The sequence below is a fragment of the Planomonospora alba genome, from assembly GCF_039534085.1.
Classification (GTDB): domain Bacteria; phylum Actinomycetota; class Actinomycetes; order Streptosporangiales; family Streptosporangiaceae; genus Planomonospora_B; species Planomonospora_B alba.
On the sequence record NZ_BAAAUT010000015.1, the window covers coordinates 1 to 57,671 of the forward strand.

Consider the following 57,671-nt stretch of genomic DNA (forward strand, 5'->3'; position numbering starts at 1 on the left):
CGGCAACTCGCTGGAGTGGGCCACGTCCTGCCCGCCGCCGCGGCACAACTTCACCGCGATCCCCGCCATCCGCTCCGAGCGGCCCGCCTTCGACCTGCACCACCCGAAGATCGCCGCCCAGGCGCAGCCGCGCCAGCTGGACCCCACCAACCCCTCCGAGGAGATCTGACCCCGTCCGGCTGTTACCACCACAGCCCGCTGGGCAGCGGGAGACCGTAGGGGGAAACAGCAGGAAGGAGTCGCTGTGAGCGAGCGCATACCGGAGCAGGATCCGCACTCGCGGTTCGAGGACGAGGGCATCCCGGACCTCCAGGACGGCACGCCGCAGCAGCAGTGGGCGGTGGACCCGCAGGAGGCCCCGCTGCCCGGCGACCATCCGGTCGCGGTCGAGGAGTTCGGGACCACGGTCGACGAGCAGATCCAGGGCGAGTCCCTGGACGGCCGCCTGGACCGGGAGGTCCCCGAGGAGCAGCCCGTGTTCGGAGCCGACGAGCGGGCCGGGACGACGGCCGGCGCGGCCGGCTCCGGCGCCGGGACCGGGGGCGGGCTGGACCCGGAGGTCCCGGACGACCTCGACGGCGGGGTGAGCCAGACGAGCGGGCTCGGCGTGGGGTCCGACCTCGACACCGGATACGAGCGGGACGACGAGGCCGGCCCGGGCTGGTCGGCGCAGCCGGAGGAGCCGTCCGGCACCGTGTGGGACGAGCCGCGCCCGGCGGGCCGCCTGGTCGACACGGACGAGGGCCTGCGCTCCGACGCCGAGAAGGACATGGTCGCCGACGAGGTGGGACCGGACCGCGGCGGATACACGGCCGAGGAGGCCGCCATGCGGGTGGAGCCCGAATGAGCCCTGGACGGGAGCGGAAGGAGGCAGGAGCACGATGAGCGAGCAAGAGGACCGCAAGGCGGCCGAACGGGAGCAGTACAAGGGCACGACCTTCGACCCGGAGCTGCACGACATGGGGGGTGACATCGGCCCGGGGTCGATCCGCGGCTCCAACGCCAAGCCGGGCGGGAACCCCCGCGACGAGGCCGCGCCCAAGAGCGGTTGGTCCCGGCCGATGGGCTTCATGGCCGGGCGCGACGACGAGCAGCCGGCCGCGGCCGGCTCCGACGCCAAGTCGGTGGCGGCGCGGGCCGACGAGCGCGACCACATCGAGACGGTCGCCGGGCCCAGCCCCTCCCCCATGCCGGAGGGGTTCGAGGGGCCGTTCGACGATCCGGCGGACGCCTCCCGGCGGGCGAGGGGCCCGGTGGAGACGGGACCGGAGGACGACGCGCCCCGTGACACCCGGCCGCAGGCGCCCTCGGGCGGGCACGTGGGGGCCGACCTGGACTGGGTGGCCGGGGACACCGACGACCCCGACGGCGGGTCCGGCCGGACCGCGGAGGGCGACGGGGGCTACCTGCCCGGCGAGGGGACGGGGCGCCCGCTCCCCTGATCCCCCGCGCCGCCCGCGGGTCGGCGGCGGGCGGCGCGGCCGGCGGCGCCTCGCGGGGCGCGCCCCCGGAGCGGCGGAACCGGGCGGCCCGCCGCACGGCCGTACGGCACGACTCAAGACGAACACCATGAAAAGGTGAGATTCAACTCCATCATCTGATTCGGGTGCCAAAGTTTGTCGATCCGCCCACGGATCGGGCGTGATCACGACATGGCAGGGAATTCGTCCTACTGGCTGGAGAACAGCCGATAGGTGCTCCCCCTCCTTTCTTGGACGGCCATGTCACCTCTGAGCAGCGTCAAGCCGACCGCCCAGGCACCCCGCCGCGCGGGCCTTCCGCCGGGCGGTGACCCGTCATGAGCCTGTCGCGGCGGGAGAACCAGATCCTCGCGGAGATCGAGCAGGCGCTGCGCCGGCAGGACCGCGCCTTCGCCTCCCGCATGGACGCGCTGAACGCGGCACGGCCGGAGGGGCGGATCACGTGGGACCGCTTCGGCCACACCGCCAGCCGCCGCGAGTTCGTCTGCGTCGTCGCGGCCACGTTCATCCTGACCGCCGTGCTGGTGGTCCTGACCCTCGCGCTGCCGGACCGCTCGTGCACGCTGCGGACCTCCGCCTCCGCCGGGCCGTCGGCCTCCTCGGCCGTCCCGGCGATGACGGAGGTCCGTGAGCCCGCCTGCCGTCCCTGAGGATCCCGGACGATCCCGGACGAGGCGCCGACCCGCGCTCTCGGAGAGGTCCCGCCCCGGGAGGACGCCGGAAGCGCCGTCCGCCGCAGCCGGGACGGCGGCCCCTTCGGTAGCCCCGTCAGCGGCCCCCGTCAGCCGGGGAGGAGCCGGCGCACCACGCCCCGGACCACCTCGCCGGGCCGCTGCTGCTCACCGTGGAGCGAGGTCAGCACGACCAGCGCGCCGGTGAGGCCCGGCACCACCCACTGCATGGCGCGCAGCCGCCGCTGCACCCGCGCGATCTCCTCCGGGGTGTCCTCGTCGGGCTTGACCGCGCCCTCCGCGGGCACGTCGCCCGCCCGGTCGAGCGCGGCGCCGAGCCTCCTGCTGTAGACGGTCGCGGCCAGCGCCGCGCCGGTCACCGCCGCCTTCACCAGCGAGCTGGCGACCACTCCCTGCTGGGCGGCCACCCGCCCCTTGTTGGCCAGGAGCAGTCCCGCCGAGCCGGCGAGGTTCATGGCGATCCCCGCGGCGTTGACCGGCGCCCACCGGTTCCATCCGGCGTTCGCCACCCGCGCGCGCTCGCGCCGGTCGCTCACCTCGGAGGCGGCGCCGTTCAGCCCGACGGCGCCCATCAGCGCGCCGCCGAACCAGACGGCCGTCCCGATGTCGTGCACGGCGCGCACGACCGTGTTGCGTTGCATGCGTTCCCCCTGCGTCACCGGTGCGGGCGCGCTCTCCCCTGCGGAGACCGCCGTGTCACCGCCGCGACGCAGGTTGACTACCCGCATCCGGGGCGCGCCCCGCATCCCTGCCGGTTCCTGGGACGATTCCTGGAGCGCGGTTGGCGCGGGCCCGCCCCGGGGCGGGCCGGCGGCCCCGGCGAAACCGCCGGTCCCGGGCCGGACGGACCCGGCCGGGCCGGGCCGGAGCGGGCCGGCGTCCGGGTCAGGCGACGCGCACCCGGACCTCCGCGCCGCCCAGCAGCGCCTTGGAGTACGGGCAGTGCCGGTGCGCCTGCTCGGCGAGGTGCTCGGCGGTGCTCCGGTCGACTCCGGGGAGGCGGACCGTCACCTCGACGCCGATCGCGTAGTCGTCGCTCTTGCCGCGCTTGCGCAGCTCCACGGCCGTCTCGACGCAGGCGTCCGCGGTGTCCGCCCCGCTCCGCCCGGCGACCAGCGCGAGGGAGCTGTGGAAGCAGGCCGCGTACGCCGCGGCCAGGAGCTGCTCCGGGTTGGGCGCGCCTCCGGGTCCGCCGAGCTGCCGCGGCGCCCTCATCTCCAGGTCGAGCAGCCCGTCGTCCGACGCCACCCGCCCGGCCCTGCCGCCTCCCGAGGAGGCCCGGGCAGTGTAGAGGGTGACGTAGCCGTCACGGCCGCCGGGACCGGTCGCGGGTCCCCGCCGGTCCGGGGCGGTCTCGGCCTCCACCCCCGGTCCCGAGTAGTCCGGGCCCACGGCCCGCAGCGGCATGTCCACCACCGTGCCCCCCGGCCGCTCCCGGCCGGATCTCACGTCCTCGCCCATGCGTTCGTCCCCCGATCTTCCCCGCCCGGGACGGGCCTGGCTCCGGCCGTGTCCTGCCGTCCCGGGCTCGGACCTGCGCGACACGGCCGGAACCCCGGTTACCTACCCGAGGGGGGACAGACGACACGGCTCCGTGATCACGGCGCCGCCGATCCGGGACAGGTCGGCGGGGGCCTCGGCCGTGTGCCGCACGCCTCCGGCCCGCGCCCCGGCCGCGACCGCGGAGCCGAGGTGGCCGTTGACGCCCTTGACGAGGAAGTCGTCCAGGGCGCCCGCGACGAGGCGGAGCACGGCCGCCCCGCCGCGGGCGGTGACGACCTCCACCTCCCGCCCGTCCAGGTCGATCCGGACCGGCCCCTCGTGGCCGCTCATGGCCAGCACCGTCAGGTAGGCGACGTCGCGCTCCGGGTGCACCCGGAGGAACACGTCGGCGTCGCCCTCGACCACCCGCGCCCCGCGCGGAGCCGGTCCGTCCGCCGCCGGGGAGGGGGCCGCGCCGAGGGCGTCGGCGAGGATCCGGCAGGGCCGCAGCTCCTCGTCCAGCCCGGGCAGGGCGCCGTCGACGCGGAGCCGGCCGCCGCTGCCGGCGTATCCGGCCAGCAGCCGCTGGACGCGGCGGTGCATGAAGGGGCCGCCGGGCACGGTGAGCTCCGGGAAGGAGACCGGGTCCAGCGCGTGCGCGCTCTCCAGGTCGAGGACGCGGTAGTCGAGCCCCGCGGCGCGCATGCGGTCGTGGAAGTCCCGCAGCGCGCGGCCGCACTCGGGGCCGCCGGAGCCGGGCGGGGCCCAGGCGGCGATGCCCGCGTAGGGGAGGTAGAGCCCGAACGCCCCGCCCCGCACCGGGACGCACTCCAGGAACTCGGCGCCGTGCAGGGCGAGGAAGTCCGCCAGGGCGCGCACCGCCGGTGCCTTCTCGCCGGCGGTGCCGTCGGCGCCGATGGGCGCGCAGTCCGGGTACGGCTCGGCGTGCACCGAGTCCAGCTCCCGCGGCCAGCCGGAAGTGCCCGCGGCGGTGTAGACGTTGAAGCCGGTCGCGCCGGCGGCGAGGGCCAGCAGGCTCTGGTGGAAGCTCGTGGCGGCGTCGGCGTAGGCGCGGTCGTACAGCTCGGAGAAGCCCCAGTTCTCCTCCAGATTGGGGCCGGGGGCGCGCTTGGCGGCCAGCACGTAGCGGGCCTGGGCGTCCGGGTCGGCCGAGACCACGCCCATCCAGTTGGTGAAGCCGTAGGCGATGCCGTCCCACATCTCGGGGCGGACCCGGGCCAGCCAGTCGTCGAAGGAGTGGTGGTCCCCGGCGGGCGGGTTGAGGTTCACCACGACCGGTACCGGGCAGTCGACCGCCGCCGCCCAGCGGTGGTAGACCTCGGTGAGGTACTCGGCGTGGAAGCGGCCCCAGTCGGCGTAGGCCAGCTGGTCCTGCGGCCGCGCGGGCGCCGTCCACTCCCGGGGCGGCTCGATCTCGTCCCAGCTCCGTACGGCCGTGCCGTGCAGGCGGTTGTACTCCGCCGTCGTGCCGTACCGCCGTGCCAGGCCGTCCCGGAAGAAGGCCAGGCCGGAGGCGCTGTAGTCGTAGGCCGACAGGGGCAGTGCCCCGTTGGTGAAGACGCCCTCGTTGGCGATCTGCATCATGACGACGGGGCCGTCCGGGTCCCGGGCGCCCGCGAGCACCTGGGTGCCGACGGCCCGCAGCCACCGGTTCACGTGGGCGTCGAAGGCCGCGCCGAGCGGGGCGGGCAGCTGCCGCCCGGCCCACAGGCAGGGGGCGCCGGCCGCGTCCAGCAGGGGCTCGATGAGGGCGTTGGCCTGCGGGTCCACCCAGTCGGGCAGGCCGCCGAAGTCGGTCTCGGCGTGGATGAACGGCCCCGGCTTGGCGATGACGCGCACCCCGAGGGAGCGGCAGAGCGAGAGGAAGCCGACGACGTCGCGGCTCGGGTGGGTGGCGCCGGTGAAGTCCGGCGCCGCTTCTGCCGCGGGCTGGTGGTGGCGCCAGGGGATGTAGCAGGTGATGACGGTGATGCCCAGCTCGTCGCGGATGGCCGTGACCCGGTCCGCCCAGACCGAGGGGTGGTCGCGGTAGTAGGGGTAGTCGGCGGTGACGAGCATCCGGGGCTCGCCGTCGAGGACGGTTGCTCCGTCGCGGACCTCGATGGGCACGCGGGACTCCTTTGACGGGTGGGACGGGGTGGCGGGTGCGCCGGGCCGGGTCCGGATCCGCGGCGGGCGGGGTCCGGCCCGGCGCGTACGGCGGCCGCGGGTGCGGCGCGCACGGCGGGCGGGCGCCCGGCGGCCTACGACTTGAGGCCGGTGAACGCGATGCCCTCCAGGATGCGCCGCTGGAAGACCAGCAGCACGATGATGACGGGGACGACCGCCAGCGCGGCGCCGGCCATGATGTAGTAGGCGCGGCCCGCCCACTGGCTGGTGAGCTGCTGCAGCGCGAGCGGCAGCGTGTAGAGCTCGGGGTCGTTGAGCACGACCAGCGGCCAGACCAGGTCGTTCCAGTGGAAGATGAAGCTGGTGATCGTGACGACCGCGAGCACCGGCTTGGAGAGCGGCAGGACGACCCGCCAGAAGATCTGCATCCGGCCGGCCCCGTCGATGAGCGCGGCCTCCTCCAGCTCGGCGGGCAGGGAGCGGAAGAACTGCCGGAGCAGGAAGATGTCCAGCACGGAGACGAGGTTGGGCACGATCAGCCCCCAGCCGGAGTCGAACATGCCGAGCTGCTGGGTGATGTGCACGCGGGGCACCAGCAGGGTGATGGTGGGCACCATCATGCCGGCGAGCAGGACGGCGAAGAGCTTGTCCCGTCCGGGGAAGGGGATGCGGGCGAAGGCGTAGGCGGCGAAGGCGTCGAGCAGCAGCTTGCCGGGCACCAGGACGAGGCAGACCCACAGGCTGTTGAGGAACGCCTGGCCGAGGCCGCTCAGCCCGAGGACGTAGTCGTAGTTCTCCAGGGTGGCCGACCACCCCCCCGTCCTGCGGTCCAGCGGGAGCAGGTTCGGCACCTTGGTGTAGATGTCGGGGCCGTGTTTGAAGGAGGTCGCCAGCATCCACAGGAACGGCACGACCGCCACGGCGGCGAGCAGGACGAGGGCGGCGTAGACGGGCGCGAGCCGGAACTTCGGCCTGACCGCACCGGTGCGCACGGTTTTCACGAGGCCTCCTGCTTGACGAACCTGAACTGCAGCACGGTGATGATCATGATGAAGACGAGCAGGATGAACGACATGGCGCAGGCCGCGCCCATCGCGTCGTAGCGGAAGGCGAACAGGTACAGGTGCAGGACGTAGGTCAGGCCCGACTGCTCGGGGCCGCCCGCGGCGCCCTTGCCGCCCCCTCCCGAGAAGATCACGTAGACCAGCCCGAAGACCTGGAGCGCCGCGATCACGCCGGTGACCATGAGATAGAAGGTGGTGGGCCGGAGCATCGGCAGCACGACCTTGCGGAACCGCTGGACCGGCCCGGCGCCGTCGATGGTCGCCGCCTCGATGATCGGCTTCGGCACGCCCTTCAGCCCCGCCAGGTAGATGATCATCGAGATGCCGCACTGCCAGGCGGCGATGAACGCCAGCGCCGGGATGACCAGCTCGGGGGTGTTGAGCCAGTTCTGCGGGGGCACGCCGAACAGCCCCAGGGCGGCGTTGATCAGCCCGTACTGCGGGTCGTAGAGCCAGCGCCAGATGGCGCCGACCGCCGCCTCGGCGGTGACCACGGGCAGGAACAGCAGCAGCCGGAAGACGTTGGAGCCCCTGCGCACGGCGTTGACGAGCAGCGCCTGGGCCAGGGCGGTGCCGAGCGTCAGCGGCACGGCGATCAGCGTGTACTGCAGGGTGACCCCGACGGACTTCCAGAAGTGCGGGTACTTGACGTCGTCGGTGAACAGCTCGGCGTAGTTGGCCAGGCCGACCCAGTTCGCCTCGGTGCGCAGATCCCAGTCGGTGAAGCTGTAGTACAGCGCCGACAGCGCGGGATGGAGCAGGAAGACGGCGAAGTAGGCCACGGCGGGGGCGACCAGGAGCCACCCGGCGAGGTGGTCGCGGCGCACGGTGCCCGGACGGCGGCGGCGCCGTCCGGGCGCGGGCGTCGCGGCGGGCCTTTCGGCCGGCACCGGAGATGCCACGGGATCTGCCTCTCTCGTGTCTCGCGGGGAGGGCTCAGCCGTCCCAGCCGAGCAGGGTGCGGGCCTTGGCCCCCGCGTCGCTCAGCGCCTGCTGGGGCGTGGCCTTGCCGGTGAGCGCCGCCTCCAGGGCCGGGGCGATGATCTCGTCGTTGATCTGGATCCACTCCGGCACGGCGGGCCGGGCGCGGGTGGACTCGAGCGCCTCGATGAAGACGGCGTGCTCGGGGCCCATCCTGCCCGCGGCGATCTCGGCGCCCTTGATGTTGGCCGGGTAGCCGCCGACCGCCTCGGCGAGCGCGACGCTGTTCTCGGCGGCGGTCAGGTGCTTGAGCCACTTCCAGGCCAGGTCGGCGTTCTTCGTCCCGGAGAAGACCACCGCGTTCTCGCCGCCGATGTTGCTGGCGGGCTCGTTCTTGTACGGCAGCGGCGCGACGCCGAAGTCGAGGTCGGGGAACTGGTCCTTGATCGTGGAGATGTCCCACGGGCCGCTGATCGTCATGGCGGCCAGGCCGTTCTCGAACGCCTTGTCGGCGTCGGTGATGCTCCGCGGCGAGGACTTCAGCAGGTCCACCCAGAGCTGCAGGGCCTCCACGGCGGGCGGGGCGTCGAAGGCGACCTTCTTCGCCTTCTCGTCGACGAGCGTGCCGCCCGCGCCCGCCACGAAACCGGGCCACATCCAGGCGCCGTAGCCGTCGCCCTTGGGCACCACGATGCCGGCGACCTTCGGGTCGGCCGCGTGCACGCGCTCGGCGGTCTGCTTCAGCTCGTCCCAGGTCTTGGGCGGGGCGGGCACGAGCTTCTTGTTGTAGTAGAGCCCGACCGTGGTGATGTCCAGGGGCAGGCCGTAGAGCTTGCCGTCGACCCGGTTGGTGTCGAGGCCGCCGGCGTAGAACTCCTTCTCGTCGATCGTCCCGGCGGGCACCTGGAGGATCGTGCCGTCCTGCGCGTAGCGGGAGACCAGCGGCTGGTCGAGGTAGCCCGCGTCGGGGGCGCTCTTGCCGGCGACGGCCGTGCCCAGCTTGGTGTTGTAGTCGTCCTTGGGGATCTGGACGAGCTTGACCGTGACGCCGTTCGCCTTCTCGAAGTCCGTGCGGAGCTTCTCCAGCAGCTGCCCGCCCTGCGGGGTGAGCGGCTGGTAGGACCAGAAGGTCAGCGTCCTCCCCTCTCCCCCGCCGTCTCCTCCCCCGCAGGCGGCGAGGCCGGCCGCCATCGCCGCGACCGCGAGGGCTCCGCACGCTTTCTTGATCATCGTGGCTCTCCTTCGGTGGGACAGGGGGTGCGCTGCGCGTCCGCGCCGCGGCGTACCACCACCTCAAGGCCTTCGGCCGAGGTGACCCACAACATAGTGCAAACCTTAAAAAAAGAGGAGAACTCTCCCGGGAACACTTCGGTAACGCCAGCGGCGCGGCGGTGCGGGAGCGGGCCGGGTGCGGGATCATCACGGGGGCGCCGGTGACTTACTTCACGGCGTGACATAACATGGCCCCAGCTCCGGGGGAAGGAAGACCATGGTCAGGCCCGAACGCAGGACGGTACGCGACCTCCGCAAGGGGAACCGCGCGGTGCTGCTGCGGACGCTCTACTTCTCGGGACCCACCAGCCGGCACGAGCTCAGCGGCCTGACCGGCCTGAGCGCCGCCTCGGTCAGCAACGTGACCGGCGACCTCATCGCCGAGGGCGTCGTCGTCGAGGCGGGGCTGGTCGAGTCCGACGGCGGGCGCCCCCGCGTGCTGCTCCGCGTCGACCCGGAGTTCGGCTACGTCATCGGGGTGGACGTCGGCGAGACCCACGTCCGCGTCGAGCTGTTCGACCTGGACATGAACGAGCGGGCCAAGGCCGACCGCCCGCTGCACCCGTCCCGGCACGACGCCGAGCTGGTCGCCGGGCACATCCTGTCCGGCGTCGAGGACGTGCTGGCCGGCAGCGGCGTCGACCGCGGCCGGGTGCTCGGCGTGGGCGTCGGCGTGCCCGGGATCGTGGAGAACGGCCCCGAGGCGCTCATCCACGCGCAGACCTTCGGCTGGGACGCCGTCCCGCTGGGCACGCTCCTGCGCGCGGGCACCTCGCTCCCCCTCTACGTCGACAACGGCGCCAAGACGATGGGCCAGGCCGAGCTCTGGTTCGGCGCGGGACGCGGGACGCGCCACACCATCGTCACACTGATCGGCTCGGGGGTCGGGGCCAGCATCGTCACCGACGGGATCACCTACCGCGGGGCCGACAGCAGCGCCGGCGAGTGGGGGCACACCAAGATCGAGCTGGGCGGCCGCCCCTGCCGGTGCGGGGGGCGCGGCTGCCTGGAGGCCTACATCGGGGCCGAGGGCGTCCTGGCCCGGGCCGGGCTGTCCGCCGAGGCGGTCGACGAGCAGTCGGCCCTGAGCGAGCTGGTGGAGTCGGGCCACCCCGTCATCGACGAGACGGCCGAATACCTCGGGGCCGGGCTGGCCAACCTGATCAACCTGTTCAACCCCGAGCGGATCGTGATCGGCGGGTGGGCCGGGCACCTGCTGGGCCGGCACCGGCTGACCCGGATCAAGCAGGCCGCGGCCGAGAACTCCCTGGCCCATCCGTACGAGAGGGTCTCCATCGTGCTGGGCCGGCTCGGGCCGGACGCGGTCGCGCTCGGCGCCGCCACCCTCGTGATGGAGGAGTTCCTGCTCGGCCGCACCCCCGCCGCCGCCCCGCAGTCCACCGCGGGCTGACACCGGGCCGTCCCCGGGCCGTGCCGCACCGGGCCCGTTCCGGGGCGGTGCCGCGCCGGATCCCGGCGCGTCTCAGACGCCGGGGTCCGGCACGGCCGTCGCGGAACGCTCCGGAACGGCCTCGCGGAACACGCGGCCGCGCTCAGCCGCCGAGGTCCCGGACGGCGTTCTCCAGCCGCTCCAGCAGCAGGTCCACCTGCTCCTCGGTGATGGTGCCGCCTCCGCCGAGGTGCCGGTCCAGGTCGCGCCGGCGCGTGACGACGAGCCTGCGGTGCTCCGGGTCGATCTGCGCGTCGGACAGGACCATGCAGTCGCCGCGGACGAACACCAGCGCCGTGTCGGGATCGGACGACTCCAGCAGCCGCCGGACGCATTCCCGCTCGATGAGTGCCATGGCACACCTCCTCGCCCGCGCGCCGGACAGTCGCCGCGCGCGGTTCCGCCGGGACCGATCTCGTTCCCGCTCGGGGCCGGATAACCCGCTAAAGCGGTATAAAAGTGAATAAAAAGGGCGCGTGAGGCGGCGTCCGCCGGGTAGGGCATGCGCCATGGCTGAGGAGAAGAAGAGTCCCAAGCAGCTCGCCGAGGAACTCGCCACGAACGCGGGCGACGACCCCCGCTTCGCGGGCCGCACCCCCGGCGTCCGGGCGCCCCGGAAGATCTCCCGCGAGCAGGCGGACGCCGACATCGCCGGCCGTACCGGGGGGATCGGCACCTCGGGCGGGGGCGGCCCCGGCGGTACGGCCGGGCAGCCGCCGACCGGCCGGGTGCCGGACGACGAGCTGGCCGACACCACGCTGGGCATCGGCCCCGCCCCGACCGGGGAGGACGACGAGGAGTTCCGCTGACGCACCCGGCGGCACGCCCGGTCCGCGTCCGCGACAGGACCGCCTGAGCCGCGGCGGCGCCCCGGCTCAGGCGAGGCAGCGCAGCTCCTCGCGGAGCTCGTGGTCGAGCCGGTCGTCGAGCGCGCGGTCGAGCGGGTGGCCCTCCGGGAGCCGGCCGACCGTCGCCTCGACGAACACCGGGGCGGGCACCTGCGCGCTCACCCCGTGCGCGCACACCCAGATCCGCTCGGCGGTCACCTCGACCTGGACCCCCGGGTCCCGCTCGCAGAGCGCGAACACGCCCACCTCGGTCCGCCACCAGATCCGGTGGTCGAACTCGTCCTCCGCCACGGGCGCCCCCACGTCGTCGGCGTGGGTGGCGTACTCGGAGGCGTAGTGGAACGCCTGCAGGCCCGCCGGGTACGGCCCGGCCGAGGTCGGCAGCGGCGCGTCCCGGCCGAGCGCGCGCATGCGCCGCCGGGTCTCGCCGTTGCGGTGCCGCCACTCGGCGAGCACGTCCTCCACCGGCAGGTCCCGGCGGCGCCGAACGCACCAGTCGTTGAAGCCGGCCAGGCCGCCCTCGACGCCCTCGCGCTCCAGCATCGCGTGGAACCCGTCGATGTCGTCGTCCAGGCAGGCGTGGTTGTACAGCTCCTCCCCCGCGAGGTGGGCCAGGACGTCGCGCACCGACCAGCCCTCGCAGCGGGAGGGGCGCGCCCAGCCCGCGGCGTCGAGCCCCGAGAAGTGGCGGTCCAGACGCTCCGCCTCGGCATCGAAGAGATCGAATGGGTTGATATGTGCTAGTTCATCCGGTTCTCTGGCCATGTCGACGGTGATACCCCGGGACGCCGCCGCGGAACGGCGTCCCGGGGATCGGGGACCGGCGGCCCGGGGAAGGGCCGGGCCGCCGGGGCTCTACCGGTAGACGCGGACGTAGTCGACGAGCATCCGCGCCGGGAACGGCGTCGTGGCGTCGGTCGGGCCGGGCCAGTCGCCGCCCACCGCCAGGTTGAGGATGATGTAGAACGGGTGGTCGAAGACCCACGGCCCCCGGGTCGCCTCCACCTGCGCCTTGTCGAGCGTGAAGACGGTCCGGCCGTCCAGCTTGTAGACGATGCCCTTGCTGTCCCACTCGGCGGCCCAGACGTGGAAGTCGTCGGAGAAGTCCGCGCCGTCCGGCAGGGTGTAGGGCGAGCCGATCCCGCCGGCGCCGTGGTAGGCGGGCGCGTGGACCGTGGAGTAGGAGGTCTTCACGTCCTTGCCGAGGACCTCCAGGATGTCGATCTCACCGTTGTACGGCCACGGCCGGCCGTCCAGGAAGTCGGCGCCCATCATCCAGAAGGCGGGCCACAGGCCGTTGCCCTCGGGCACCTTGATCCGGGCCTCGACCCGGCCGTAGGTGAACTCGAACTTGCCGCCGGTGTTCATCCGCGCCGAGGTGTACTGGCAGGTGCCGCTCCCGGTCAGCGGGTCGCGCGGGCACGTCGAGCCGGGGGTGGCCTCCTTGCGGGCCTCCAGCACCAGGTGGCCGGCGCCGTCCATCGCGGCGTTGCGGTGGTCGGTGTAGTACTCCAGCTCGTTGTTGGGCCCGGTGCCCGGGTCGGCGGTCCACTTGGCCGGGTCCGGCTTCGCCCCGGCCGGGCCGTCGAACTCGTCGTGCCAGACCAGTCGCGGCGGGTCGGCCGGATCCGGCGGGAGCGGCGGCGGGAGGGTCGGGGCGCCGCCGGTGCCGTAGACCTGGAACTCCCACAGCGAGTAGCCGTACGGCGTGGCCCGCTCGGTGCCGTACATCCGCACGTAGCGGCCGGTGCCCGAGACGTCCAGCGTCTGCTTGAACCCGGTGCCCGAGGTCGTGGAGTAGACCGTCGTCCAGTTCGCCGCGTCCGGCGAGACCTGGATCTGGAAGGACCTGGCGTAGGCCGGGTCCCACTGGAGCACGACCTTGCTGATCCGCGCGGTGGCGCCGAGGTCGACGTAGATCCAGCCCGGGTCCGCCCAGTCGGCGGTCGCCCACCGGGAGGCCGGGTCGCGGTCGAAGGCCCGGGCGGGCACGCACTCCCAGCAGTTCCCGTCGTGCTGCGAGCTGGAGGCGACGCCGGGCTTGCCGTAGGAGAGCAGGCTCTCGCCGCCGCCGGAGCCGGTGGTGCCGTAGACCTGGAGCTCCCACAGGGAGTAGCCCCACGGGGTGGCGCGCTGCGTGCCGTACAGCCGGACGTAGCGGCCGGAGCCGGAGACCTCCAGCGTCTGCACGCCGCCCGTCCCGGTGGTCGTGGAGTGGACGGTGGTCCAGTCGGCGCCGTTCCCGGAGACCTGGACCTGGAAGGCGCGGGCGTGGGCGGTCTCCCAGTTCAGCACCACCCGGCTGAGGGTCGCGACGGCGCCGAGGTCGACGCGGATCCACTGCGGGTCGGCGAAGGCGCTGGACCAGCGGGTGCCGGGGTCGCCGTCGACGGCGGCGGAGGCGGGGAAGGCCGCGCTCTCCGTGGAGGAGGCGGTGACCTGCCCGCCCTGGGAGAGCAGGGTCTCGGCGGCGGCGCCGGCCGCCGTGGCCGGGGCCGCGAGGAGGGAGGCGACGAGGGCGGCCGCCGCGGCGAGCAGAGTCAGGGCGCGGCCGGGTCTTCGGGACGGGTGCACGGCGTCTCCTCGCTAGGGGGGCGGTTTCGGGGAGCGCTCTCGGAGCAGAGATTCCTCCCTGTCCCGATCCCTTGTCAAGCACGCGGTTAACCGTCGTGTAACGATCCGAACGCCCACCGGAAGAATTCCGCGCACCCGTGGGAGCGCTCCCTCACTTTCGTCATGATCCCTTTTCATCGGCTTTCACCTGCGGTTATAAAGAGAAATGGAAGGGAGCGATTTCTCGTCCGGTGAGCTGCGGGTGCGCCCCCGTGACCTGGATCGTTATCCGGACGGACGTTGACAGGGAACGCCGGAGAGAACAACCTCTCCAGGGAGCGCTCTCTTCATGATCGTTTTTCTGGACCCTGGGAGGGTTCCATGGGCAAGCTCCGCCCCCTCGCCCCGATGCTCGCCGCCGTCGCGCTGACCGTCGGCGCGGCCGCCTGCGGCGGCGGCGGCACCGACACGGCCGCCGACGCCGGCTCCGGCGCCCCGGCCGAGAAGATCAAGCTGACCGTCGGCCTGTTCAGCGACTTCCACTTCGCGCCGCTGTACGAGGAGTTCAAGAAGACCCACCCCAACGTGGAGATCGTCGAGCGCCGCGCGCAGTTCAACGACCACCACACCAACCTCGTCACACAGCTGGCCACCGGGGCGGGTGCCGCCGACGTCGTGGCGGTGGAGAGCGGCTACGTCGCCACCTTCACCCCGCTGCCCGACAAGTTCCACAACCTCAAGGACTACGGCCTGGACAAGCGGCAGGGCGAGTACCTCGACTGGAAGTGGCAGCAGGGCGTCTCCAACGACGGCTCGGCCCTCCTCGGCCTGGGCACCGACGTCGGTGGCCTGGCCATGTGCTACCGCCCCGACCTGTTCAAGAAGGCCGGCCTGCCCACCGACCGCGACGAGGTCTCCAAGCTCTGGCCGACCTGGGAGCAGTACATCGAGACGGGCAAGAAGTTCGCCGCGGCGAAGGTCGGGGGCGCCGCGTTCACCGACGGCTCGGGCGAGCACTTCCGCGCCATGGTCGAGCAGGCCCCGGTCGGCTACTACGACGACCAGTACAACGTCGTCGCCGCCACCAACCCGGACGTGAGGAAGGCCTTCGACCTGTCGGTCCAGATGATCGACGCGGGCCTGTCGGCCAAGCTCGCCGCCTTCAGCCCGCCGTGGAACACCGGCATCGCCAAGGGCAGCTTCGCCACCATGGTCTGCCCCGCCTGGAAGACCGGCACGATCAAGGACCAGAACCCCGGCGAGGGCACCTGGGACATCGCCGCGGTGCCCGGCGGCGGCGGCAACCAGGGCGGCACCCACCTGATGCTGCCCAAGCAGGGCAAGCACCCCAAGGAGGCCGCCGCCCTGATCGACCTGCTGACCAGCAAGGAGAGCCAGATCAGGCTCTTCAAGGAGGCCAGCGCGCTGCCCTCGCTGCCGGCCCTGTACGACGACCCCGCCGTGGCCGAGTACGTCAACCCGTACTTCGGCAACGCCCCGATCGGCAAGATCTTCACCGACGCGGCCAAGTCCCTCAAGCCGCAGAAGGTGGGCCCCAAGGTCGGCGACATCTTCAAGGCGTTCGGCGACGCCCTGCAGCGCGTCGAGCAGGGCAAGCAGAAGCCGGACGAGTCCTGGGCCCAGGCGCTCAAGGACATCGAGAAGATCAAGTAACCCCCTCACGCGCCGAAAGGAGCCGCCATGGCCACGCGCGCACCGGACCGCCCGGCGGCGGCCCCACCGGGCAGGCCGGTGCGGGCCGGCCACGGCCCCCGCCGGGCCCTGTACCGCCAGTGGGTCCACCGCCTCGACACCAAGGGCTCGCCCTACGCCTACGTGGCGCCGTTCTTCCTGCTGTTCTCCGCGTTCGGGCTCTTCCCGCTGGTGTACACCGCCTGGGTGAGCCTGCACGAGTGGACGCTGCTGGAGGACGAGCACACCTTCGTCGGCCTGGAGAACTTCAGCACGCTGCTGGCCGACGACTACTTCTGGAACGCCACCTTCAACACCCTGTCCATCGGGGTGCTGTCCACCGTGCCGCAGCTGGTGCTGGCCATCTGGCTGGCCCACCTGCTCAACCGGCCGCTGCGGGCGCAGACGCTCTTCCGCGTCACGCTGCTGCTGCCCAACGTGACCAGCGTGGTGGCGGTGGTGGTCATCTTCAGCCAGCTGTTCGGCCGCGACTTCGGCCTGATCAACTGGGTGCTCTCCCTGGTCGGGGTGGACCCGATCGCCTGGAACGAGGGCACGGCCAGCTCGCACGCCGCCATCTCCGTCATGATCATGTGGCGGTGGACGGGCTACAACGCGCTGATCTTCCTGGCCGCGATGCAGGCCGTACCGCGCGAGCTGTACGAGGCGGCCACCCTCGACGGGGCGGGCGAGCTCACCCAGCTCCGCAGGATCACCATCCCGATGATCAAACCCACGATCGTCTTCGTGGTGATCACCTCGACGATCGGCGCCATGCAGGTCCTCGCCGAGCCGCTGCTGTTCGGCACCTACAGCGTCTCGGGCGGGCCCGACCGGCAGTACCAGACGCTCGCGCTGTTCATCTACGAGAACTTCACCAAGCTCGACTTCGGCTACGCCTCGGCCATCTCCTGGATGATGTTCCTCTTCATCGCGCTGGCCGCCGGCGTCAACTACCTGCTCACCCGCCGCACGAAGGGAGGACTGACGTGACCACCGTCCCCCAGGCGCCCCCCGCGGCGCCCCGGCGGGCCCGGTACCGCGTCGGCGGCGCCGGCCGGCTCACCTACCTGACCCTGCTGGCGGTGGCGTTCTTCTCGGCGCTCCCGCTCTACTACAGCGTCGTGGTGGCCTCCCGCGACAACGCGGCCCTGGCCGAGGTGCCGCCCCCGCTGCTGCCCGGCGGGAACTTCTTCGCCAACGTGGCCCGGGTCTTCGACACCGTGCCCTTCGCCCTGGCGATGCTCAACTCCGTCCTGGTGTCCGGGACGATCGCCCTGTCGGTGATGTTCCTGTCCACCCTGGCCGGGTTCGCCTTCGCCAAGCTGCGCTTCCGCGGCCGCAACGCGCTGCTGCTGCTCACCGTGGCGACCATGATGGTCCCCTCGCAGCTGGGCATCATCCCGCTCTACATGCTCATGGTGAAGCTGGAGTGGACCGGGAGCATGTACGCGCTGGTCGTGCCCGCCCTGGTCAACGCCTTCGGCGTCTTCTTCATGACGCAGTTCCTGTCGCGGGCCCTGCCGACCGAGCTGCTGGAGGCCGGCCGGGTCGACGGCTGCAGCACCTGGGGCCTGTTCTGGCACGTGGTGCTCCCCGTCGCCCGCCCGGCGGCGGCCGTGCTCGGCATGCTCACCTTCATGTCGGCCTGGAACGACTACTTCTGGCCGCTGGTCGTCCTCACCCCGGAGAACCCGACGGTGCAGGTCGCCCTGTCCACCCTGGCCGCCGGCTACGTCAACGACTACGTGCTCGGCCTGTCCGGCACCGCGCTCGGCACGCTGCCGCTGGTCATCGTGTTCGGCCTGCTCGGCAAGCAGATCATCGGAGGAATCATGCAAGGAGCCGTCAAGGGATGACCGTCGTCAACGCTCGGGGGACCGCGCCTTCGTACCTGACCGAGGGGCGGGCGGACTTCCCCGCAGGTTTCGTCTGGGGCGCCGCGACGGCGTCCTACCAGATCGAGGGCGCCGCCGCGGCCGACGGCCGCGGGCCCTCCATCTGGGACACCTTCTCCCACACGCCCGGCAAGGTGGCCGGCGGCGACACCGGCGACGTCGCCTGCGACCACTACCACCGCTACGCGGGCGACGTGCGGCTCATGGGCGAGCTGGGGCTGCACGCCTACCGCTTCTCCGTGGCCTGGCCGCGGATCCAGGCCACGGGCTCCGGCCCGGCCAACCCGGCGGGGCTCGCCTTCTACGACCGGCTCACCGACGAGCTGCTCGCCGCCGGGATCACGCCGTACGCCACGCTCTACCACTGGGACCTGCCGCAGGCCCTGCAGGACGCCGGCGGCTGGGCCGAGCGCGACACCGCCTTCCGGTTCGCCGAGTACGCCGAGCTCGTGCACGCCCGCCTGGGCGACCGGGTCCGGAACTGGATCACGCTCAACGAGCCGTGGGTGGCGGCCTTCCTGGGCTACGCCTCCGGCGTGCACGCGCCCGGCGTGCAGGACCCGGCCGCCTCCTTCCGCGCCGCCCACCACCTGCTGCTCGGTCACGGCCTGGCCACCCGGGCGCTGCGCGCGGCGGGGGCCCAGGAGATCACCCTGGTGATCAACTCCTCCCCGGTCGTCACCCCCGCGCAGGTCCACGACCCGTCCGCCCCCGTCGCGGAGGCGGACGCCGAGGCGGTGCGCCGGGTGGACGCGCTGCTCACCCGGCAGTTCCTCGACCCGGCGCTGCGCGGGCACTACCCCGCCGAGGTGCTCGAGATCGTCCGGCGGCACGGCGGCACGGCGCACATCCGCGACGGCGACCTGGAGACCATCCACCAGCCGATCGACCTGGTCGGGATCAACTACTACAACCCGTGCGTGGTCGAGGCCGGCCCCGGCGAACCCGCCGACCCCGCCTGGCCCGGCACCGAGGACGTGCGCTTCAGCCCGGCCGAGGCGCCGGTCACCGCGATGGGCTGGCCGATCGTGCCGACCGGCCTGTCCCGCCTGCTGCTGCGGCTGGCGGCCGACTATCCCGAGGTCGGCCTGCTCGTCACCGAGAACGGCGCGGCCTTCGACGACGTCGTGAGCGATGACGGCCGGGTCCGCGACACCGACCGGATCGCCTATCTGGACGGGCACCTGCGCGCCGTGCACGCCGCGCTGGAGGGCGGCGCCGATCTGCGCGGCTATATCGTATGGTCGCTGCTGGACAACTTCGAGTGGGCCGAGGGCTACCGGCGGAGGTTCGGGATCGTGCACGTCGACTTCTCCACCCAGCGGCGCACCCCCAAGGACAGCGCGTTGTGGTACCGCGACGTCATCCAGCGGAACGGAGTCCGTTGACCGGAATGAAACGACCCACTCTGGAGGCGGTCGCCGCCCGGGCAGGAGTGTCCAAGTCGAGCGTCTCCCGGGTCGTCAACGGCCAGGCCACCGTCACGCCGGAGATCCGCGAGCTGGTCATGCGGGCCGTCAAGGAGCTGGGCTACGTGCCCAACCCCGCGGCCCGCAGCCTGGTGACCCAGCGCACGGATGCGATCGCCGTGATCGTCTCCGACCCGCCGGCCGGGCTCGTCTCCGACGACCCCATGTTCTCCATGGTGGTGCGCGCCGCCAGCCGCGAACTGGAGGCGGCGGGCAAGCAGGTCGTGCTGATGCTCGCGGGCTCGCCGGAGAGCCACCGGCGGGTGGAGCGGTTCGTCTCGGCCGGGCACGTGGACGGCGTCATGCTCGTGTCGATGCACGGCGCCGACCCGCTGCCCGCCGTGCTGGCCCGGCTGGACCTGCCGATGGTCTCCCACGGCAGGCTCGGGGTGCCGGTGGACGTGCCGTACGCCGACAACGACAACCTCGGCGGCGCCGCGCAGGCCGTGCGGCACCTGCTGGAGCAGGGGCGGCGGCGGATCGCCACGATCGCCGGGCCGCTGGACATGACCGCCTCGCAGGACAGGCTCACCGCCTACCGGGAGACGCTGCGCGACACCGGCCGCCGGTCGATCGTCGCCATCGGCGACTTCACCCGGATCTCCGGGGTGGAGGCCATGCGCCAGCTGCTCCAGGACGATCCGGCGCTGGACGCGGTGTTCGCCGCCAACGACCTCATGGCCATCGGTGCGCTGCGGACGCTGCGCGAGGCGGGCCGCCGGGTCCCCGACGACGTGGCGGTCGTCGGCTACGACGACATCGAGGCGTCCCTCTACAGCGACCCGCCGCTCACCACGGTCCGCAGCCCCATGGGCGACCAGGCGGCGGCCACGGCGCGGCTCCTGCTCGGCCTGCTGGAGGGCGGCCCGGCCGAACCGGTGATCCTCCCCGCCGAGCTGGTCGTGCGCGAGTCGGCCTGAGCGGCCCGGAACGCGAGCGGGGCGCGGGTCCGCCTGGGCGGCCCCGGAGGGGGGAGGAGCGCGGCTCAGCCGTACCTGATCGCGTTGGCGACCATCGCGATCAGGATCAGCGCCCCCACGCCGACCACGGCCATGCCGCGCACCGCCGCCCAGGCGTCGCCCTTCGCCTTGGGGATCTTGTCCGCGGCCGTCTTCGCCTCCTTGACGGCGCTGCCCCACCCCGCCCAGGTGTCCTTCGTCCGCTGGAAGCGCCGGCCGACGAAGAAGGCGATGAACGCGACCACGATGAGGACGACGACCCTGCCGTCCGAGGTTTCCACAGGCCACCCCCGCTGGGAGAGACAGTCGAGTTCACCTAAAGTACGGCAACGGTCACTGTCCGGCCAGGGAGACGGCGCAACCGCCCTCCGCAGCGCCCGCCGGGACGGTTCGGGGGCCCGTCCCCGCGGGCGCTCCGGCCGGGCCGCCCGCGGACGGCCCGGCGCGCGGCGCAGAGCGCGGTCCGGCGGGGCGTCCCGGCATGCGGTCCGGCGGGGCCGCTCGGCGGGGCCGCTCAGGGGGCGGCGATGTGCACGACCTTGGTGTGGGTCATCTCGTCGAGCAGCTCGGGGCCGTAGCCGAAGCCCTCCCCGCTCGCGCCCAGAGGCTGCGCCGCGCCGCCCGGGGCCCCGCCGAAGACGGCGTTGACCTTCACCGTGCCGGCGCGCAGCTCGCGCCAGGCCCGCTGGACGTGGGCGAGCGAGGGCGTGAGCACGGTGGCGGCCAGGCCGTACTCCCCGGTGTTGGCGCAGCTCAGCGCCTCGTCGAAGCTCTCGACCACGCGGACGGCCGCGACCGGTCCGAACGTCTCCTCCGTCATCACCACCATCTCGTCGGTGCAGCCGGCCAGCACGGTCGCCGGGTAGAAGGCGCCGGGGCCGTCGGGGATCCGGCCGCCGGTCAGCAGGCGCGCCCCGGCGGCCACCGCCGCCCGCACATGCTCGTGCACGGCCTCGCGGTGGCGGCGGTCCACCAGCGGGCCGAGCGTGGTCGCCTCGTCGAGGCCCGGGCCCATGCGCAGCGCCTCGGCCGCGGCGACGAGGCAGGTGGTGAACGGCTCGGCGACCGAGCGGTGCACGTAGATCCGCTCCACCGAGGTGCAGATCTGCCCGGCGTTGGCGAAGCAGCCGAGCGCGGCCTGCGCGGCCGCCCATTTGGGGTCGACGCCCTCGTCCACGATCAGCGGGTCCTTGCCGCCGTTCTCCCGGAGCACCCGGCAGCGGGCCACGGCGGCGATCTCGCGCCCGGCCCGGGTGGAGCCCACGTGGGCGACCAGGTCCACCTCCGGGTGGACGGCCAGCGGCGCGCCCACGCCGGCGTCCCCGGCGACCATGGCGAGCACGCCCGGCGGCAGGTCCTCGGCGAGCAGCTCGACCAGGCGGGCCCCGGTGTGCGGGGTGCGCTCCGACGGCTTGTGCACCACCGTGTTCCCGGTCACCAGCGCGGCGCCGGCCAGGCCGCAGGTGATCGCCACCGGGTCGTTCCACGGCGTGATCACGGCGACGACCCCGCGCGGCTCCCGGACCATCAGGTCGGTGGCGCCCCAGCCGCCCTGCAGGCTGCGCCCGCCGTGCAGCGGGCCCAGCTCGGCGTACTGCTCCAGGGTTCCGGCGCCGGCCTCGACGCCGCCGCGCGCGTCCGCCAGCGGCTTGCCCATCTCCCTGGTCACCAGCCGGGCCAGCTCGTCGGCGTGCTCCCTGATCCGGGCGGCGGCGCCGCGCAGCTGCGCGCCGCGCTCGGCCGGGGCGATGCGCGCCCAGCCCCCGGCGGCGGCGCGCGCCGACCGCACCGCGGCCTCGACGTCCTCGGCGCAGCCGCGCGGGCACTCGCCCACGCGCTCGCCGGTCGCGGGATCGTCCACGGCGATCGCGGCGGTGCTCGCGCTCGCCCGCCACCCGCCGTCCGTGAAAAGCCAGTGCGTTCTCATGGCCGCTCCCTACCCGGCCGCCGGACGGCAATCCCCCGCGGCCTCCCCCGGTCCGGCCCGTTCGCGCACCGTACGGCCCGGGCGCGCCGGACGAAGTCACGGTGCTGTCACAGGTCTTGACTCCCGGGCCACCCGGGCATTTGATAGCTGCTCACAACCCCCGATCCATCACCGCGATGGTCCTCACAATGAAATGTGAGCGCTAACACCGCCGAGCAGACCGGCGGGCCGGGCGATCCGGCGCAGGCCGGTCGCGGCGTCCGCGCACCGGCGTCCGCGTCACCCCCTAAGGAGAGAAGATGAGGCTCGCGAAGCTGGTCACCGTACCGGTGGGCCTGGTCCTGGCGCTGGCGGTGACCGCCTGCGGCTCGACCACCAAGACCGTGGACAAGCAGGCCGCCCAGAGCCCGGGGGCGGCGGGTGTCCTGGTCGGCGTCACCATGCCCACCAAGTCGTCCGAGCGCTGGATCCACGACGGGAACAACGTCAAGAGCTCCCTGGAGAAGCTCGGCTACCAGGTGGACCTGCAGTACGCCGAGAACGACATCCCCACCCAGGTCAACCAGATCGAGAACCAGATCACCAAGGGCGCCAAGCTGCTCATCGTCGCCTCGATCGACGGCACCGCGATCACCACGCAGCTGCAGCAGGCGGCCGACGCGAAGATCCCGGTGATCGCCTACGACCGGCTCATCCGCAACACCCCGAACGTCGACTACTACGCCACCTTCGACAACTACAAGGTGGGCGTGCAGCAGGCGACCTCGCTCCTGGTCGGCCTGGGCCTGAAGAAGGCGGACGGATCCGACGGCGACGCCAAGGGCCCGTTCAACATCGAGGTCTTCGCCGGCTCGCCGGACGACAACAACGCCACGTTCTTCTACAACGGCGCGATGGACACCCTGAAGCCGTACATCGACGACGGCACCCTGGTCGTCAAGAGCGGCGAGACCGACTTCAAGACCGTCGCCATCCTGCGCTGGGACCCGGCCACCGCGCAGAAGCGCATGGAGGACCTGATCACCAAGGCGTACTCCGACGCGGAGGTCGACGGCGTGCTCTCGCCGTACGACGGGCTGTCCATCGGCATCCTGTCGGCGCTGAAGAGCAGCGGGTACGGCACCGCCGACCAGCCCTACCCGGTGGTCACCGGCCAGGACGCCGAGGTCGCCTCGGTCAAGTCGATCATCGCGGACGAGCAGTACGCCACGGTCTACAAGGACACCCGCAAGCTCGCCGAGGTCACCGTGAAGATGGCCGACGCCGTGCTCAAGGGCGGCAAGCCCGAGGTGAACAACACCACCGACTACGACAACGGCGTCAAGGTCGTCCCGTCCTACCTGCTGGAGCCCGTCGTGGTCTACAAGGACAACTACAAGCAGGTCCTCGTCGACTCCGGCTACTACACCGAAGACCAGCTCAAGTAGCGACACGGCGCCCGCCCGCCCCGGCCACCCGGGCGGGCGGGCCCCGGGGCGGAGGGGGGCGGCATGGCCGACCACATACTTCAGATGCGCAACATCACCAAGACCTTCCCGGGCGTGCACGCGCTGCGGGACGTCAACCTGGCGGTGCGCAGGGGCGAGATCCACGCGATCTGCGGCGAGAACGGCGCGGGCAAGTCGACGCTGATGAAGGTCCTGTCCGGCGTCTACCCGCACGGGTCCTACGAGGGAGAGATCGTCTTCGACGGCGAGCCCTGCCGGTTCTCCGGCATCCGCGACAGCGAGCGGCGCGGCATCGTCATCATCCACCAGGAGCTCGCGCTCAGCCCGTACCTGTCGATCGCGGAGAACATCTTCCTCGGCAACGAGCGGACCCGCCGCGGCCTGATCGACTGGAACCGGACGAACGCCGAGGCGGCCGAGCTGCTGGAGCGGGTGGGGCTCCGGGAGAACCCGGTGACCCGGGCCGTGGACCTCGGGGTCGGCAAGCAGCAGCTCGTGGAGATCGCCAAGGCGCTGTCCAAACGGGTCCGGCTGCTCATCCTCGACGAACCGACCGCGGCGCTCAACGACGAGGACTCCGCGCACCTGCTCGACCTGCTGCGCGGACTGCGCGACGAGGGCATCACCTCGGTGATCATCTCGCACAAGCTGAACGAGATCAGGGCCGTGGCCGACTCCACGACGATCCTGCGCGACGGGCGGACCATCGAGACGCTGGACATGCGCGGCGCCGAGGTCACCGAGGACCGGATCATCTCCGGCATGGTCGGCCGCGACCTGGAGCACCGGTTCCCGCCGCACGAGCCGCGCATCGGCGCCGAGGTGCTGCGGATCGAGGACTGGACCGTGCACAGCCCCACCCAGCCCGGCCGCGTGGTCGTCTCCGGGGCGAACCTCGTGCTGCGGCGCGGGGAGATCGTCGGCCTGGCCGGGCTCATGGGCGCCGGCCGTACCGAGCTGGCGATGAGCGTGTTCGGCCGCAGCTACGGGACCGGCATCTCCGGCCGCCTCTACAAGGACGGCCGGGAGGTCCGGCTCCGCTCCCCCGGCGAGGCCATCGCGCACGGGATCGCCTACGCCACCGAGGACCGCAAGCGGTACGGCCTCAACCTGATCGAGGACATCAGGCGCAACGTCTCGGCCGCCGCGCTCGGCAGGCTGGCCCGGCGCGGCTGGATCGACGGCAACGAGGAGTACGGCGTCGCCGACGGCTTCCGGCGCGAGCTGAACATCAAGGCCCCCAGCGTGCTGTCGGTCACCGGGAAGCTCAGCGGCGGCAACCAGCAGAAGGTCGTGCTGGCCAAGTGGATCTTCACGGACCCCGACGTGCTGATCCTCGACGAACCCACCCGCGGCATCGACGTGGGCGCCAAGTACGAGATCTACTCCATCATCGGCCGGCTCGCCGACCAGGGCCGGGCCGTGCTCGTGATCTCCTCGGAGCTCCCCGAGCTGCTGGGCCTGTGCGACCGCGTCTACGCCATGTCGGCCGGGCGGATCACCGGCGAGGTGACGCGGGCCGAGGCCACCCCCGAGCGCCTCATGCAGCTCATGACCAAGGAGAAGGAGCGATGACACAGACGAGCAGGGACGCGCTCCCGGCGGACGGCACCCCGCCCGCGGCCGGCGCCGCGGCCTCCGGGAAGGCCCGGGACGGCGGGCCCGCGCCGGCGGGCGGGCGGTTCTCCGTCAACCTCCGGCAGAGCGGCATCTACATCGCATTCGCGCTGATCGTCGTCCTGTTCTCCGTACTGACCGACGGCGAGCTGCTCAACCCGCAGAACATCTCGAACATCATGGTGCAGAACTCCTACGTTCTGATCCTCGCGATCGGCATGATCCTGATCATCATCGCCGGGCACATCGACCTGTCGGTGGGATCGGTGGTGGCGGTCTGCGGCGCGATCGCGGCGGTGCTGATGGTCGACATGGGCGTGTCGTGGCCGGTGGCGCTGCTCGTCACGCTCGCCGCGGGGGCGCTGATCGGCGCCTGGCAGGGGTACTGGGTCGCCTACTTCGGCATCCCGGCGTTCATCGTCACCCTGGCCGGGATGCTGATCTTCCGGGCCCTGACGCTGACCGTGCTCGGCAACCAGGGCATCGGCCCCTTCCCCGACGAGGTGCGCACGCTGGCCAACGGCTTCATCCCGGGCTTCCTCGGCAACATCGGGCTCGGCCCGCTCGACGGCGCTGACCTGTTCACCCTGCTGGCGGGGGTGGCCGTGGTGGCCGGGATCGTCGTCACCCAGTGGCGGGCCCGGCAGGGGCGCATCGGCTACCGGCAGCAGGTCGACCCGCTGCCGGTGTTCGCGCTGAAGATGGCCGCCGCCGCGGCGGTGGTGATGACGGTCATCGTGCAGCTGGCGCGGTTCAAGAACCTGCCGTGGGTGCTGGTGCTGCTCGCCGCGCTCGTGCTGGGCTACACGCTGCTCACGAACCGGGTCGTCTTCGGCCGCCACATCTACGCGATCGGCGGGAACGTGCACGCCGCGAGCCTGTCCGGCATCAAGGTCAAGTCCGTCACGTTCTGGATCTTCGTCAACATGGGGGTGCTCTCCGCGCTGGCCGGGATCATCTTCGCCGGGCGGCTGAACCAGGCCGGTCCCACCGCGGGCAACGGCTTCGAGCTGGACGCCATCGCGGCGGCCTTCATCGGCGGCGCCGCCGTGCAGGGCGGGGTCGGCACGGTCGTCGGCGCCATCACCGGCGGCCTCATCATGGCGGTGATCAACAACGGCATGTCGCTGATCGGCGCGCCGAGCGAGCGGGTGATGCTCTTCAAGGGCGTGGTGCTGCTGATCGCCGTGGCCTTCGACGTCTGGGCCAAGCGCCGCTCGGGCGCGGGGCGCTGAGCCGGGCCGGTCCGGTCCGGGCCCCGCCCCTCCGGCCCGGTCCGGCCCTCAGGCGGCCTTCACGTGGTAGTGCTCCGGCCGGGGGCGCCGGGTCAGCCTGCCGTACCGCAGGGTGCTGAACGGCCAGTTGTTGGTGACCCGGCCGGAGGCGGTCTTGTACCAGCTGGTGCAGCCGCCCTGCCAGGACGTACGGCTCAGCGCCTCCTGGACGAGCCGGTCGTAGGCCGCCATCGCCTCCTCCCGCACCTCCATCCAGGCCAGGCGGTGGCGCATCATGAGCCGCACGCAGCGCAGGATGTATCCGGCCTGGTGCTCCAGCATCAGCACGATCGAGCTGTGGCCGAGGTTGGTGTTGGGGCCGTACATCATGAACAGGTTCGGGAAGCCGGGGACCGTCATGCCGAGGAAGGCGGACGCCCCGTCGCTCCACGTCTCGGCGAGCTTGCGCCCGCCCCGGCCGGTCACCTCGACCGGCGCGAGGAACTCCGTGGCGCGGAAGCCGGTCGCGTAGATCAGCGTGTCCGCCTCGTGCAGGCGGCCGTCGGCGGTGCGGACCCCGGTGGGGGTGATCCGCTCGATCGGCTCGCTCACCAGCTCCACGTCGGGGCGGGTGAGCGCGGCGTAGTAGTCGCCGGCGATGACGACCCGCTTGCAGCCGATCGGGTAGTCCGGGGTGAGCCTGCGCCGTAGCTCCGGGTCGCGCACCTGCTCGCGCAGGAACGCCCCCGCCCACCGCCGCTCGGCGATCCGGCCGACCGCGGGGAGGACGATCGGCAGCATCATCACCTCCTGCCGCCAGAACAGCGACCACCGGTAGGCCCTGCGGAGCCCGGGCACGTACCGCAGCAGCCGGCGCGCCCAGGGCCGGTAGGGGAAGTCGTTCTTGGGCACGATCCACGACGGGGTGCGCTGGAAGGTGGTCAGCTTCCCGGCCACCGGGGCGATCCGCGGCACGAACTGGGCGGCGGTGGAGCCGTTGCCGATGACCGCGACGGAGCGGCCGGTCAGGTCGTGGTCGTGCCGCCAGCGCGCCGAGTGGAACGCCGTCCCGGCGAAGTCCTCGGCGCCGGGGATGTCCGGGAGCCGGGGGCGGCTGAGCTGGCCGGTCGCGAAGACCACGACGTCGGCCTCCTCCTCGGTGCCGTCGGCGAGGACCAGCCGCCACGTCCCCGTCCCGTCCTCGAAGCGGGCCTCGGTCACCTCGGTGTTCAGCCGCAGGTGGGGGCGGAGACCGTGGGAGTCGGCGCAGCGCCGCAGGTAGGCCAGGATCTCGCGCTGCTCCGGGTAGCGGCGGGTCCACCGCGTGGACGGCGCGAACGAGAACGAGTAGAGGTAGGACGGCACGTCGCAGCTGAGGCCGGGGTAGGTGTTGACCAGCCAGGTGCCGCCGACGTCGGCCGCCTTGTCGTAGACCGTGAACGACTCGACGCCGGCGCCCCTGAGCCGGATGGCCATGCCCAGGCCGCCGAAGCCTGCGCCGATGATCGCGATACGGGGACTGGTCGCCATCCGCTTCCCTCCACGGGGTCGGGGTCCGCCTGTGCACCGATCATCCCGGCCCTCCCCCGGCCCGTCGAGAGTAAATCCGAACGACGTTCAGTTCGCCGGGGGCGCGGGGCGCCGCAGGAGCGGCAGGCCGGCGACGACGGCCAGCGCCAGGCAGAGCAGGGCGAACCAGTCGCCCCAGCGCGTGTAGAGGGTGCCGGTCCCGCCCACCGGGACGTCTGCGACGACGGTGGCGATCCCACGGCCCGCCGCCCTCTTCTCGGCCAGCACGCGCCCGTACTGGTCGCTCACCGTCAGGTTGCCGTCCGCTGCGCTGCGCACGACCGAGAAGCCGTTCTCCACCCCGCGCAGCACCGCCGGGCGGGAGTGCTGCCAGGCGTCGCGGCCGAAGTCCAGCGCGGGCACGAACATGACCGTGGCGCCGCCCCGGCGGTACTCGCGCGCCAAGGCGGGGAAGTCCAGGTCGCGGCAGATCGCCACCCCCGCGCCGGCGACGAGCAGGTTCCGGTCCCCCGGCTCGTACGGCTCGATGCCGGGCACCATGTGCCGTTTGCGGTAGACCGCGGGCTCGCCTCCGGCGGCGGGGAAGAACACAGCCGTGTTCCGGCGGACGTCGGTGACGATCACCCCCGCCACGATGTCCAGGTGCCGGTCGCGGGCGAGCGCCGCCAGCGGACCGGTGATCCGCGGGAGGTCCGCCGTGCCGGTGATGAAACCGCCCTCCGGCAGCACCGCCGCGTCCGTGCCCGGAGGCAGCTCGCGCAGGCGGGCCAGCATGGCGGCGAGCTTCTCCCCGCCCCGCACCGTGTCCACGGGCGCCCAGTCGCCCTCCAGGCCGGCGGCCAGCAGCGCCACGGTGCGCCTCGGTCCCGCGGGTTCGGCCAGCCGTACGGCCCCGTACCCGGCCGCCGCGGCGAGCAGGAGCAGCGTCACGAGACCGGTGCCCAGCCGGGGGCGGAGCGGCGTCCCCGGGGCGCAGAGCGCGGCGGCGGCCGCCGGCACGCCCGTCAGCGCGAAGGTGACGCCCCACACGCCGGTGAGGGAGGCGAGCTGGACCACCGGGAGCACGTCGGCCTGGGTGTAGGCCAGGCTCCACAGCGCCCCGTCCGGCCCCAGGACCGACACCAGGTACTCGCCGCCCACCCAGATCGCGGGCACGGACAGCGCGGCCCGGCCCGGTCCGCCCCGCCGTACGAGAGCGCGGAAGACCAGCACGGCCGCGACCGCGAGCAGCGCCGGAGCGGTCACGACGGCCACCGCGGCGGGGACCGGCGTCTCCAGCTGCTCCCGGTGGAAGCCCCACATGTTCAGCCCGTCGGCGGTCCAGGCCGCGAACGCAGCGGCGGCCGCGGCGGGAGCGGGCACCCGCGGCGCGAGCAGCAGGAGCGGGAGCGGAGCCAGCCAGGTCAGCCAGGGGACCGGGGTGAGCCCGGTGCCGGAGAAGAGCAGGGCCGCGGAGACGGCCGCGGCGGGAACGGCACGGAGAAGGGAGCGGGGAACGGAGCGGGGAACGGCGGCGGGAGCGGGTGCCGGGCGCATCGGGGCCTCCTCGGAGAGGGCGGGCTTGCGATGCTGCCCGCCGGCGGGCCCGTGCGGATCGCCGCGGGGAGTGAACCCGCGCTCATTCCGGGGAGTGAGCGCCCGCCACCACCAGGCCCGACTCGTAGGCGAAGACCACCGCCTGCGCCCGGTCCCGCAGCCCGAGCTTGGCCAGCAGGTTGCTGACGTGGGTCTTGACCGTGTGCTCGCTCACGCACAGCGCCGAGGCGATCTCGGCGTTGGAACGGCCCCGCGCCACCTGCTCCAAGGTCTCCCGCTCCCGGGCGGTCAGCTCGCCGAGCCGGGCCGCGAGGCGGGGCACGGCGCCGCCCCTGCGCGCCAGGTCGGCGATCAGCCGCCGCGTGACGGTCGGGGCCAGCAGCGCCTCACCCGCGGCGACCACGCGGACGGCCTCGACCAGGACGTCCCGGTGCGCGTCCTTCAGCAGGAACCCGCTCGCCCCGGCCCGCAGTGCGGCGTAGACGTACTCGTCGAGGTCGAACATCGTGAGCACCAGGACCCTGGCCGCGGTGCGCGCGCAGATCCGGGCGGTCGCCTCCACCCCGTCGACGCCCGGCATCCGGATGTCCATCACCACCACGTCGGGACTGAGCTCGACCGCGAGCCGGACGGCCTCGGCCCCGTCGGCGGCCTCGCCGACGACGGAGATCCCGGGCTGGGAGTCCAGGATCAGGGAGAAACCGCCGCGGAACAGGTCCTGGTCATCGGCGACGAGCACGCGCGGCATCGGCGGTCCCCTCCTGTCCGAGCGGCAGCGCCGCGACGACGGCGAACCCGCGCCCGCCCGGCCCCGGACCCGTCCGCAGCGTGCCGCCGCAGGCCACGACCCGCTCCCGCATGCCGATCAGCCCGTGCCCCTCGGCGGCGCCGTCCGGGCCGGAGCCGTCGTCGGTCACCTCGATCCGCAGCCCGGCCGGTGACCGGTGCAGCAGGACCCGCGCGGTGGCGGCCCCCGCGTGCCTGAGGGTGTTCGTCAGCGCCTCCTGGACGAGCCGGTAGGCCGCGATGTCGACATCGGCGGGCAGCGGTCCCGCCTCGCCGCGGGACTCGACGACGACCTCCAGCCCGGCCTCCCCGAACCTGCCGGCCAGCCGGTCCACGGCGTCGAGTCCCGGCGGCGGCGCGAGCCCGGGGCCGCCGTCGTCCGACCGCAGCGCGCCGAGGACGCGGCGGAGCTGGCCGACCGCCTCGCGCCCGGTCCCTGCGATCGCCTCGAACGCCGCCTCCGCCCGCCCGGGGTCGGTGCGCGTCACGAGGAAACCGGCGTCCGCCTGGACGACCATGACGCCGACCGAGTGCGTCAGCACGTCGTGCATGTCGCGCGCGATACGGGTGCGCTCGCGTGCGGCGGCCGCCGCGCGCTCCTCCTCGAGCCGGCGGGCGCGCTCCTCCAGCGCGGCGATCTCGGCCCTGCGCGCCCGCGCGCCGGTGCCCAGCGCGTAGGCGGCGGCGAACGCCATGCCGACGTAACCGAAGGAGTCCGGCGGCTCGCCCGGCACCGCCAGGGAGGCGACCAGCAGTCCCCCGCCCGCCACCACGCCCACCAGCCGCTCCCGCCGCGGGCTCAGCGCCGCCACGGTGTACACCGACACCAGCGCGCCGTACGGCAGCGGCGGCACCGCGTGGACCAGCGCGAGCCCGGCCGTGGCGGTGCCCACCACCGCGCCGGTGCGGACGGGTGCCCTCCGCCGCCACAGCAGCGGCACCGACGCGCCGATCGCCAGCACCGCGGTCCACGCTCCCCCGCCGGCCCAGCGCAGTCCGGCCCAGAGCGTCGCGGCGGCCACCGCGGCCGTGATCACCGCGTCGGCGGCGGACGCCGGGACGCCGTGCGGCCCGGCGGCCCGTCTCCAGGGGAGGGTGGTGGGAGGGGTCGGCATCGCGCGGCTCCTGGGGAGGGGCTCCGGGGCCGGGGCGGCTCCGGCCGGATCCCGTCCCGTCCGGTTGATCGTATCCGGCCGGACGGGCGCCGGCCCGGCCGTCACCCCCGGTGTCCGTCAGGTTCCTCGTACCGCGCGGCGGGGAGGGCCCGGGGACCGGCCGTGCCCCGCCGGTCCCCCGGGGGGCGGCCGGCGGGCGTGCCGCGGCCGGGGCGGGGCATCCTCCCCGGGGACGGGCAGGACGGCCCGGACTCCCTCGGGACCGGCAGTGCCGCCCGGACTCCCTCGGGACCGGCAGGACGGGAAGGACGGACACGATGCCATCGCACGTACGGCTGCGCCGCGTCTACGACGCGCCCTCCCCCGAGGACGGCGCGCGGGTGCTGGTCGACCGGATCTGGCCGCGCGGCCTGTCCAAGCGGGAGGCCCGCCTGGACCTGTGGCTCAAGGAGGTCGCGCCCTCCACCGAGCTGCGCACCTGGTACGGCCACGCGCCCGAGAGGTTCGACGGGTTCCGCGACCGCTACCTCGGCGAGCTCGCCGGCGACGAGCGCCGTGCCGCCCTGGACAGGCTCCGCGAGCTGCGCCGCGACGGAACGGTGACGCTGCTGACCGCGACCAGGGACGCCGGCCGCAGCCACGCCGCCGTCCTCGCCGCACTGCTGGACGAGCCCGGCGACCGCTCCCCGGCCGGTCCCTGAGAGCACCGGCCGGCCCTCACGGCATCACGGACGTGTACGTCTCGGGCCTGCCGTCCGAGGGGCGCGGGAGGGCCGCCACCCGTGCCGCCCCTCCCGCGTCCGCCCCGCCGGTGCGCCGCCTCCCGTAGCGGGCCCGGCTCCTCTCCCCGCCCGGCGGTCAGCAGACGCCGGGCAGGGAGCAGACCTTGGCCGCCATCTTCCTGGCGTCCTTCAGCTGCCTGCTGAAATCCGTACGGCGCACCTGGCCGTACTCGCCGGCGCGCACGTAGATCGCCACGGCGCGGCCCTTGCGCACGACGACGGCCCGCTGGCCGCCGATGGCGGGACGCCCGCTGCCCCGGTCGTAGCTCTGGATGACCACCCGCGCGGCCTGGTCGCCCGCCTCGACGCGCTCCGTCCAGCCCTTGAAGACGACCTGGTCGGACGTGTCATCACGGCACCGGCCGACGCGCTTCAGGACGTCGGCCACGGCCGCGCGCGCGGCTCGCTCGGAGCGGTAGACCGTCACCTGCTCGGCCTTGTAGAACTCCGGCGCCGAGTAGGTCACCGTGCGGGTGCCCACCCGGCCCGCGTCCACCGGCCGGCCCGGACCGCAGGGGCGCAGGCCGAGGTCCCTGCGCCGGTCGCTGATCGTCCACTCCTCCTCCTCGGGGTATCTCACCGGCTTGCGCGCCTGAGCCTCGTAGAGCAGGAAGTTCCTCGGCAGCCTCCAGGCTCCCGCCCCCGCCCCCGTGGCGGACCCGGTGGAGGTCACGGTGAAGACCCCCGCCGGGGACGCCGGGGGGACGGCCGCCCCGGCGGCCGCCTCCGCGGCGGCGCCCGTGAGGGCGGTCACGGCGAGCGCGCCCGCCGCCACCGCCGCGCGTGCCGTCATCCGTCCCATACCGGTCATGGCGACTTCTCCCTGTCCGTGTTCCGGTCCCATGCACGGTGAGACAGGCGTTGCGCGGAGAAGGTTCCCGTTCGCGGCGGAAAAGACCGGCCACCGCCGGGACGGCACCGGGGCCGGATACCGTGATGGAGTGCACACCATCGAGCTGACCTGCGACGACGCGCTCGACTCCGCGGTGCGTTCGGTCTGGGACCGGCTGGCGGCCGACGGCCTGCCCAGCCAGGCGCGGCATCCGCACCCGACCAACCGCCCGCACCTGACGCTGGCGGTCTGCGACCGGCTGCCGCCCGACGCGCCGGCCGCGCTCGCCGGGGCGTTCAGCGGCCTTCCGGTGCCGGCCAGGCTGGGACCGCTGCTGCTGTTCTCCGGCCGGGCACGGGTGCTGGCCTGGGGCGTGGTGCCGGACGCCCGGCTGCTGGCCGTGCACGCGCAGGTGTGGCAGATGCTCGCCGGTTCCTGCGGCGGCAACCCGCTGCACGCGCCGGGACGGTGGCTGCCGCACGTGACGCTGGCGCGCAACCTGGACGCCGCGGCGCGGGCCCGGGCGGTCGCGCTGCTCGACGGGCTGGCCGAGGCCACCGGGGCGTTCACCGGTGCGCGCAGCTACGACGGCACGCACCGCACGATCCTCTCCCTGGCGGGACGGGGCTGACCGGGCCTCTCCCCGGCGGGACGGGGCCGAGCGGGGTCACCCGGGGCCGCCCCGCCGGCGGCCCGCCGCGCGCTCCCGGCGCCCGCAGCGGTCGCGGAAAACATGTTGTCCCGGCGCGCCCGCGGGGGTAGGGTCAAGATCGTGACTGCCGGGTCGGCCATGGGCCACGCACGAGTGAGGCGCCCGGCCACGGCGTGAGCGCCGGGCGGGCCAGGTCCCCGCCCCCTCCTTCTCCGCGTCCGCCGCCTTCCGCGCGGCGCGCCGTCCCCTCCCGATCCCCCGATCCCCGCACCGCGGCCGAGGCCGTCCCGCGGTGGGATCCGTCCCGCCCCCGCCGGGCGGTGATCCGCCATGCCCGCGCGCGGCCCGCGGGACCCCAGACCCAGGAGAAGAACGCAGAACATGCCCAACGACTTCAACCAGCAGATCATCGAGGAGTTCCGCGCCAACCGGGGCAAGGTCGGCGGCCCGTTCGAGGGAAGCCGGCTGATCCTGCTGACCACCACCGGAGCGCGCTCGGGCGCCCGGCACACGACCCCGGTCGGCTACCTCCCCGACGGCGACCGCATCCTGGTCATCGCCTCGGCCGGCGGCTCCCCGAAGCACCCGGACTGGTTCCGCAACCTGGCGGCCCACCCCCGCGTCACGGTCGAGACCGGCCTGTTCACCTACGAGGCGGACGCCGTCGTGCTGGAGGGCGCCGAACGCGACCGCGCCTTCGCCCGCGCGGCCGAGGCCGACCCGGGATGGGCCGAGTACCAGGCCAAGACGGACCGGGTCATCCCGGTGGTCGCGCTCGTGGAGGTCCCCGGTCCGCCGAGCATGGAGGCGGCGTCGTTCGGCGAGGCGCTCAGGCTGATCCACGACTCCTTCCGGCGCGAGCTCGCCCTGATCCGCAAGGAGATCGCCGGTTCGGGCCACACCCTGGGCGCCCAGCTCCGGGTGAACTGCCTGACCTTCTGCCGGGGGCTCCACCAGCACCACACCCACGAGGACACCGGCCTGTTCCCGGCCCTGGCCGGGCAGCGGCCCGACCTCGCCCCGGTCCTGGAGCGGCTGGACGAGGAGCACCGGAAGATCGCGGCACTCCTCGACGAGCTGCAGCGGGTCGTCTCCGCCGACGGCGCGGACCGGCTGCTGGTGCTCTCCGAGGTCGAGCGGCTCACCGAGGAGGTCGAACGCCACCTGGCCTACGAGGAGGAGCAGCTGATCCCGGTCCTCGACGCACCGGCTCCCTGAGCGGCCGCATGACCTGAGCCCCCGACGGCCCGGACCGCCGCGCGGCCGGAGACCCGCAGGGCCCGCCGCCGCCCGCCGCTCCCCGCAGAGCGCGGCGGGCGGCCGGCGGGCGCTCAGTCGCCGGCCGGACGGCAGTCCAGGCCCAGGTAGCGCAGCTTCTCGTGGATCGTCTCCGGCGTGAACGGCTTGGTGACGTACTCGTGGGCACCGGCGGCGAGCGCCCGCACGACCTGGCCGTGCTCGCTCTCCGTGGTCACCATCATCAGGCACATCCCGCGCAGGCCGTCCATCTTGCGGACCCGGCGGATGAACTCCAGCCCGTCCATCACGGGCATGTTCCAGTCGACCAGCGCCACGTCCGGCGTCGTCGGGATCTCCTCCAGCAGGTCGAGGGCCTCCTGGCCGTGGGCGGCCTCGTACACCGAGAAGCCCAGCCGCGCCAGGATCCCCCGGATGATCCGGCGCATGGCGCTCGAATCGTCGATCACGATTGCCAGCACGTCGCCGCCCTTCTCCCGACCCGTATCGCCCTCCCATCGGCACCGCCTCCGCGGAGCTGAGGGCTACGGGCCGCGGACCGGGCGGAGCATGTGGGTGAAGAGCGAGGTCGCGAAGTTCTGCCGCAGCTCCATCGGGAGCAGCACGAGGTACAGGCCCCGGGGCAGGCCCGGCGGGACGAGACCGTCGAGGTAGCCCCGCACCCCGTGCGCGCGCACGCCCACGTAGATCTTGATGACGTAGACCGCGACGGCCATCACCGCCGGGAAGGCCAGGTAGGCGGAGACCGGGAGCTGGATCCCCGGGATCACTCCCGTCAGGCTCCAGATCCAGCTCAGGAGGAAGACGCTGAGCAGCAGGCCCATCCAGCGGTCGGCGTCCTTGCCGAGGAAGGGCCGGGCCACCTGGTCGCGGACGAACAGGTAGCCCAGCTCCGCGAGGTTCTGCAGGCCGCGCGGGACCAGCCGGGGCCGCGCGAAGGCGGCCCACAGCAGGGCGCAGACCAGCACGGCTCCGGCTGCGGCCAGCACGACCGGCTTGGTCAGCCAGTACGGCGCGCCCGGCCGGAGCGGCGGATGGGCCGTCAGGAGGGACCGCGCCCGTCGAGGAGGGCGTCGATCATCTCCTGGAGCCGGGCGCGCCCGGCCGTGCCGAGCGCGCCGCCGAGGGCCCCGGCGAGGGCGTCGAACGGGTCGGTCATCGGCAGTCCCGGCAGCCGGTCGGCGAGTTCCCCGACCGCCCACAGGCCGTCCTTGTGGAGGCGCGCGCCGTGCGACCAACCGTGGCAGACCGCGACCGAGCCGCCGCGCACCGCCAGCACCTGGCCGGTGAGCGGGCAGTCCGCCGAGGCCAGGTAGGCGGCCACGGGCGCGGCGGTGACCGGGTGCAGCGCGTCGAAGCCCCCGGCCGGAGGCCGGTCGCGCATGCCGGGGACCTCCAGGGTGAGCCGGGTGCGGGCCATGGAGGGCGAGACGCAGTTGACCCGCACGCCGTACCGGCCGAGCTCCAGGGCCGCGACGACGGTCATCGCCGCGACGCCCGCGTTGCCGGCCGCGTAGGAGGCCTGCGCGGGCAGCGGGTTGGACAGGCCGGAGCCGGAGGAGGTGTTGACGACGGCCCGGTCGGCGCGGACGCCGGCGTCGTGCCGCTCGCGCCAGTACCGGGCCGCCCACCGGGTGACCGCGAAGGCGCCCTTGAGCTTGACCGCGACGACGTCGTCGAAGTCCTCCTCGGCGAGGTCGGCCATGGCGCGGTTGCGTTCGATGGTGGCGTTGTTGACGACGGCGTGCAGGTCGCCGAACGCCTCCAGGGCGGCCTCGACCATGCGCCGGGCGCCCTGCCAGTCGGCGACGCTGTCGGCGCTGGCCACGGCCCGGCCGCCGCGGGCGGTGATCTCCCGGACGACCGAGGCCGCCACGCCGGGGTCGCCTCCCGTGCCGTCGATGGCGACACCCGGGTCGTTGACGACGACCGCGGCGCCTTCCGCCGCGAAGAACAGGGCCTCCTCCCTGCCGATGCCGCGCCCCGCTCCCGTGATGAGGACGACTCGCCCGTCCAGGCTCCCCATGCCGAACCCTCCCAATAGCTTCATTCGATGTATTAATACATTTAATGCACTGATGCATGGGATGCAATAGGATCCGGTCACATGACGGAGAACCCGGGACTGCGGGAGCGCAAGAAGCGGCGCACGCGGCAGGCGCTGGTCGAGGCCGCGGTCGGCCTGTTCGAGCAGCGGGGCTACGACCAGGTCACGGTGGCCGAGATCGCGCGGGCTGCGGAGGTGTCCACCCGGACGTTCTTCCTCCACTTCCAGACCAAGGAGGACGTCCTGTTCGCCAACGCCGACGTGCGGGTCGACCTGGGAGTGCAGGTGATCGCCGGACGCCGTCCCGGCGAGCGCTACCTCGACGTGCTCGCGCGGGCCATGGAGCAGATGATCGGCGACAGCTGGGACGCCGACCTGGCCAGCGGGCTGGCGGCGCTCCGGGTACGGCTGGCCGCCTCGGCCCCGGCGCTGCAGGCGCGGTTGCTGCAGCGGTACGTCACCGCCCAGACCGAACTGGCCGGGGAGCTGCACCGGGCGTATCCGGAGGAGCTGGATCCGGTCACCGCCGCGGCCCTGGTGGGCGCGCTGGTCGGCGCCGTGAGCGCCGCGACCCTGGCCGCCCTCCGGCGCGGTGACGCGCCCGAGGGGGTGAGGGACGCGATGCGCCAGGCCATGGACCTGGTCCTGGACGGCCACCGCGGGACGGGCTGATGCACAATGCCCGGGTGGAGAAGATCGAATTCCCTGCGACCGCGTCCCTTGGGCCTGCATCCCCTGGGCCCGTCTCTTCCGCGGCCGCGGAGCCCGCGCTTCCCGGACCCGCGTCCCCCGGGGCGTCCGTGCCCCCGGCGACCCCCGCGGAGCCGCTCATCCGCCCGGCGGAGCCCGGCGACGCCGACGTGCTGCACCGCTTCATCGTCGAGCTCGCCGAGGCGGAGCGGTTCCCCGGGGAGGTCACCGCCCGGCCGCGGGACGTGGCCGGGGCGCTGTTCGGCCCGCGCCCGGTGGCGGAGGCCGTCATCGCGGAGGCCGGCGGACTGCCCGCGGGTTTCGCGCTGTTCTATCCGACCTACAGCACCATCGTCGGCAGGCCCGGCATCCACCTCGAAGACCTGTACGTCCGGCCCGAGCACCGGGGCGGCGGGCTGGGCCGGAGGCTGCTCGGCCACCTCGCCCGGCTCGCGGTGGAGCGCGGCTGCGGCCGTCTGGAGTGGTGGGTGCTGCGCACCAACGACCCCGCCCTGCGCTTCTACCGCCGCCTGCACGCCCGCGGGCTCGACGAGATCGAGGTCATGCGGCTGGACGGGGAGGCGCTGCGCGGCCTGGCCGCGGCCACGGACGCGTCCGGCGGTTGCGGTCCGTGAGGTCCTGGACGCCCCGCCCTTCCGGCCCCCGCGTCGCCTTCCGCGGGGGTCTCGGCGCGATGCCGGCGCGCCGTCCCGCCAGGCGGACCGCACACCGCAGGAATGCGCAGGAACGCCACCCGCCCGGCGGACCGCACACCGCAGGAATGCGGGGGAATACGGCGCCGGCGGCCCCGACCGGTCGACACACCCCGGAGATCATGACATTTTCCGTGGTATGACCGGGATCACAGAGAACCGCCACGGCCTGGAACCCGCCCCGCACCAGGCTCGTTTCCTTTCATGTCAGAACGTTTCCCCTCCGACCCCTGTCCTCTGACGCCCGGACGGGTCCTCCCTCATGGGCGCGCCTTCCTCTCGAATGCGGGGTGACATGTCCGGCGACCGGCAGGAGCCACCGGCCTCCCCGCCCCGCACGGCGGGGCACCGGATCCGGGAGGTGTTCTCCAGCCTGCTGGTCGCGGTGGTCGTCGAGCGGCTCGCCCAGTGGGTGTTCGACGGTTTCGGCTCCGTCGTCGCGTCCCTGCCGGGCGGGTGGTTCACGGCCGTCATGGTGCTCGCGCTGCCCGCCAGCCTGGTCTACCACCGCAGGCTCGCCGCGCTGCGCGCGCGGGCGGCCGGGTGGCTCTCACCCGTCACCGGCGCGGTCCGCACCGCGCTCTCGGCGCTGCGGCGGAGGCTTCCGCGCAGGCGCGGGCGGGGGCGGGCGGGCCCGCTCGGCCGGGCGCTGCGGACCGTGCGCCTGTGGGTGGCCGGCGGCTACCGCGCCACCGCGCTCGGCATGGCGGCCGGGCTGGTCGTGTGGGGAGGCCACGAGGGCGTCCTGTGGCTGTCCGGCGCCTACGGGCCGTGCGACTCACCGCGTGAGCTGCAGGTCGTCACGGCGCCGGAGAACGTCCACGCGCTCCGCGGGGCCGCCGCCGAGTTCACCGCGGGCACGGCCGTGCACGGCTGCCTGCCGTACCGGATATCGGTGGGGGCCGCGCCCTCGATCGACGAGATGATCTACGGTTTCGAGAACGGCTGGCGGCGCAAGGACGCGCGCCAGGAGGAGGAGCCGTTCGTCCGGCTCCTCGGGATACGCCCGGACGCCTGGCTGGCGACCAGCAGCGGCGAGGCCGCCTACGTGACGCAGCGGGTGAACGCCGCACGGGTCGCGTTCGGCGGCGGGTTCTCGGTGGCCAGGGACCCGCTGGTGCTCGCCATGCTCGGCGAGCGGTTCGACGACATGGAGCGCGCCCTCGGCCCCGCCGACGAGGGCGGCCACCGGTTCAGGACGCTGGCGGACACCGCGCGCTCCTCCCTGCAGATGCGCCTGATCCACCCCCAGCCGGGCCTCTCGTCGGCCGGACTCGTCGCGGCCGCCGAACTGGCCCGGCTGAGCGGCTCCGGCGACGTGGCCCGCGGCACGGTCTTCGACGAGAGCGTCAGCGCCCTGCTCTGCCGCTTCAGGGATCCGGGCACCGCGGAGCGGGAGACGGCGGCGCTGCTGGTGCCCGCGCACAGCGTGCACGACTACAACACCCGGAGCCTGACGGCCGAGGGCTGCCCCGGCGGAGCGCCGAGCGGGCGCGACGCCCTCAAGGCGTTCTCGTCCCCCGACCTGTCCGTGCTGGACTACCCCTTCCACACCGTCTCCTGGGCCGGGCAGCACAGACCGGAGGCCCAGCGGGTGCTGACGGAGTTCGGCCGGTGGATCGGCCGCAGAGGGCTCTTCCCCGCGACGTCGCCGGCGTGGAGCGCGCCGCGCAGCCCGCAGGTCAGGGACGCCGCCGCCCTGCACGACGTACGGCGGCGCATCGAGAGGGAGCTGCCCCGCGTCGACCTGCATCTCGTCCTGGACGCCTCCGGCTCCATGTCCCGGCCCCCCGCGGCGCTGCTGCTGCGGACCCGCGAGGCGTTCTCCGCCGTGCGGAACACGCTCGTCCCCGCCGACCGCCTCTCCCTGAGCAGGTTCTACGCCTCGGGCGACGGCGTCGAGGTCACCGAGCCCGGCCCGCGCGCCGGACGCGACGACCTGGACGGGCTGACCCAGGGCATCGCGGCCCGCGAACCGGGAGGACGGGACGCGCCGATCTCCGCGATGCTGGCGGAGATCCCCCGCCACGTCAGCCGGTCCGGCGCCACGGTCGCGGTCATCACCGACGGCGGCGTCTTCGACGACGAGCCGGACGGCCGCGCCGTCGTCAGGGCCCTGGCCCGGGCCGAGCGGGTGCGCCACCTCTACGTCCTCGTCCTGGGCGACGGCAGGTGCGGCGGCGGGCCTGCGGGCGGCGGCCGGCGGGCCGGGGGCAAGCGCGTCGTCTGCGCGGAGGCGGGACAGGACCTGGAGAAAGGGCTGAGCCAGATGGTCTCCACGATCCGGGAGTGGTCGTGACCGCCGGGCACGACGGCCCGCCGCGCCCGCGCCGGAGCCGGATCGCCTGGATCGGGTTCTGCGCGGGCTGCCTCACCGTGGTCGCGCTCGGCGTGGCGCCGTACCCCGCCCCCTCCGGCGGGGCCCCGCCGTGCGCGACGGACCACGAGCTGACCATCGCGACCAGCAGTGACGTGAGCTCCGGGAGCTTCCGCCGCGACGTGGTCGACGAGTGGAACCGGCGGGCGGGGACGACGATGAAGGCCAAGCTGGTGGAGATCTCGGACTCCACCGACGAGGAGCGGGCCGAGATGGCCGCCGCGGCCCAGTCCCAGGACTGCGCCTACGACATCCTCATCCTGGACGTCGCCTGGACCGCGGAGTTCGCGCGCAACGGCCACCTGCGGCCGCTCTCCCCCGGCTCCGGCCCGGGCGTCCCCTTCCTGGAGAAGGCCCTGACCACCACCGAGGTGGACGGCGTGCGCTACGCCGTGCCGTTCGCCACCAACGCGCCCCTGCTGTTCCGGCGGGAGGGCCTGCCCGCCCCCGGCACGCCGGGCGAGCTCCTGCGGCTGGCCGCCGAGCACGGCTACGCCGGGCAGCTCGCCGACTACGAGGGCGGGACGGTCAACCTCCTGGAGATGGTCCTGTCGGGCGGGGCCGAGGTGCTGGACGGCGACGAGGTCGTCCTGGACCGCCCGGACGACGCCCGCGAGGCGGGCGAGGCGCTGGCCGCCTGGCAGGCCGCGCTGTCCCGCCGGACCGGCGCGGACGCCCTCTCCCTGAAGGAGGAGAGCAGCCTGCAGGCCTTCCGGAGCCGGCAGGCCGGTTACCTGCGCAACTGGCCGTTCGCCTTCCACCGGCTCGCCTCCGACCCGGCCATGCGCGACGGCGACGGGCTGCGCTTCGCCGTGGGACCGCTGCCCGGGACCGGCGTGCTGGGCGGCTCCAACCTGGCCGTCACCAGCCGCTCCCCCGACGCCGCGGAGGCGGAGCGCCTGATCGCCTTCCTGACCACGCCGCAGACGCAGAAGAAGCTGTTCGCCTGCGGCGGCTACCCGCCGGTCGTCGAGAGCGTCTACGACGACTACCGGGTGCGGCCCCGGACCTGCGGGGAGCTCCTGGCGGAGGGGGACCCGGAGGCCGGGCGCCCCGATCCCGACGGCGAGATCACCGCCGGCCAGCTCAGGCTCTTCGCGGACGCGGTCCGCCTCGCCGTACGGCGGGCCTGGCCGCGCCCGCCCGCGGTCCACTACTCGACGTTCAGCGAGGTCTTCCGGTCCTGCGCCCGGCAGGTGGTCGACGGGGCGCTGGACGCCGGCGAGCTGGACTTCCCGCGCTTCTCCGGCGCCCTGCGCGAGGCCCTGGACGGGCGCCGCCCGGAGCACGACCCGTGCCGCCGCCCCACCGGGAGGTGACGCCGCCCCGGACGGGGCGCCCCCGTCTCAGAACGCCCGGTGGTACTGGTCGGGCCGGCGGGGCGGCACGCCCAGCGTGCGGGCGGCGCGCAGCGGCCAGTAGGGGTCGCGCAGGAGCTCGCGGCCGAGCAGGACGGCGTCGGCGCTGCCGGAGGTGAGGATCTCCTCGGCCTGGTGCGGGTCGGTGATCTCGCCGACGGCGGCCACCGGCAGGTCGGTCTCGGCGCGGACCCGGGCCGCGAACGGCACCTGGTAGCCGGGGCCGGTGGTGATCTTCGCCCGGGGCGCGTTGCCGCCGCTGGAGGTGTCGAGCAGGTCGACGCCGTGGGCGAGCAGCTCCTTGGCGAAGCGCACGGTGTCGTCCACGGTCCAGCCCTCGCGCTCGTCGGCGGGGTTCTCGGTGAGCCAGTCGGTGGCCGAGATGCGGAAGAGCACCGGGAGCTCCTCGGGCCAGACGGCCCGCACGGCGTCGACCACCTCGAGCGCGAAGCGGGTGCGGCCGGCGAACGAGCCGCCGTAGCCGTCGGTGCGGCGGTTGCTGTGCGGGGAGAGGAACTCGCCGATCAGGTAGCCGTGGGCGCCGTGCACCTCCACGACCTTGAACCCCGCCCGCAGCGCGCGCTCCGCCGCGGCGGCGAAGTCGCCGACGATGCGTCCGATCTCCTCCACCGTCAGCTCGTGGGGCACGGGGTACTCCTCGGCGAACGCCAGCGGGCTCGGCGCGACCGGCCGCCAGCCGCCCTCGGCGGGGCCGAGCGGCGCGCCGCCGCGCCAGGGCCGGTCGGTGGAGGCCTTGCGCCCGGCGTGCCCGAGCTGGATGCCGGGCACCGCGCCCTGCCGCTCCAGGAAGCCGGTGATCCGGGTGAACGCCTCCGCCTGGCGGTCGTTCCACAGTCCGAGGTCGGCGGGGCTGATCCGGCCCTCCGGGGAGACGGCCGTGGCCTCGGCGAGGATGAGGCCGGCCCCGCCCACCGCCCGGGCGGCGAGGTGGGTGAAGTGCCAGTCGTGCGGGACGCCCGCCTCCGGCCCGTCCACGGCGGCCGAATACTGGCACATCGGGGCCATCCAGACCCGGTTGGGGATGGTCAGGGACCGCAGGGTGATGGGATCGAACAGCATGGGGACCTCTCGCTCGTCCGGGGACTCGGCGCTGGTGATCCAGCCCTGATACGATAAACATCGTAGTACGATGAATGTCAAACTACGATGGATGTCGTAATATCGCCGGCGAGGGGCACGCAGGAGGGGGATGCCGATGTCCACGCGGATCCTGGAGCACCCGGACGTCGAGGAGATCCGGCTGGAGGCGGTGCTGCACGCCCTCGCCGAGCCCGCGCGGCTGGAGGTGGTGCGCTTCCTCGCCGAGGTCGGCAGGGAGGTCGCCTGCTCGGAGATCGACCTCGCGGTGAGCAAGTCCACCGGCACGCACCACTACCGCGTCCTGCGCGAGGCCGGGGTCATCAACCAGGTCTACCGCGGCACCGCGAAGCTGAACTCCCTGCGCCGCGCCGAGCTCGACGCGCTCTTCCCCGGCCTGATCGACAGCGTCATCGCCGCCGCCGACCGGGAGCGGGCCCGGCCCCGGCCCTCCTGACGCGCGCGGGCCGCGACCGGCGGGGAACCGCTCCGGGGCCGCACGCCGGACCGGGGCGGCGGCCGACGGGGCGGCGGTCGGCGGGGCGGCGGCGACTTCGGTCGCGGACCGCCCGACCGAAGTCCGATCCGATCACGGAGCACTCGGACCGAAGTCCGATCCGATCACGGACCGCCTGACCGAAGTCCTGCCCGGCCGCGGAGAGCCCGGACCGAAGTCCGATGTGTGCGGCACGCCGGATTCCTACGATCGAAGTCATGATCCAGAGCACTGCGCCACCCACCGGACGCGTTCACGAGATCGACGCGGTGCGCGGTTTCGCGCTGGCCGGCATCCTGATCGCCAACATCGGGTTCTTCGCCGACCCCGAGTACGCCGTCGGCTTCGGCAGCATGCCCATCACCGAAGGCCCCGTCGCCCTCGCCGTCAGCACCCTGGTACTGACGAAGTTCTACGTCGTCTTCTCCTTCCTGTTCGGCTACTCCTTCACCCTGCAGCTGCGCGCGTGGGGCGGGAAGGCGAAGGCCCGCATGCTCCGCCGCTGCCTGGCCCTGTTCGCCTTGGGCGTGCTGCACGGACTGCTGCTGTGGGTCGGCGACATCCTCACCCTCTACGCCGCGCTCGGCCTCCTGCTGCTGGCGCTGCGCGGCATCCGGCCCAGGACCGCCGTCAGGGCCGGCTGCTGGATCATCGGCGTGCTGTCGGTGATCTGGCTCCTGCTGGCCGGGCTCACCCTGCTCGACCCGGGCGGCGCGGCGGCCCCCGTCCCGGACGCGGCCGCCGCCGCGCGGGCCGAGGCGCTGTTCACCGGCGGGCCGCTGGACGTCCTGCGGTTCCAGGTGGAGACCTATCCGATGCTCGCGCTGTTCATCTGGATCGGCCAGGGCCCGACGGCGATGGCGCTGTTCCTGTTCGGCCTGGCGGCCGGGAAGTCGCGGCTGCTGGAGGAGCCGGAGCGCTGGGCCCACCTGGTCCCGCGGATCCTGTGGCTGGGGTACGGCGTCGGCCTGCCCGGCGCGGTCTTCTTCACCTGGTCGTCCCAGCAGCCCGGGGCGATGGAACTGGTCGGCCTGGCGGTCAACAACGCGACCTCGCTGCTGCTGTCGGCCGCCTACGTGGTCACCCTGCTCGAACTGGTCAAACGCGTCCCGGCGGTCGGCGGCGCGCTGGCCCCCGCCGGGCGGACCGCCGCCTCCAACTACATCGGCCAGTCCGTGCTGGCCTGCCTGGTCTTCTCCGGGTACGGCCTGGCGCTGGCGGGCGAGCTGCCCCCGGTCGCGGCCATGGGCGTGGCCGCGGCGATCTACGCACTCCTCCTCACGCTGAGCGCCCGGTGGCTGCGGCACCACCGGCAGGGCCCGGTCGAGTGGGCCCTGAGGCGCTTCACCCTGCTCTCCCCGCCCCCGCCCAACCCCCGCTGACCTCCCGCCGGCCGGAGCGGATCCCTCCTGCAACCCGCCTTCAAGACGGATGCAAGTTGCGCAAATCACACTCACCACCACAGGGGTGATCATTTACGCAACTCGCAGGACTTCCATAATCCGGATCGTCCTGTCCGAAAAGGGGGAAAAGTGACCGGCGATGTGCGACGCATCGGATCGGGCACGGTACGGGGGGGCGGGAGACCGGACCCGGCCGGGCGGCAAGGGGGGCACCGGGGAAGCGGACTCCACGGGACGGCGAGCGAAGGGCCCGGTGCACCGGCCGGCCCGCCCGAGGCCCGCGTCCTCGCCGGGCGCGTCCACGAGGCGATAGAGAGCCAGAGCCGGCGGACCCCGGACCGCATCGCGGTCGTCGCGGGCACCAGCCGGATCGGCTACGCCGAACTGGACCGCAGGGCCGACGGCATCGCGCGCGCCCTGACCGGCCGGGGCATCGGACGCGGCCACCTGGTCGGGGTCTGCCTGGAGCGCGACGAGTGGCTGATCCCCGCGCTGGTGGGGGTGTGGAAGGCCGGGGCGGCCTACGTGCCGCTGGACCCCGCCTACCCGGCCGAGCGGCTGCGGTTCATGGCCGAGGACTCCGGCGTGGCCGCGGTGCTCACCTCGGCCGCGCTGCGCCGTACCGCAACCCTGACCGGGGCCGAGGCCGTCCTCGTCGGCGAGGCCGCGCCGGACGGCGAGGCGGTGCGGACGGCCGGGGACCCGGGTGACGCGGCGTACGTCATCTACACCTCCGGCTCCACCGGGACGCCCAAGGGCGTGGTGGTGGAGCACCGCAACGTCGTGAACCTGCTGCGCTGGGAGGCGTCGGCCTACACCGCCGAGGAGCTGGGCGGCACGCTGGCCGCCTCCTCGATCTGCTTCGACGCCTCGATCAGCCAGCTCTTCCTGCCGCTGGTCACCGGCGGGACGGTGATCCTGGCCGACAACCTGCTGGCGCTGCCGAGCCTGCCGGCCAGGGACGAGGTCACCATGATCAACGGTGTCCCCTCCGCCCTGGCGGCGCTGCTGCGCGAACCGCTGCCGGAGGGGGTGCGCACCGTGATCTCCGGCGGCGAGGCGCTGACCGGCGCCCTGGTGCGGCGGATCTACGCCAACCCCGGGGTGCGCCGGGTGGTGAACCTGTACGGCCCGACCGAGTGCACCATGGCCTGCACCTTCGCCGAGGTGAGCCGGGACCACGAGGGCGAACCGCCGCTGGGCGGGCCCATGGCCGGCGCGGTGCTCACGGTCCGCGACGCGGCCGGGAACCCCGTCCCGGACGGGGAACCGGGCGAGCTGTGGATCGGCGGGCCGGGGGTGGCCCGCGGCTACCTGGGGCGCGAGTCGGAGGCGTTCCGCACCGAGCCGGACGGGAGCCGGGTCTACCGCAGCGGCGACCTGGTCCGCCGGGTCGGCGGCGAGCTGCGCTACGCGGGCCGCGCCGACGACCAGGTCAAGATCCGCGGTTACCGGGTGGAGCCCGGCGAGGTGGAGGCCGCGCTGAGCCGCCACCCCGCGGTGCGCGGGGCCGTCGTGCTGGCCGCGACCGACGACGACGGGATCTCCTACCTGGTCGGCCACGTGGCGGCCTCCGGGGTGGACGAGCAACGGCTGCGGGACTGGCTGCGCGCCCGGCTCCCCGAGCACCTGGTGCCCACCCGGATCGGTGTGGCCGAGGAGCTTCCGCTCGCCCCCAACGGCAAGGTGGACCGGGCGGCGCTGCCCCGGCTCGGCGCCTCCCGGTCTGCCGGGGCCGCACCGGTCGCTCCCCGCACCGACGACGAGCGCCTGGTCGCCGAGGTGGTCGCCGAGGTGCTGGGGCTGCCGGAGGTCGGTGTGCACGACCGCTTCGCCGACCTGGGCGGGCACTCCCTGGCCGCGGCCAAGGTGGTCACCGAGCTGTCGCGCCGGCTGGGGCGCACCGTGCCGCTGGCGGCCTTCCTGACCGAGCCCACCGCGGCCGGGCTGGCCGCCCGGATGCGGCAGGCCGGGCCGGAGCCGGTACGGCGGAGCGGCCGCACCCGGTACCCGCTGACCGGCATGCAGCGCGAGTTCTGGACCCTGCGGCAGCTCCACCCGGACAGCCCGGTCACCACGCTGGCGGTCCGGCTGCGCGTGCGGGACCTGCCCGGCACCGCGCGGCTGCGGGCGGCCCTGGACGCGGTGGTCCGCCGGCACGAGGTGCTGCGCAGCACCGTCGCCGTCGGCGAGGACGGCGTGCCGTACGCCGTGGTGCACCCGCCGGCCCCCGTGCCGCTGGTCGAGCACGACGCGGGCGAGGACCCGGAGAAGGTCGCCAGGGCCGCCGCGTCGCACGTCTTCGACGTGACGGGCGAGGTTCCGCTGCTCCGCGCCGACCTGTGCCGGCTGGGCGGCGCGGAGGCCGAGCTGGTGGTCGTGGTGGACCACCTCGCCTTCGACGGCGGCTCGGTCGGAGTGCTGATGGCCGAGCTGGCCGCCGGACTGGCCGGCGAGCCGGTTGCCGGACCCGCGGTCCAGGTCGGCGACGTGGCCGTGCGGGAGCAGCAGGAGCGGCCGGACCTGGAGCGGCTGCGGGAGTTCTGGCGGACCGAGCTGGCCGGCGCGCCCACGGCGGACCCGGCGCCCGCGGACCTGACCGCGGACAGGGTGATCCGGCCGCTGCCCGAGGAGTTCACCGCGGGCGTGGACGCGCTGGCGCGCGAGTGCGGCGCCACCCCGTTCGGGGTGTACCTGGCCGCCCTGGCCCTGGCCGGCGGCGAGCCCGACACGCTGGTCGGCGCGGTCGCGGCCCGGCGGGCCCGGCCGGAGCTGGCCGGGGTCATCGGCCCGCTGGTGGACACGCTCCCGGTCCGGCTGCGCCCGGCCGGCGCGCCGACCTTCCGCGACCTGGTCCGGCAGGCCGCCGCCGCGACCACGCGGGCCCTGGTCCACCAGGAGGTCCCCCCGTCCGAGCTGCCCCGCTCCCCCGTGCTGCTGGCCATGCAGCACGCCGAGGTGCCGGTCCGCCTGGGCGGCCTGGAACTGCTCACCGAGCTCGGCTCGGGCGCCGCCGGACACGAGCTCGGCGTGCTCGTCAACCGCACCGCCGCCGGCACCGAGCTTCAGCTGGAGTACGGCACCGCCCTCCTCGACGCGGCGGAGGCCGAGGCGTACCTGGACCGGCTGGTGCGGCTGCTGCGCTGCGCGCTGGCCGACCCCGACCGGCCGCCGGCGGCGTTCGAGCTGGTCACCCCCGACGAGCGCGCCGCCCTGCTGGCCGCAGCGGCCGGGCCGGAACCGCCCGAGGACCCGCCGACGGTGCCGCGGGCGCTGGCGGCCCGCACCGCCGGGACGGCCGTGGTCGGCCCGGACGGCGCCTCGCTGAGCTACGCCGAGCTGGACGACTGGTCGGGCCGGGCGGCGGCGGCGCTGCGGGAGCACGGGGTGGCGCCCGGCGAGGTCGTCGGCGTCTGCCTGCCGCGCGACCACCTGATGCCGGCGGCCCTGCTGGCGGTGTGGCGGGCCGGCGCGGCGTACCTGCCGCTGGACCCCGAGCACCCGGCCGAGCGGCTGCGCCTGCTGGCCGAGGACGCCGGGGTGCGCACGGTGCTCACCCGGGGCGGAGCGGCCCCCTCGGGCCTGCCCGCTCTGGACCTGGACCGCCTGGTGGCCGCCCCGGGCGCGCCCGGCGAGCTGCCGGAGGTGCGGGCCGGGGACCTGGCGTACGTGCTCCACACCTCCGGGTCCACCGGGACGCCCAAGGGCGTGGAGATCACCCACGGCAGTCTGGCCTCCCTGGTGGCCGGGACGGCCGCCGCGCTGCGGCTGGGCCCCGGGGACGTCCAGCCGGCCGTGGCGCCCCTGGCCTTCGACGCCTCCGCCTCCGAGCTGTGGAGCGTGCTGGCCGCCGGCGGCACCTGCGTGGTGGTGGACCGCGCCACGGCCGTGGACGGGCACGCCCTGGCCGAGCTGATCGCGGCCTGCGGGGCCACCGTGGTCGACCTGGTGCCCACCGCGTACCGGATGCTGCTGGCCGCCGGCTGGGCCGGCGACCCGGCGATCCGGGCCGTCGTCGGCGGCGAGGCCCTGGACCCGGCCCTGGCCGGGCAGATCCTGGCCCGGGTCGGCGAGCTGTGGAACGCCTACGGCCCCACCGAGGCGACCGTCACCTCGACCCTGCACCGGGTCCGCCCGCACGAGACCGGGCGGGTGCCGATCGGGCGGCCGATGCCGGGAGAGCGGGCCTACGTGGTCGACTCCGAGCTGCGCCTGGTGCCGCCGGGCGCGGTGGGCGAGCTGCTGCTGGGGGGCGCCGGCGTCGCCCGCGGGTACCGGGGCAGGCCCGACCTGACCGCGGCGGCGTTCACCGATGACCCGTTCGTCCCCGGCGGGCGGTGCTACCGGACCGGGGACCTGGTGCGGTGGCGGCCGGACGGGACGCTGGAGTTCCACGGCCGCAAGGACCACCAGGTGAAGGTGCGCGGGTACCGGATCGAGCCGGGCGAGATCGAGGCGGTGCTCCACGAGGTGGCCCAGGGCGCGGTGGCCGTGGCCGGACAGGGCGCGCAGGCGCACCTGGTCGGCTACGTCGTGCCGGAGACCGCCGACCTGGCCGCGGTCGAGCGGCACGTCCGCTCCCGGCTGCCCGGCCACATGGTGCCCCGGCGGTGGGTCGCGCTGCCGGAGCTGCCCACCCTGCCCAACGGCAAGACCGACCGCAACGCCCTGCCCGAACCGGCCGACGACCCGCAGGCCGGGCGGGTCCCCCCGGCCACCGACGCCGAGCACCTGGTGGCGGCGGTCTGGGCCGCCGTACTGGAACGGCCCGCCGTCTGGGCCGACGACGACTTCTTCGCCCTCGGCGGGCACTCCTTCGCCGCGACCCGCGTGGCCGGCCGGCTCCGCGAGACGCTGGGCCTGGCCGTCCCCGTCCGGTTGCTCTTCGAGCGGCCCGTGCTCGCCGACTTCGCCGCCGGACTCGAAGAACTGCTGATGGACGAACTGACGGACGGGAGCGACGCATGACCGAGGTACGTCAGGACCGGATCGCCGAGCTGGTCCGGTCCCGGTTCGCCGCGGCCCGGGTGGCGGCGGAGAGCGCCGGTCCCGCGGGCATCCCCGTGCTGGCGGCGGCGGACATGCCGCTGTCCCCCGCCCAGGAGCGGCTGTGGTTCCTGTCCCAGCTGGAGCCTGACACCCCCGCCTACAACGTGCCGCTGGCGCTGCGGCTGCGCGGGCCGGTGGACGTCGCCGCCCTCACCGCCGCGGTGGCGGGCCTGGCCGAACGGCACTGGATCCTGCGCGGCGTCATCGACGGGAGCCGGGTACGGCCGGCCTCCGGCGTGCCCGTCTGCGTGGCCGACGTGGCGCCCGCGGACCTGGAGCGGGAGCTGGCCGCCCAGGCGTGGCGCCCGTTCCGGCTCGACGCCGAGCCGCCCATGCGGGCCACGCTCTTCCGGCTCGGCGGGGACGAGTACGTGCTCGCGCTGACCCTGCACCACATCGCCACCGACGCCTGGTCCGAGCGGCTGCTCCTGGCGGACCTGGCCGCCCTGTACGCGGCCCGGCTCGGCCTGGCGCCGGAGCCGGAGCCGGTCTCCCTGCAGTACGCCGACGTGGCCGCGTGGGAGGCCGCGCAGGACGCCTCCCAGGCCGGGACCGACCTGGACTGGTGGGCGCGGAACCTGGCCGGGCTGCCGCCGGTGCTGGACCTGCCCCTCGCCCGGCCCCGGCCCGCCGTCCCCACCTGGCAGGGCGCCGCGGTCGAGGTCGAGGTGCCCGCGCCCCTGGCCGCCAAGGTGCGCGCGGTGCCGGGCGCGACGCCGTTCATGGTGTTCCTGGCCGGCCTGCAGGCGCTGCTGTCCCGGGTGTCCGGCGGCGACGACATCGCCGTCGGCGTGCCGCACGCCGGGCGGCACCACCCGGACGCCGAGCGGGTGGTGGGCTGCTTCATCAACACCCTGGTGGTGCGCACCGACACCTCCGGCGACCCCACCGGCGCCGAGTTGCTGGCCCGCGCCCGTACGGCCGCGCTGGACGCGCTCGCCCACGCCCGCACACCGTTCGAGCGGATCGTGGAACGGCTCCAGCCGGAGCGGAACCTCTCGGTCACCCCGCTGTTCCAGGTGATGCTGAACGTCTACGACGCCGGTGCGCCGGTGGACCTGCCCGGGGTGGAGGCCCGGGCCGAACCGCTCCCCGCGCCGACCGCCAAGTTCGACCTGAACCTGGAGCTCTGCGACGACGGGACCCGCTTCTCCGGCGAGCTGCGCTACCGGACCGACCTGTTCGACGAGGCCGCCGTCCGGCGGCTGGCGGACTGGTACCTGGAACTGCTGGACGGGATGCTCACCGAGCCGGACGCGCCGGTCCGGCTGCCCGCCGGGGCCGACCTGCACGGCCCGGCCGGGGAGCGCCTGCCGGTGGACGTGCCGCTGCACGCGCTCGTCGAGCGGGCGGCCGACGCCTCCCCCTGCGCGACCGCGGTCGCCTCGCCCGGCCACGCGCCGCTCACCTACGCCGAGCTGGACCGGCGGGCCAACCAGGTCGCGCACCGGCTGCTGGAGCGCGGCGTGCGGCCGCAGGAGCCGGTCGGGGTGCTGATGGAGCGGCGGCCCGAGCTGGCGGTCGCCCTGCTCGGGGTGCTCAAGGCCGGCGCGGCCTACCTGCCCCTCGACCCCGTCTACCCGGCGCGGCGGACCGAGGCCGTCCTGGCCGACGCCGGCGCCCGGATCGTGCTCACCGAGGCCGAGGTCGCCGCCGCCGCGGACGGGCCGGAACACCGCCCGGACGTGGCCGTGCCGCCCGATCACCTGGCGTACGTGATCTACACCTCCGGCTCCACCGGGGCGCCCAAGGGGGTCGCGGTCGAGCACCGGCAGATCACCCACTACCTCGGCGCGGTGGCCGGGCGCCTCCCCGCCGGGCTGACGTCCTTCGCCCTGGTGTCCACCGCCGCGGCCGACCTGGGGCTGACCAACGTGCTGTGCGCCCTCACCTCGGGCGCCACCCTGCACCTGATCGGCCACGAGACGGCCACCGACCCGGCCGCGTACGCCGCCTACCTGGCCGCGCACCCGGTGGACGCGGTCAAGATGGTGCCCAGCCAGCTGGAGCTGCTGGGCGTGGAGGGGCTGCCCCGCAGGCTGCTGGTCCTGGCCGGCGAGGCCGTGCCGGCGGACCTGGTGGAGCGGGTCCGGGCGGCCCGGCCGGACCTGGCGGTGCAGATCCACTACGGGCCCACCGAGACCACGGTGTCGGTGCTGGCCTGCGACGCGGCCGAGGCCGCGCCCGGCACGACGGTCCTGGGCCGGCCGCTGGCCGACGTGGTGTGCCGGGTGGTGGACCCCGCCGGGCGGCCGCTCCCGCCCGGCGTGCCCGGGGAGCTGTGGATCGGCGGGCCCAGCCTGGCCCGCGGCTACCTGGGCTGGCCCGACCTGACCGCGGAGCGGTTCGCCGGCGGCTGGTACCGCACCGGGGACCGGGTGCGGGTGAACGCGGGCGGGCTGGTGGAGTTCCTGGGCCGGATCGACGACCAGGTGAAGGTGCGCGGGTTCCGGGTGGAGCCCGGCGAGGTCGCCGCGGCGCTGCGGGCCCTGCCGCAGGTGGCGGAGGCGTTCGTGCAGCCGGTCGGCGACGGGGCGCGGCGGCGCCTGGCCGCCTGGGTGACGCCCCGCGCCGGGACCGCCGCCGGCGCCGTGGACGTCGCCGCGGTCCGGGCCGCGCTGCGGGAGCGGCTGCCCGACTACATGGTGCCGGCCGCGATCGGCGTGCTGGAGGCGCTGCCGCTCACCCCGAACGGGAAGGTGGACCGGGCGGCGCTGCCGGTCCCCGAGGCCGGCCCCGCGGTGCGGGTGCCGCCGGCGACGCCGCAGGAGCACCTGGTCGCCGAGATCTGGGCCGAGGTGCTCGAGGCGCCTGAGGTCTGGGCCGACGACGACTTCTTCGCCCTGGGCGGGCACTCCTTCGCCGCGACCCGGGTGGCCGGCCGGCTGCGGGAGCGGCTGGGCGCGCCGGTCCCGGTGCGGCTGCTGTTCGAGCACCCGGTCCTCGCCGACCTGGCCGCCGCCCTGCCCCGTCCTGCGGAGCAGGCCCGGACGCGGCGGGAGCGGCCGGACGGGCCGGTCCCGCTCTCCGGGGCGCAGGCCAGGCTCTGGTTCCTGGCGCAGCTGGAGCCGGAGAGCACGGCCTACAACGTGCCGGTGGCGCTGCGGCTGCGCGGGCCGCTCGACGCGGAGGCGCTGCTGGGCGCGGTGCGCGACCTGGCCGAGCGGCACGAGGTGCTGCGCAGCGTGATCGACGACTCCGGCCCCGAGCCGGTCCTCGTGGCGCGGCCGGCCGAGGAGGTGCCGGTGTCCACGGCGCGCGTCGAGGCGTCCCGGGTCGAGGAGGAGGTGGCCGCGCACCTGGCCACGCCGTTCGCGCTGGACGCCGAACCGCCGATGCGGGCGGTGCTGCTCATGGTCGACGGGTCCGGCGGCGGGCCCGTCGGCGACGCGGGGGCCGCCGGAGACGGGCGGGCCGAGCACGTGCTCTCCCTCACCTTCCACCACATCGCCACCGACGCCTGGACCCGGGGGCTGCTGCTGTCGGAGCTGTCCGCGCTGTACGCGGCCCGGCTCGGGCTGCGCCCGCCCCTGGATCCGCCGCCCGCCCAGTACGCCGAGGTGGCCCCGGTGCCCGACCTGGCCGAGCTGGACTGGTGGGCCGAACGGCTGGCCGGCCTGCCGCCGGTGCTGGACCTGCCCACCGACCGGCCGCGCCCCGCGGTGGCCGACCCGGGCGGCGCCTCGGTGGACCTGGAGCTGCCGGCGGAGCTGAGCGAGCGCGTCCGGGCGGTGGCCACCGCCTACCGGGCGACGCCGTTCACCGTGCTGCTGGCCGGCCTGCAGGCACTGCTGGCGCGCCTGGCGGCCGGCGCCGACATCGCGGTCGGCGTGCCGGTCTCCGGCCGGGACCACCCCGGCACCGAGGGCGTGGTCGGCTGCTTCCTCAACACGGTGGTGGTCCGCACCGACGTCGGCGGCGACCCGACCGGCCGCGAGCTGCTGGCCCGGGTCCGGGAGGACGCGCTGGGCGCCCTCGCCCACGCCAGCGCGCCGTTCGACCGGGTGGTGGACCGGCTGCGGCCGGAGCGGAACCTGGCCGCGACCCCGCTGTTCCAGGTGATGCTGAACTACGTCACCGGCGCGGACCTGCCGGGACTGCCCGGCCTGGAGGCGGACGAGATCCGCCTGCCCGAGCGGACGACGAAATTCGACCTGAGCTGGCATGTGGTGGACGGCGGCCCCGGCCGGACGCTGCGCGGCGGGCTCGACTACCGCACCGACCTGTTCGACGAGGCCACCGCGGCCCGCTTCACCCGGTGGTACCTGGCCCTGCTGGACGGGATGCTGGCCGACCTGGACGCCCCGGTGGGCGCGGTCCCGCTGGAGCCGGTGACCGGGCCGATCCTGGCCGGCGGGCCTCCCCCGCCGGTGGCCCCCTCCCCGGCCGGCGGGCCCCTCGCGCCTGCGGCCGGGCCGCCGGAGCCCCCGGCGGACGCCCCGGTGCACCGGTTGATCGAGCGCTGGGTGGACGCCACCCCCGGCGCGCCGGCCGTGGTCGGCGCGGACCGCGCCCTGACCTACGCCGAGCTGGAGGCCGCCGCCAACCGGATCGCCCACCTGCTGCTGGAGGCCGGGGTGCGCGCCGACGAACCGGTCGGCGTGCTCCTGGAGCCGGGCGCCGGCCTGGCCTGCGCCCTGTTCGGGATCCAGAAGTCCGGCGGCGGCTACCTGCCCATGGACCCGGCCTACCCGGCCGCGAGGATCACCGCGATGCTGGAGGCCGCCGGGGTCCGGGCCGTGGTCACCACGGCGGAGTTCGCCGACCGGATCGGGCCGGGCCGCACGGTGCTGGAGCTGGACCGGCTCCCGTCCGCTCCGGAGACTCGGCCCGACGTCGACGTGCGGCCCGAGCACCTGCACCACGTGATCTTCACCTCCGGGTCCACCGGCACGCCCAAGGCCGTGGCCGCCGAGCACCGCAGCGTGCTGAGCTACCTGCGCGGCATGCTGCCGCGGATCGACGTGCCCGGCGGGTCGTACGCGGTCGTGTCCACCCCCGCCGCGGACTTCGGGCTCACGTGCGTCTTCGGCGCCCTGACCACGGGCGGGACGGTGCACCTGGTGCCGCGGGAGACCGCGATGGACCCCGCCGCCTTCGCCGGCTACCTGAGCGAGCACCGCGTCGACGTCGTCAAGTGCGTGCCCAGCCACCTGGAACTGCTGGCCTCCGGCGGCGACCTGCCCGCGGTGCTGCCGGGAAGACTGCTGATCCTGGCGGGCGAGGCGTGCCCGTGGGACCTGGTGGAGCGGGCCCGGGCCGCGCGGCCCGGCCTGCGGATCCAGAGCCACTACGGGCACACCGAGTCCACGATGATCTGCCTGGTCTGCGACACCGAGGAGATCGCGCCCGAGCACCGGACCGGGATCGTGCCGCTGGGCAGGCCCCTGCCGGGGGTGTACGGGCACCTGGTGGACGCGGACCTGCGGCCGGTGCCGGTCGGGGTCCCGGGCGAGCTGGTCGTCGGCGGCCCGGGGGTCACCCGCGGCTACATCGGCCGGCCCGAGCTGACCGCGGAGCGGTTCGTACCCGACCCGCTGACCGGCCGGGGGCGCTGCTACCGCAGCGGCGACCTGCTGCGCGTCACGGCCGACGGGCGGGTGGAGTTCCGCGGCCGGGTGGACGACCAGGTCAAGGTCCGCGGCTACCGGGTCGAGCCGGGCGAGGTCGCCACCGCGCTGCGGGCCCTGCCCGAGATCGCCGAGGCCGTCGTGCTGCCGGTGGGCGAGGGCAGGGCCCGGCAGCTCGCCGCCTGGGTCACCCCGCAGGCCGGAGGCACCGTGGACGTGCCGCGGGTGCGGGCCGCGCTCCGTGAGCGGCTGCCCGACTACATGGTCCCGGCGCAGCTCGTCGTGCTCGACCGGCTTCCGCTCAACCCGAACGGGAAGGTGGACCGGGCGGCCCTGCCCGAGCCGCAGCCGGAGACCGCGGAGTTCGTGCCGCCGTCCACGCCCGGCGAGGAACTGGTCGCCCGGGTGTGGGCCCAGGTGCTCGGCGTGGCCGAGGTCGGGGCGCACGACGACTTCTTCGCCCTGGGCGGGGACTCCTTCGCCGCGGTGCGCGCGGTCAAGGAGATCGGCCACGGCCTGCGGGTGATCGACCTGTTCACCCGGCCCACGGTCGCCGAGCTGGCCGCCTTCCTGGACCGGCGGGACGGCGGCGGGCTGCTGCACCGCCTGGGCGGCGGCCGCACCAGCGAGTTCACCCTGGTGTGCCTGCCGTACGGCGGCGGCTCGGCGGCGGTGTACCAGCCGCTGGCCTGGGCCCTGGGCGAGCGGGTGGAGGTGCTCGCGGCGGAACCGCCCGGCCACGACCCGGCCCGCCCGGACGAGGAGCCGCTGCCGCTGGAGGAGCTGGTGGAGGCCCTGGCCGCGGAGGTGGCCAAGACCGCGTCCGGCCCGATCGCGGTCTACGGCCACTGCGTGGGCTCCGCGCCCGCGGTGGCCCTGGCCCGCAGGCTGGAGGCGGACGGCGTCCCCGTGCTGGGTGTGATCGCGGCCGGCAGCTTCCCCAGCGCCCGGCTGCCCGGCCTGGTCCAGCGGCTCTTTCGCGGCGACCGCTGGGTCTCCGACCGGATGTTCCGGGACGCGCTGCGGGCCTCGGGCGGGCTGCTGGACGACATGGACGAGGCCGCCAAGCGGACCGCGGTGCGGGCGATGCGCCACGACGCCGACCAGGCGCAGGAATGGTTCGGCCGCGAGCTGGCCGGTGACGGGCCGCCGCTGCGCGCCCCGATCCTGTGCGTGGTCGGGGAACGGGACCGGGCGACCGAGCTGCACGAGGAGCGGTACGCCGAGTGGGCGGCCTTCGCGCCCAGGGTGGAGCGGGCGGTGCTGCCCCGCGCCGGCCACTACTTCCTGCGGCACCAGGCCGAACCGCTGGCCGCCCTGGTGATGGAGCACCTGCGGCGCTGGGCGGCCGGGCGGCTGCCCGATCCGGTGCGCCCGCCCGAGCGCAGAAACCTGCGGCCCTTCTACACCGTGGCGGGCGGGCAGCTGGTCTCGGCGGTGGGCACGGCGCTGAGCTCGTTCGCCCTCGGCGTCTGGGCCTACCAGCGCAGCGGCGAGATCCTGGACCTGGCCCTCGTCACGATGCTGTCCCAGATCCCGGCCGTGCTGCTCACCCCGCTGGGCGGCGCCCTGGCCGACCGGGTGGACCGGCGCCGCGTCATGCTGGCCTGTGACGCCGTCTCCGGACTGGCCATGGTGGCGCTGGTCCTGCTGATGGCCACCGACCGGCTGGCGCTGTGGAACGTGTGCCTCATCGTCGGCGTCACCTCGGTGGTCACCGCGTTCCAGCAGCCCGCCTACCTGGCCGCGATCGCGCAGCTGGTGCCCAAGCCGTACCTGCCGCAGGCCAACGCCATCGCCAACCTGGGGTTCGGCGCCGGCAACGTGGTGGCGCCGCTCGCCGGCGGCGCGCTGATCGGTGTGTTCGGGCTGTCCGCGGTGGTGGCCGTCGACGTGGCGACGTTCGCGGTCGGGGTGGCGACCCTGCTGGCGGTCCGGTTCCCCGACCGGCTGTTCCACCGGCGGGAGGAGACGTTCCAGGCGGCGCTGACCGGCGGCTGGCGCTTCCTCCGCCGGCGCCGGCCGCTGCTGGTGATGGCGCTCTACTTCGCGGTGGTCAACTTCTGCACCGCCCTGATGTGGGTGTTGATCACCCCGGTCGTGCTGGCCCTCGGCTCCTCGGCCACCCTGGGCGCGGTGACCGCGATCGGGGGCCTCGGCGCGGCCGTGGGCACCGGGGTGGTGCTGGTCTGGGGCGGCACCCGGCGCCGGGCCACCGGCATGATCGGTTTCGTGGTCGGGTCCGGGGTCGGCGTGGTGCTGA

General features: G+C 74.5%; 44 protein-coding genes (1 of these 44 running past the window's edge). 24 read left to right on the top strand and 20 right to left on the bottom strand.

The window, feature by feature from the left end; translation table 11 throughout:
* Positions 1–244: 244 nt before the first annotated feature.
* From ABD823_RS11110 to ABD823_RS11120, 3 genes are all read left to right on the top strand, one after another.
* Positions 245–847, top strand: coding sequence for a DUF5709 domain-containing protein (locus tag ABD823_RS11110; RefSeq protein ID WP_344858500.1), 603 nt, complete (start codon positions 245–247; stop codon positions 845–847).
* Between the two features lie 34 nt (positions 848–881).
* A complete protein-coding gene (locus ABD823_RS11115; protein WP_344858502.1) occupies positions 882–1,442 on the top strand; it encodes a hypothetical protein in 561 nt (186 codons plus the stop codon).
* Between the two features lie 356 nt (positions 1,443–1,798).
* Complete coding sequence (locus ABD823_RS11120) at positions 1,799–2,131, top strand: DUF3040 domain-containing protein (RefSeq protein WP_344858504.1); 333 nt, start codon at positions 1,799–1,801, stop codon at positions 2,129–2,131.
* Between the two features lie 131 nt (positions 2,132–2,262).
* Here ABD823_RS11120 and ABD823_RS11125 read toward each other — a convergent pair whose 3' ends face one another.
* The 6 genes from ABD823_RS11125 to ABD823_RS11150 all read right to left on the bottom strand — a co-directional run bounded on the left by ABD823_RS11125 (position 2,263) and on the right by ABD823_RS11150 (position 9,000).
* On the bottom strand, positions 2,263–2,814 hold the full coding sequence (locus ABD823_RS11125) for a hypothetical protein (RefSeq protein ID WP_344858506.1): 552 nt from the start codon (positions 2,812–2,814) through the stop codon (positions 2,263–2,265).
* A gap of 244 nt (positions 2,815–3,058) precedes the next feature.
* The gene (locus tag ABD823_RS11130) at positions 3,059–3,634 is read right to left on the bottom strand and encodes an Ohr family peroxiredoxin (protein WP_344858507.1); all 576 of its coding nucleotides are present in this window, start codon (positions 3,632–3,634) and stop codon (positions 3,059–3,061) included.
* A 102-nt stretch (positions 3,635–3,736) separates the two neighbouring features.
* Positions 3,737–5,785, bottom strand: coding sequence for a beta-galactosidase (locus tag ABD823_RS11135; RefSeq protein ID WP_344858509.1), 2,049 nt, complete (start codon positions 5,783–5,785; stop codon positions 3,737–3,739).
* A 134-nt stretch (positions 5,786–5,919) separates the two neighbouring features.
* Positions 5,920–6,786, bottom strand: coding sequence for a carbohydrate ABC transporter permease (locus tag ABD823_RS11140; RefSeq protein ID WP_344858511.1), 867 nt, complete (start codon positions 6,784–6,786; stop codon positions 5,920–5,922).
* On the bottom strand, positions 6,783–7,751 hold the full coding sequence (locus ABD823_RS11145) for a carbohydrate ABC transporter permease (RefSeq protein WP_344858513.1): 969 nt from the start codon (positions 7,749–7,751) through the stop codon (positions 6,783–6,785). The genes ABD823_RS11140 and ABD823_RS11145 overlap by 4 nt, the downstream gene beginning before the upstream one ends.
* Before the next feature lie 34 nt (positions 7,752–7,785).
* The gene (locus ABD823_RS11150) at positions 7,786–9,000 is read right to left on the bottom strand and encodes an ABC transporter substrate-binding protein (protein ID WP_344858514.1); all 1,215 of its coding nucleotides are present in this window, start codon (positions 8,998–9,000) and stop codon (positions 7,786–7,788) included.
* A gap of 259 nt (positions 9,001–9,259) precedes the next feature.
* On the opposite strand from ABD823_RS11150, the gene ABD823_RS11155 reads away from it, so the two are divergent.
* Entirely contained in the window at positions 9,260–10,453 is a 1,194-nt protein-coding gene (locus tag ABD823_RS11155) for an ROK family protein (protein WP_344858516.1), read from the top strand.
* Positions 10,454–10,595: 142 nt separating this feature from the next.
* On the opposite strand, the gene ABD823_RS11160 is transcribed toward ABD823_RS11155, so the two are convergent.
* Positions 10,596–10,847: a hypothetical protein gene (locus tag ABD823_RS11160; protein ID WP_344858518.1), complete on the bottom strand. Its 252-nt coding sequence runs from the start codon at positions 10,845–10,847 to the stop codon at positions 10,596–10,598.
* Positions 10,848–11,001: 154 nt separating this feature from the next.
* On the opposite strand from ABD823_RS11160, the gene ABD823_RS11165 reads away from it, so the two are divergent.
* Entirely contained in the window at positions 11,002–11,301 is a 300-nt protein-coding gene (locus tag ABD823_RS11165; RefSeq protein WP_344858519.1) for a hypothetical protein, read from the top strand.
* A 66-nt stretch (positions 11,302–11,367) separates the two neighbouring features.
* Here ABD823_RS11165 and ABD823_RS11170 read toward each other — a convergent pair whose 3' ends face one another.
* Together ABD823_RS11170 and ABD823_RS11175 are read right to left on the bottom strand one after the other, a co-directional pair.
* Positions 11,368–12,105 (bottom strand): maleylpyruvate isomerase family mycothiol-dependent enzyme, encoded by a 738-nt coding sequence (locus tag ABD823_RS11170; protein WP_344858521.1) that lies wholly within the window; start codon positions 12,103–12,105, stop codon positions 11,368–11,370.
* A gap of 90 nt (positions 12,106–12,195) precedes the next feature.
* Positions 12,196–13,914 carry a discoidin domain-containing protein gene (locus ABD823_RS11175; RefSeq protein WP_344858523.1) on the bottom strand — a complete coding sequence of 573 codons (1,719 nt, stop codon included), beginning with the start codon at positions 13,912–13,914 and terminating at the stop codon, positions 12,196–12,198.
* A gap of 360 nt (positions 13,915–14,274) precedes the next feature.
* Here ABD823_RS11175 and ABD823_RS11180 point away from each other — a divergent pair, with 360 nt between their 5' ends.
* From ABD823_RS11180 to ABD823_RS11200, 5 genes are read left to right on the top strand one after another with little or no spacing between them, the layout of a single operon-like run.
* Positions 14,275–15,567: an ABC transporter substrate-binding protein gene (locus ABD823_RS11180; RefSeq protein WP_344858525.1), complete on the top strand. Its 1,293-nt coding sequence runs from the start codon at positions 14,275–14,277 to the stop codon at positions 15,565–15,567.
* A gap of 27 nt (positions 15,568–15,594) precedes the next feature.
* The gene (locus tag ABD823_RS11185; protein WP_344858527.1) at positions 15,595–16,578 is read left to right on the top strand and encodes a carbohydrate ABC transporter permease; all 984 of its coding nucleotides are present in this window, start codon (positions 15,595–15,597) and stop codon (positions 16,576–16,578) included.
* Positions 16,575–17,444 (top strand): carbohydrate ABC transporter permease, encoded by an 870-nt coding sequence (locus ABD823_RS11190; RefSeq protein WP_344858528.1) that lies wholly within the window; start codon positions 16,575–16,577, stop codon positions 17,442–17,444. Before ABD823_RS11185 ends, ABD823_RS11190 begins: the two co-directional genes overlap by 4 nt.
* Positions 17,441–18,871 (top strand): GH1 family beta-glucosidase, encoded by a 1,431-nt coding sequence (locus ABD823_RS11195; RefSeq protein ID WP_344858530.1) that lies wholly within the window; start codon positions 17,441–17,443, stop codon positions 18,869–18,871. Before ABD823_RS11190 ends, ABD823_RS11195 begins: the two co-directional genes overlap by 4 nt.
* A gap of 5 nt (positions 18,872–18,876) precedes the next feature.
* Complete coding sequence (locus tag ABD823_RS11200) at positions 18,877–19,872, top strand: LacI family DNA-binding transcriptional regulator (protein ID WP_344858532.1); 996 nt, start codon at positions 18,877–18,879, stop codon at positions 19,870–19,872.
* 65 nt (positions 19,873–19,937) lie between these two features.
* Here ABD823_RS11200 and ABD823_RS11205 read toward each other — a convergent pair whose 3' ends face one another.
* Both ABD823_RS11205 and ABD823_RS11210 read right to left on the bottom strand, forming a co-directional pair.
* On the bottom strand, positions 19,938–20,192 hold the full coding sequence (locus ABD823_RS11205; protein ID WP_344858534.1) for a hypothetical protein: 255 nt from the start codon (positions 20,190–20,192) through the stop codon (positions 19,938–19,940).
* A 233-nt stretch (positions 20,193–20,425) separates the two neighbouring features.
* Complete coding sequence (locus ABD823_RS11210) at positions 20,426–21,838, bottom strand: aldehyde dehydrogenase family protein (RefSeq protein WP_344858535.1); 1,413 nt, start codon at positions 21,836–21,838, stop codon at positions 20,426–20,428.
* A 299-nt stretch (positions 21,839–22,137) separates the two neighbouring features.
* Here ABD823_RS11210 and chvE point away from each other — a divergent pair, with 299 nt between their 5' ends.
* The 3 genes from chvE (at position 22,138) to mmsB (ending at position 26,138) form a co-directional block, all read left to right on the top strand.
* The gene (chvE, locus tag ABD823_RS11215) at positions 22,138–23,265 is read left to right on the top strand and encodes a multiple monosaccharide ABC transporter substrate-binding protein (protein WP_344858537.1); all 1,128 of its coding nucleotides are present in this window, start codon (positions 22,138–22,140) and stop codon (positions 23,263–23,265) included.
* Positions 23,266–23,328: 63 nt separating this feature from the next.
* Positions 23,329–24,861: a multiple monosaccharide ABC transporter ATP-binding protein gene (gene mmsA, locus ABD823_RS11220; protein ID WP_344858539.1), complete on the top strand. Its 1,533-nt coding sequence runs from the start codon at positions 23,329–23,331 to the stop codon at positions 24,859–24,861.
* Entirely contained in the window at positions 24,858–26,138 is a 1,281-nt protein-coding gene (gene mmsB, locus ABD823_RS11225; RefSeq protein ID WP_344858541.1) for a multiple monosaccharide ABC transporter permease, read from the top strand. Before mmsA ends, mmsB begins: the two co-directional genes overlap by 4 nt.
* Before the next feature lie 48 nt (positions 26,139–26,186).
* Here mmsB and ABD823_RS11230 read toward each other — a convergent pair whose 3' ends face one another.
* The 4 genes from ABD823_RS11230 to ABD823_RS11245 form a co-directional block, all read right to left on the bottom strand.
* A complete protein-coding gene (locus ABD823_RS11230; protein ID WP_344858543.1) occupies positions 26,187–27,647 on the bottom strand; it encodes a flavin-containing monooxygenase in 1,461 nt (486 codons plus the stop codon).
* 87 nt (positions 27,648–27,734) lie between these two features.
* Entirely contained in the window at positions 27,735–29,183 is a 1,449-nt protein-coding gene (locus tag ABD823_RS11235) for a nitrilase-related carbon-nitrogen hydrolase (RefSeq protein ID WP_344858544.1), read from the bottom strand.
* A gap of 82 nt (positions 29,184–29,265) precedes the next feature.
* Complete coding sequence (locus ABD823_RS11240; protein ID WP_344858546.1) at positions 29,266–29,931, bottom strand: response regulator; 666 nt, start codon at positions 29,929–29,931, stop codon at positions 29,266–29,268.
* Complete coding sequence (locus ABD823_RS11245) at positions 29,906–31,084, bottom strand: sensor histidine kinase (protein WP_344858548.1); 1,179 nt, start codon at positions 31,082–31,084, stop codon at positions 29,906–29,908. The genes ABD823_RS11240 and ABD823_RS11245 overlap by 26 nt, the downstream gene beginning before the upstream one ends.
* A gap of 317 nt (positions 31,085–31,401) precedes the next feature.
* On the opposite strand from ABD823_RS11245, the gene ABD823_RS11250 reads away from it, so the two are divergent.
* Positions 31,402–31,785: a DUF488 domain-containing protein gene (locus ABD823_RS11250; RefSeq protein WP_344858550.1), complete on the top strand. Its 384-nt coding sequence runs from the start codon at positions 31,402–31,404 to the stop codon at positions 31,783–31,785.
* A 157-nt stretch (positions 31,786–31,942) separates the two neighbouring features.
* Here the strand turns inward: ABD823_RS11250 and ABD823_RS11255 are convergent, their stop codons facing one another.
* Positions 31,943–32,677, bottom strand: a complete 735-nt coding sequence (locus ABD823_RS11255; RefSeq protein WP_344858552.1) for a hypothetical protein — start codon at positions 32,675–32,677, stop codon at positions 31,943–31,945.
* Between the two features lie 130 nt (positions 32,678–32,807).
* On the opposite strand from ABD823_RS11255, the gene ABD823_RS11260 reads away from it, so the two are divergent.
* Entirely contained in the window at positions 32,808–33,329 is a 522-nt protein-coding gene (locus ABD823_RS11260) for a 2'-5' RNA ligase family protein (RefSeq protein WP_344858553.1), read from the top strand.
* A 402-nt stretch (positions 33,330–33,731) separates the two neighbouring features.
* Positions 33,732–34,568, top strand: a complete 837-nt coding sequence (locus tag ABD823_RS11265; RefSeq protein ID WP_344858555.1) for a nitroreductase/quinone reductase family protein — start codon at positions 33,732–33,734, stop codon at positions 34,566–34,568.
* Positions 34,569–34,681: 113 nt separating this feature from the next.
* Here the strand turns inward: ABD823_RS11265 and ABD823_RS11270 are convergent, their stop codons facing one another.
* From ABD823_RS11270 to ABD823_RS11280, 3 genes are all read right to left on the bottom strand, one after another.
* Positions 34,682–35,068: a response regulator gene (locus tag ABD823_RS11270; RefSeq protein ID WP_344858557.1), complete on the bottom strand. Its 387-nt coding sequence runs from the start codon at positions 35,066–35,068 to the stop codon at positions 34,682–34,684.
* Positions 35,069–35,131: 63 nt separating this feature from the next.
* A complete protein-coding gene (locus tag ABD823_RS11275; RefSeq protein ID WP_344858559.1) occupies positions 35,132–35,596 on the bottom strand; it encodes a F0F1 ATP synthase subunit A in 465 nt (154 codons plus the stop codon).
* Positions 35,597–35,649: 53 nt separating this feature from the next.
* On the bottom strand, positions 35,650–36,657 hold the full coding sequence (locus ABD823_RS11280) for an SDR family NAD(P)-dependent oxidoreductase (protein WP_344858560.1): 1,008 nt from the start codon (positions 36,655–36,657) through the stop codon (positions 35,650–35,652).
* Between the two features lie 57 nt (positions 36,658–36,714).
* Here ABD823_RS11280 and ABD823_RS11285 point away from each other — a divergent pair, with 57 nt between their 5' ends.
* The 4 genes from ABD823_RS11285 (at position 36,715) to ABD823_RS11300 (ending at position 41,753) form a co-directional block, all read left to right on the top strand.
* The gene (locus ABD823_RS11285) at positions 36,715–37,326 is read left to right on the top strand and encodes a TetR/AcrR family transcriptional regulator (protein ID WP_344858562.1); all 612 of its coding nucleotides are present in this window, start codon (positions 36,715–36,717) and stop codon (positions 37,324–37,326) included.
* 128 nt (positions 37,327–37,454) lie between these two features.
* Positions 37,455–37,979 carry a GNAT family N-acetyltransferase gene (locus ABD823_RS11290; RefSeq protein ID WP_344858564.1) on the top strand — a complete coding sequence of 175 codons (525 nt, stop codon included), beginning with the start codon at positions 37,455–37,457 and terminating at the stop codon, positions 37,977–37,979.
* Between the two features lie 373 nt (positions 37,980–38,352).
* A complete protein-coding gene (locus tag ABD823_RS11295; RefSeq protein ID WP_344858565.1) occupies positions 38,353–40,356 on the top strand; it encodes a vWA domain-containing protein in 2,004 nt (667 codons plus the stop codon).
* Positions 40,347–41,753, top strand: coding sequence for an extracellular solute-binding protein (locus ABD823_RS11300; protein WP_344858567.1), 1,407 nt, complete (start codon positions 40,347–40,349; stop codon positions 41,751–41,753). The genes ABD823_RS11295 and ABD823_RS11300 overlap by 10 nt, the downstream gene beginning before the upstream one ends.
* A gap of 27 nt (positions 41,754–41,780) precedes the next feature.
* Here the strand turns inward: ABD823_RS11300 and ABD823_RS11305 are convergent, their stop codons facing one another.
* Entirely contained in the window at positions 41,781–42,872 is a 1,092-nt protein-coding gene (locus ABD823_RS11305; protein ID WP_344858569.1) for an NADH:flavin oxidoreductase/NADH oxidase, read from the bottom strand.
* 136 nt (positions 42,873–43,008) lie between these two features.
* Here ABD823_RS11305 and ABD823_RS11310 point away from each other — a divergent pair, with 136 nt between their 5' ends.
* The 4 genes from ABD823_RS11310 to ABD823_RS11325 all read left to right on the top strand — a co-directional run.
* Positions 43,009–43,347, top strand: a complete 339-nt coding sequence (locus ABD823_RS11310) for an ArsR/SmtB family transcription factor (protein ID WP_344858571.1) — start codon at positions 43,009–43,011, stop codon at positions 43,345–43,347.
* 257 nt (positions 43,348–43,604) lie between these two features.
* Positions 43,605–44,768, top strand: a complete 1,164-nt coding sequence (locus ABD823_RS11315) for a DUF418 domain-containing protein (RefSeq protein WP_344858573.1) — start codon at positions 43,605–43,607, stop codon at positions 44,766–44,768.
* 150 nt (positions 44,769–44,918) lie between these two features.
* Positions 44,919–49,757 carry an amino acid adenylation domain-containing protein gene (locus ABD823_RS11320; protein ID WP_344858574.1) on the top strand — a complete coding sequence of 1,613 codons (4,839 nt, stop codon included), beginning with the start codon at positions 44,919–44,921 and terminating at the stop codon, positions 49,755–49,757.
* Positions 49,754–57,671, top strand: the 5' portion of a protein-coding gene (locus ABD823_RS11325; RefSeq protein WP_344858576.1) for a non-ribosomal peptide synthetase/MFS transporter. The gene runs 407 nt beyond the window's last position; 7,918 of the gene's 8,325 nt are visible here — the first part of the coding sequence; the start codon lies at positions 49,754–49,756; its stop codon lies beyond the right edge, outside the window. The genes ABD823_RS11320 and ABD823_RS11325 overlap by 4 nt, the downstream gene beginning before the upstream one ends.

Bases quoted from the DNA above. Each gene is read 5' to 3' on its own strand.
- ABD823_RS11115 (WP_344858502.1), top strand. From the start codon at position 882: ATGAGCGAGCAAGAGGACCGCAAGGCGGCCGAACGGGAGCAGTACAAG.
- ABD823_RS11120 (WP_344858504.1), top strand. From the start codon at position 1,799: ATGAGCCTGTCGCGGCGGGAGAACCAGATCCTCGCGGAGATCGAGCAG.
- ABD823_RS11125 (WP_344858506.1), bottom strand. From the start codon at position 2,814: ATGCAACGCAACACGGTCGTGCGCGCCGTGCACGACATCGGGACGGCC.
- ABD823_RS11130 (WP_344858507.1), bottom strand. From the start codon at position 3,634: ATGGGCGAGGACGTGAGATCCGGCCGGGAGCGGCCGGGGGGCACGGTG.
- ABD823_RS11150 (WP_344858514.1), bottom strand. From the start codon at position 9,000: ATGATCAAGAAAGCGTGCGGAGCCCTCGCGGTCGCGGCGATGGCGGCC.
- ABD823_RS11155 (WP_344858516.1), top strand. From the start codon at position 9,260: ATGGTCAGGCCCGAACGCAGGACGGTACGCGACCTCCGCAAGGGGAAC.
- ABD823_RS11160 (WP_344858518.1), bottom strand. From the start codon at position 10,847: ATGGCACTCATCGAGCGGGAATGCGTCCGGCGGCTGCTGGAGTCGTCC.
- ABD823_RS11165 (WP_344858519.1), top strand. From the start codon at position 11,002: ATGGCTGAGGAGAAGAAGAGTCCCAAGCAGCTCGCCGAGGAACTCGCC.
- ABD823_RS11170 (WP_344858521.1), bottom strand. From the start codon at position 12,105: ATGGCCAGAGAACCGGATGAACTAGCACATATCAACCCATTCGATCTC.
- ABD823_RS11180 (WP_344858525.1), top strand. From the start codon at position 14,275: ATGGGCAAGCTCCGCCCCCTCGCCCCGATGCTCGCCGCCGTCGCGCTG.
- ABD823_RS11185 (WP_344858527.1), top strand. From the start codon at position 15,595: ATGGCCACGCGCGCACCGGACCGCCCGGCGGCGGCCCCACCGGGCAGG.
- ABD823_RS11195 (WP_344858530.1), top strand. From the start codon at position 17,441: ATGACCGTCGTCAACGCTCGGGGGACCGCGCCTTCGTACCTGACCGAG.
- ABD823_RS11200 (WP_344858532.1), top strand. From the start codon at position 18,877: ATGAAACGACCCACTCTGGAGGCGGTCGCCGCCCGGGCAGGAGTGTCC.
- ABD823_RS11210 (WP_344858535.1), bottom strand. From the start codon at position 21,838: ATGAGAACGCACTGGCTTTTCACGGACGGCGGGTGGCGGGCGAGCGCG.
- chvE (WP_344858537.1), top strand. From the start codon at position 22,138: ATGAGGCTCGCGAAGCTGGTCACCGTACCGGTGGGCCTGGTCCTGGCG.
- mmsA (WP_344858539.1), top strand. From the start codon at position 23,329: ATGGCCGACCACATACTTCAGATGCGCAACATCACCAAGACCTTCCCG.
- mmsB (WP_344858541.1), top strand. From the start codon at position 24,858: ATGACACAGACGAGCAGGGACGCGCTCCCGGCGGACGGCACCCCGCCC.
- ABD823_RS11230 (WP_344858543.1), bottom strand. From the start codon at position 27,647: ATGGCGACCAGTCCCCGTATCGCGATCATCGGCGCAGGCTTCGGCGGC.
- ABD823_RS11235 (WP_344858544.1), bottom strand. From the start codon at position 29,183: ATGCGCCCGGCACCCGCTCCCGCCGCCGTTCCCCGCTCCGTTCCCCGC.
- ABD823_RS11240 (WP_344858546.1), bottom strand. From the start codon at position 29,931: ATGCCGCGCGTGCTCGTCGCCGATGACCAGGACCTGTTCCGCGGCGGT.
- ABD823_RS11245 (WP_344858548.1), bottom strand. From the start codon at position 31,084: ATGCCGACCCCTCCCACCACCCTCCCCTGGAGACGGGCCGCCGGGCCG.
- ABD823_RS11250 (WP_344858550.1), top strand. From the start codon at position 31,402: ATGCCATCGCACGTACGGCTGCGCCGCGTCTACGACGCGCCCTCCCCC.
- ABD823_RS11255 (WP_344858552.1), bottom strand. From the start codon at position 32,677: ATGACCGGTATGGGACGGATGACGGCACGCGCGGCGGTGGCGGCGGGC.
- ABD823_RS11265 (WP_344858555.1), top strand. From the start codon at position 33,732: ATGCCCAACGACTTCAACCAGCAGATCATCGAGGAGTTCCGCGCCAAC.
- ABD823_RS11280 (WP_344858560.1), bottom strand. From the start codon at position 36,657: ATGAAGCTATTGGGAGGGTTCGGCATGGGGAGCCTGGACGGGCGAGTC.
- ABD823_RS11285 (WP_344858562.1), top strand. From the start codon at position 36,715: ATGACGGAGAACCCGGGACTGCGGGAGCGCAAGAAGCGGCGCACGCGG.
- ABD823_RS11295 (WP_344858565.1), top strand. From the start codon at position 38,353: ATGTCCGGCGACCGGCAGGAGCCACCGGCCTCCCCGCCCCGCACGGCG.
- ABD823_RS11305 (WP_344858569.1), bottom strand. From the start codon at position 42,872: ATGCTGTTCGATCCCATCACCCTGCGGTCCCTGACCATCCCCAACCGG.
- ABD823_RS11310 (WP_344858571.1), top strand. From the start codon at position 43,009: ATGTCCACGCGGATCCTGGAGCACCCGGACGTCGAGGAGATCCGGCTG.
- ABD823_RS11315 (WP_344858573.1), top strand. From the start codon at position 43,605: ATGATCCAGAGCACTGCGCCACCCACCGGACGCGTTCACGAGATCGAC.